Origin of the sequence: Actinomadura sp. KC06 (genome assembly GCF_004348735.1) — a bacterium.
In the GTDB taxonomy this organism is placed as follows: Bacteria; Actinomycetota; Actinomycetes; order Streptosporangiales; family Streptosporangiaceae; genus Spirillospora.
The window spans coordinates 1-55,400 of record NZ_SMKT01000006.1; the positions used below are offsets into that span (position 1 = coordinate 1).

The following is a 55,400-nucleotide window of genomic DNA, read 5'->3' on the forward strand; positions in this document are numbered from 1 at the left end:
CTCCGGCCTCACGGCCTGGTCCTGGCCCTGTTCAACGGACTCGTCCACGGTCGCGGACGGCTCGGCGGTCTCGGTCATGTGGCGTCTCTTCCTTGATCGTTAGATCCGCCGTTATTTGTACAGTCCCCCCCTGGCCCCCTTCCTTGGGTTCGGCGGGTGCGTTGGTGCGGTTGTGGCGTGGTTAATAGCCTTGGGGTATGCGTTCTGTGGTTGGGGCGGGGCTCGATGTTGTTGGGGTGCTTGTGTTTGTTGCTGTTGGACGGGCTACGCATGATGAGGGGGGCGGGGTCTCCGGGTTTGTTGAGGCTGCTTGGCCGTTTCTTGCGGGGGGCTGCGTTGGGTGGGTTGTTAGTCGGGGCTGGCGGCGGCCTGAGGGGGTTTGGCCTGTTGGGGTTGTTGTTTGGGTGACTACCGTGGGTGTGGGGATGGTGTTGCGGGGGGTTGCCGGGCAGGGCACTGCGGTCGTGTTCGTGGTTGTGGCGTCCTTGTTCTTGGGGGTGGTGCTGCTCGGGTGGCGCGGGGTGGCGGCCTTGTGGGACGTCTCCAAATGACCGGGCGGTCTCTTTGCTGATCGGCGCGATTGACTCTGGTGGGGCGTCCCTGATGAAGTTACCGGCGAGTCACGTCGGTGAAAGGGACACGGATGGCATCTGCGCTGCGCGACTGGCTGGACGAGCCGAACACCGGACGCGGCGTTCACCTGGCTACCGACGACGGCTGGGAGTACCGCGGGTACGGGGAGCTGGCGTCCGCCGCGCGACGCACGGCCGGGGCGCTGATGGAAGAGGGTGTGCGGCCCGGTGATGTGGTCTGTGTCGTCCTGCCTACTGATTTCACGTGCATCGAGACGTATTTCGCGGTGTGGGCTGCCGGGGCGACTGTTTGTCTGATCACGCCGCCCTTGTTCCAGGACGGGGACGACTACGTGGCGCATGTCGCGGCGATCCTGCGGCAGGCGGCGCCGGCGCTGGTCATCGCGTCCAAGGATCTGAACGACTACGCCGCGCGCGCCATGGACCAGGCGGGGCTTAGCGGGGAGCCGTGGCAGCCGCGGCAGGCGGGCGAGGCGGCGGCGGTGCAGCCCGCCGGGGAGCTGGCCCTGTTGCAGTTCACGTCGGGGTCGAGTGGGGCGCCCCGTGGGGTGATGGTCACTTGGGAGAACCTTCAGGCCAATACCGAGCTCATTGCTCGGGCGGCCGGGTTCGCGGACGACGACTCCGTCGCGTCGTGGCTGCCGCTGTACCACGACATGGGGCTGATCGGGTGCTTCCTGACGCCCATCGCGCGGCAGGCCACGCTGAAACTGATGCGGCCCGATCACTTCATCCGGGACCCTGCCCGGTGGATCCGGTGCTTCGGGGAGGCCGCGCACACCGCGGCGCCGCCGTTCGCCTATTCCTACTGCGCGCGGCGGGTCAAGCCGGAGCAGCTGGAGGGGGTCGACCTGTCCGGGTGGCGGACGGCGATCGTCGGCGCCGAGCCCATCGACCCGCACGCGCTGGAGGTGTTCGCGCAGCTCGTGGAGCCGTTCGGGTTCTCGCGGGCCGCGTTCAAGCCCGCCTTCGGGATGGCCGAGACGACCCTGCTGGTCACGATGGACGCCGAGCGCCGCGACCCGCTGGCGGTCCGGCCCGATCCCGAGGGGCTTTCCTTTGGGGAGCCCGTCCGGATTCTGGAGGAGCACACGCTCGGGGCGGAGTCGCGCGGCGCGAAGGCCGGGTGGGTCGTCGGGTGCGGCACGCCGGAGGCGGGCGTGCCCGTGGCGATCGTGGACGATTCCGGGCGAGAGCTGGGGGAGGGGCTGCTCGGGGAGATTGTTGTGGGCGGCCCTTCTGCCTGTCCTGGTTATTACGCGGGAGCTGAGGGGAAGTCGACTCGGTTCGCGGACGGGAAAGTCTTCACCGGGGACGCCGGGTTCTTTCACGCCGGGCAGCTGTTCGTTCTCGGGCGGATGGGCGACAGCATCAAGGTTCGCGGGCGGTCCGTCTACGTCGAGGATCTTGAGGCGAAGATCGCCGAGGCGAGCGGGCTCGGGAAGGGGCGCATCGTTGTGGTGGGCGTTCCCGGCGCCGGACGCAAAGGGCTTGCACTGTTCGCCGAGACGCAGGACGAGTCGTGGACGGGCGACATCCGCGAGATGCTGCGCCGCAGGCTCGGCGGCGACGTGGAGCTGACGATCGTGGTGGGCACCGGGCTGATCCACCGGACGTCCAGCGGCAAGCCGCGCCGCCGGTACATGTGGGAGCGGCTGCGGGCCGGGCAGATGGAGGGAGCCCGCGTCATTCCCTGATCTGCGTTGCCGGCAAGATCAGTGGAATTGCTAAAGGCGGTTACGGCAGGACACCATGGCCGTTGACGCTGTGAGAGGTCGACGATGCCGGCTGTTGCGAAGACGCTGTTCCGCCTGGGCGCCCGCCTGGGATCCACCGCCCAGAACGCCCTGGAGGTCGCCCGGTTCGGCGGGTTCGACACCGACGAGGACGCCTCCCCCTGCGAGGTGGTGACCGAGCAGCGGGTGTACCGGCTGCGGCACTACTTCCCGGACGGCGGGGACGGGCCGGTGATGCTGCTCGTCCCGCCGCTGATGATCACCGCGGAGGTGTACGACATCTCCTCGCGGGTCAGCGCCGTCCGGGTGCTGCGGGACGCCGGGGTCGATCCCTGGGTCGTGGATTTCGGCGCGCCCGAGCGGGAGCCCGGAGGGCTTGAGCGGACGATCACCGATCATGTGCTGGCTGTCAGTGACGCGGTGGATCGGGTTCGGAAGGCCACTGGGCGGGACGTCCACCTTGCCGGGTATTCGCAGGGCGGGATGTTCGTCTACCAGGCTGCGGCTTACCGGCGAAGTGAGGGCATCGAGTCGGTGGTGACGTTCGGGAGCCCGACCGATACGAGCGTCGCGTTGCCGTTCGGATTGCCTGCGTGGCTCGCGTCCGAAGGGGTTGGACGGGTTCCCGATTGGGTGCTCGGCGGGTTCGCGGTTCCGGGGTGGGTGACGCGGCTCGGGTTCCAGTTGCTGAGCCCGGTGAAGTCGGTGCGGTCGCGGGTCGATTTCATCCTGCAGCTGCACGACCGCGAGCGGCTGGCGCCGAGGGAGCGGCAGCGGCGGTTCCTGGAGCGGGAGGGCTGGGTGTCGTGGCCGCGGGCCCGCGCTGGCGGAGTTCGTCCGCCAGTTCGTCCAGCACAACCGCATGCTGACCGGCGGGTTCGTCATCGGGGACCGGCTCGTCACGCTCGCCGACATCACCTGCCCGGTGCTGACGTTCGTCGGCGAGGTGGACGAGATCGCGCCGCCGCCGATGGTCCGCGGGATCCGGCGGGCCGCGCCGCGCGCCCAGGTGTACGAGGCGTCCCTGCGCGCCGGGCATTTCGGGCTCGTCGTCGGGAGCCTGGCGATCGCGCGGACCTGGCCGGCCGTGGCGGAGTGGGCGAAATGGCGGGCTGGTGAGGGCGGGCTTCCCGATATTGTCGCGCCCGTCGCGGGTGATGAGGAGGCGGAGCCCGCGGGGCTGCCGGGGGGTTCGGCAGGGTATGGGCTCCAGCTTGTGATGGGTGTTGGCGGCAGCGCGGCGCGGTCCGCCTACCGGACGGCCTCGCGGGCGATTCACGGGACCCGGCAGCTCGGCGGCGAGGCGGCGCAGAACCTGCCCCGGCTGGCGCGGCTTGAGCGCATCCAGTCGGACACCCGCATGTCCATGGGGCTGCTTCTGGACGAGCAGGCCCGGCGGATGCCCGATGAAGTCTTCTTCCTGTACAAGGGGCGGCCTTACACGCATGACGCCGCGAAGCGTCGGGTCGACGCCGTTGTCCGCGGGCTGATCCACATCGGAGTGCGGCGGGGCGACTCGGTCGGCGTGCTCATGGGTACGCGGCCCACGGCGCTCGCGCTTGTGGCGGCGTTGAGCCGGCTGGGCGCCGTCGCGGTGCTGCTGCGGCCTGATGGCGACCCGGCGGCCGAGGCGCGATTGAGCCGGGTGGGCCGGGTGATCGTTGATCCGGAGCATGCGGCGCGGGTGGCGGAGATGGAGGGTGTCGAGGGGTTTCTGCTGGGCGGTGCGGGGCGTGGTGAGCGCGAGTCTCTCATGGACATGGAGACCATCGATCCGGAGCTCGTCGAGGTGCCGGGGTGGTTCAGGGCGAACCCAGGGCGGGCCGGTGACCTCGCGTTCGTCGTGTTCAGGGGTGAAGGGGAGCTGCTGCGCGCGCACCGGATCACCAACCGGCGGTGGGCCCTGTCGGCGTTCGGGACGGCGTCGTCCGCGGCGCTGTCGCCGTCCGACACCGTGTACAGCATCACGCCGATCCATCATCCGTCCGCGTTGCTGATGAGCCTGGGTGGTGCTGTCGCCGGGGGTGCGCGGCTGGCGCTGGCGAGTGCGTACGACCCGGAGACGTTCTGGGACGAAGCGCGTCGTTATGGCGTGACCGTCGCGTCCTATACGTGGATGCTGCTGCGCGACCTGGTGGAGGCGCCGCCCAATCCGGCGGAGCGGCACCATGCCGTGCGGCTGTTCATCGGGTCGGGCATGCCGCGCGGGCTGTGGCGGCGGGTGGAGGACCGGTTCGCGCCGGCGCGGGTGCTGGAGTTCTACGCGTCGACCGAGGGCGAGTCGGTCCTGGTCAACCTGAGCGGCAAGAAGCCAGGGTCGCTGGGACGGCCGCTGCCCGGCAGCGCCGAGGTGCGCCTCGCCCGGTACGACCTGGAGAACGGGCGCCTGGACGAGGGCGCCGACGGGCTGGCCGTCGAGTGCGAGCCGGGTGAGATCGGGATGCTGCTCGCGCGTGTGCGGCTCTCCGCCGTCGGGACGGCGGGGCGCTGCGTGCGGGGCGTGTTCGCGCCGGAGGACGCCTGGACGATCACCGGCGACCTCTTCCGCCGGGACGCGGACGGAGACTTCTGGCTGGCCGGGCGGGAGGCCGAGCTGATCCGGACGGGGGAGGGGATCGTCCCGCCGGGCCCTGTCCGGGATGCGCTCGGCGATCTGCCTTATGTCGACACCGTTGCCGTCTACGGGATCCCGGTGGGGGAGACGGAGCTCGCCGCTGCCGCGGTGAGCCTGCGCGGCGCCGCGGAGTTGAAGCCGCTGGACATCTCCGAGGCGCTGCTGCGGGTGGAGCCGGGGTTGCGGCCCGCGATCGTCCGGGTCGTGGACGAGGTGCCCGTCACGGCCGGCGGACGGTTGCGGACGGCCCCGCTGCGCGAGGAGGGCGTCCCGTCCGCGGGCGAGGGCAGGGCCTACTACCGGGACAAGGCGGGGGCGTACCGGCCGCTGACGGACGCGGCCCGCAGGCGGCTGCTCAAGGCGCCGGCGGCCCGCGAGGCGCGGTGACCAGGGAGTCACAAGTCACGAGCGATAAGTCTGGACTTACTGGCATTCGCTACGTTACAACGAAGCGACGGAGTGCATCATCTGTCGCACGCGTCCGGAGGGGTCATGACGAGCGTCCTCGCGCCGCCACCGGCGGGCAGCGGGCTGAAAGCGGTCCCCGGGGTGGGTGGCATCCCCTACATCGGCAGCACGATCGCCGTGATGCGCAACCCGATCGGGACGGCCAGGAAACGGTACGCCGAGCACGGGCAGGTCTCCTGGGGATGGCTGCTCGGGCAGCGGACGGTCACTGTCCACGGCCCCGAGGGCGCCGAGGTCATCCTGGTCAACCGCGACAAGGCGTTCGCGAGCGGGCCCGCGTGGAGCTACTACATCGGGCCGTTCTTCAACCGCGGCATCATGCTCCTGGACTTCGAGGAGCATCTGCACCACCGGCGCATCATGCAGCAGGCGTTCACCCGTCCCCGCCTGCGCGCCTACATGGACGCCATGGCCCCCGGCATCGTCCAGGGCGTCGAGGCGTGGGAGCCCGGCGGCGCCTTCAAGGTGTACGACCACGTCAAGCAGCTCACGCTCGACCTCGCCGCGGACGTGTTCATGGGCGTCGAGCTGGGGGACGCCGAGCGGGCGCGGGTCAACGGCGCGTTCATCGACGCCGTCCGGGCCGGGACGGCGTACGTGCGTTTCCCCGTCCCGGGGCTGCGCTGGCACCGCGGCCTGCAGGCCCGCAAGGTGCTGGAGGAGTTCTTCTACCGGCACCTGCCCGCCAAGCGCCGCGACGGCGGCGACGACCTGTTCGCCGCCCTGTGCGCGGCCGAGTCCGACGACGGGGAGCGGTTCACCGACGAGGACGTCGTCAACCACATGATCTTCGCGCTGATGGCCGCGCACGACACGACGACCATCACGCTGACGTCGATGGCGTACTACCTCGCCAAGTTCCCCGAATGGCAGGAGCGGCTCCGGGACGAGTCCCTCGCGCTCGGCAAGACGGAACTTGACTACGCCGACCTTGACGCCCTCACCGGCATGGACCTGGTGATGAAGGAGTCACTGCGGCTGATCGCGCCCGTCCCGGCGCTGCCGCGCAAGGTCGTCAAGGACACCTCCGTCCTCGGCTTCCACATCCCCGCCGGGACGATCGTCGTCGTCCCGATGCTCAGCAACCACCGCATGGCCGACTGGTGGCCCGACCCGGACGCGTTCGACCCCGGGCGGTTCTCGCCGGAGCGCCGCGAGGACAAGGTCCACAAGTACGCGTGGTCGCCGTTCGGCGGCGGCGCGCACAAGTGCATCGGGATGTACTTCGCCGGGATGCAGGTGAAGTCGATCCTGCACCAGGTACTGCTGAGATACCGCTGGAGCGTCCCGGGACGGTACGAGCTGCCCCTGGACACCACGTCCCTGCCGTCGCCGAAGGACGGCCTTCCCGTCCGCCTCGACCGTCTGGAGCAGAGCCGATGAGCAAAGCCGTCGCGATCACCGGGGCCGCGCGCGGCATCGGCCTCGCCACCGCCCGCGCGTTGAAGGCGAAGGGCGCCGCCGTCGTCATCGGGGACATCGACGAGGCGGCGGTCACCGAGGCCGCGGAGTCGCTCGGGGTCACCGGCCTCGTCGTGGACGTGACGTCCCGCGAGTCGTTCGCCGCGTTCCTCGACCGCGCCGAGGAGGCCGCCGGGCCGCTCGACGTGGTGATCAACAACGCCGGGATCATGCCGATCGGGCCGGTCACGGACGAGAGCGACGCCGACGCCCGCCGCTGCATCGACATCAACGTGCACGGCGTCATGCTCGGCACCAAGCTCGCCCTCGACCGGATGCTCCCGCGCGGCGGCGGGCACGTCATCAACATCGCGTCGCTGGCCGGTGTCACGTTCACGCCCGGCCTGGCGCTCTACAACGCCAGCAAGGCCGCCGTCGTCGGATTCACCGAGGCGACCCGGCTGGAGGTGCAGGACCGGGGCGTGCACGTCAGCACCGTCCTGCCGACGTTCACCAACACCGAGCTGATCGCCGGGACGCGCAGCCCCAAGGGCATGAAGAACTGCGAGCCCGAGGACATCGCCGCCGCCGTGGTGGAGCTGATCGGGCGCCCGCGGGCGCAGGTCGTCGTCCCGGCGAAGCTCGCCCGGCAGGTCCGGCTCGGCTCGCTGCTCCCCGACCGGGTCAGGCAGGCCATCGCGCGCCGTTACGGGCTCGACCGGATCTTCCTCGACTTCGATCCGGACGCGCGGAAGGCCTACGACGCCCGGATCCGGACGTAGCGGGGCGCGTTCGCACGCGTCCGCGTCCCGTAGGCTCTCCTGGTCGAACTTCGTTCTAGGACCGGGGGGTCGCATGCGACGGGGGACGGTCGTTCAGACGGCCTATGGAAAGGTTCGCGGCACCACGCGGGACGGCGTCACCGCGTTTCTCGGCATCCCGTACGCGGCGCCGCCGTTCGGGCCGAACCGCTTCCGGCCGCCGCGCCCGCCGGAGCCGTGGGACGGGATTCGCGACGCCGCCGAGTACGGGCCGACCGCGCCCAAGCCCGGCTACCCGCACCCCTACACCCGGCTCCTGGACGACCCCGACATCCCCGGCGACGACTGCCTCAACCTGAACGTATGGACGCCCGGCGGCTCCGGACTGCCGGTCATGGTGTGGATCCACGGCGGCGCGTTCCGCAACGGGTCGGGCGCGCTGCCCGTCTACGACGGCCGCAACTTCGCCCGCGACGGCGTCGTCTGCGTGACGATCAACTACCGCCTCGGCGTGGAGGGCTTCGCATATTTTCCCAGCCCCCCGGGCCGGCCCGGCGCCCCGCCGAACCGGGGCCTGCGCGACCAGATCGCCGCGCTGGAGTGGGTCCGCGACAACATCGCGGCCTTCGGCGGCGACCCGGATCGCGTCACCGTGTTCGGCGAGTCGGCCGGGGCGATGAGCGTCACCACGCTGCTCTCCCTCGACCTCGGGCTCTTCGGCCGCGCGATCGCGCAGAGCGGCGCCGGCGCCGTCGCGCAGGACCCGGACGACGCCATGCTCGTCACCCGGGAGATGGCCGCACGGCTCGGCGTGGAGCCGACCGCCGAGGGGTTCGCGGCGCTGGAGCCGGCCGCGATCCTGCCCGTCCAGTCGGCGGTCGCCGCCGAGGTCGCCGCGCTGCCCGACCCCGGCCGGTGGGGCGCGACCACCGCCGCCAGCGGGATGTCGCTCATCCCGGTCCTGGACGGCGACCTGCTGCGCCGCCGGCCCGAGGACGCCATCGCCGGCGGCGCGGGCCGCGACGTGGACCTGCTCATCGGGTACACGACCGAGGAGTTCCGGTTCTTCCTGATGCCGTCCGGGCTCGCCGCCGAGTTCACCGAGGAGCTGATCGGCCTCGTCGCGGCGGGCATGGGCCTCCCGCCCGGGGTGCCCGCCGGGTACCGCGACCACCATCCCGCGATGACGCCCGGCGAGCTGATGGCGGCGATCATCACCGACGGCATGTTCCGCATCCCGGCCGACCGGGCCGCCGCCGCGCACGCCTCGTCCGGCGGCCGGACCTGGATGTACGAGTTCGCCTGGCGGTCGCCCAACCACGACCTCGGCGCCTGCCACGCGCTGGAGCTCGGCTTCGTGTTCGACAACCTCACCGGCGACCCCGAGGGCCTCGCCGGGCCGAACCCGCCGCAGGGGCTCGCCGACCGGATGCACCGCGCCTGGGTCGACTTCGCCGTGCACGGCGACCCCGGCTGGGCGCGGTTCGACCCGTCCGCCCGCGCGGTCAAGATGTTCGATGGGCCGGGGGACGACGTCGTCCACGACCCTCACGGCGACGACCGCAAGCTCTGGGACTAGGCCCTCAGAAGCCTCCGGTCACGTGCTCCGCGATCGCGAGAGAGGACGTCGCGGCCGGAGACGGGGCATTCCGGACGGTGACCACCGGGCCGATCCGCCCGATGCGGAAGTCGTCCACGAGGGAGCCGTCGGCGTCCACGGCCTGCGCCCGGACGCCCGCGGGCGCGGCGACGACGTCCGCCGCGGTCAGGTCGGGGACGAAGCTCCGCGCCTCGGCGACGAACGCCCGTTTCAGCGCCGATCCGTACAGCTCCTTCGCGCCCGTCCGCCAGTGCGTGCGGGCCAACCGCCGGAAACCGGGCCAGCGGACGGTCTCCCACACGTCCGCCGGACGGACGTCCCGCCACCGGTACCCCTCCCTGGCCAGGGCCAGGACGGCGTTCGGGCCGATGTCGACGCCGCCGTCCACGCGGCGCGTGAAATGCACGCCGAGGAACGGGTAGCGCGGGTCGGGCACGGGATAGATCAGCCCGCGGACGAGATCCGTCCGGGACGGGACCAGCCGGTAGTACTCGCCCCGGAACGGGACGATCGCCGGTTCGGGAGAGTCGCCCGCCAGGCGGGCGACCCGGTCGGAGTGCAGGCCCGCGCACACCACCAGCCGGTCGAATGTCAGCTCTGCGTCCGGGGACGCGACCGTGACCCGCTCGCCTGAGCGTCCCAGCCGGACGACCTCGAATCCGAGCTTGACCTCGCCGCCCGCCTTCACGACGTCGTCGGCGAACGCCCGCGCCACCGCCGGGAAGTCGACGATCGCGGTGGTGGGGGAGTGCAGCGCGGCGACCCCCGCGGCGTGCGGTTCGATCTCGCGCAGTTCGGGGCCGGTCAGCCGCCGCAGGCCCGGGACGCCGTTCGCGGTCGCGCGGCGCTCGATCTCGTCCAGAGCGGCCGTTTCCGCCGTGTCGCGCGCCACGACGACCTTGCCGCGCTCCTCGTAGGGGAGATTCCGGTCAGTGCAATATTCCTTGAGCAGGCCGATGCCGCGCCGGCACAGGGTCGCCTTCAGGGAACCCGGCGCGTAGTACAGGCCCGCGTGGGCGACGCCGCTGTTGCGGCCCGTCTGGTGCGCGGCGACACGGTCCTCCTTGTCGAGGACCGTGACCTTCACGTCCGGGCGCGTCTCCGCCAGGCGGCGGGCGACCGCCAGCCCGAGGATGCCGGCGCCCACGACGCCGACCCGCACCTCCGCCACACCCGCACCCTAGCGGGAGGGCTCAGCTCCCCAGGCGCTTGCGGCCCTGCGCGCGGACGCGCTTGCGCTGGGACGGGTCCAGCATCAGGTAGCCGGCGACCGGCGCCCCGAGGACGCCGAGAATGATCAGCGCGGTCAGCCACCAGGGGAAGATGAACAGGGTCAGCAGGCCGACGACGACGCCGCCGATCACGAACTTGGTCTGGGTCGACATCCGGGTACCTCCGTAAACGGGCCGCCTGTATGTACAACGGCCGCCCCGCGACCGCTGTTCCACGATATGTCGCGAGTCCGCCCGATGGAACCATGATCCGGGCCGGGTCACCCGGATCCGCCGGTCCATCCGGCCGGGTCCGAGGCGCTCAGATGCGCAGGGAGAGCTGGCCGCCGCCGAGCGTGCGCAGGACCTCGGCGTGCAGCTTGCCGTTCGTGCAGACGACGCTGCCGCCGTCCGGGCCCGGCACGCCGGACAGGTCGGTGAACATGCCCCCGGCCTCCTCCACGATGACCTGGAGCGCCGCGAGATCCCACAGCGACACCTCCGGCTCGGCGGAGATGTCGATCGCGCCCTCCGCGACCATCATGTGCGACCAGAAGTCGCCGAACGCCCGCGTCCGCCACACCTCGCGGGTCAGGTCGATGAACCGGCTGAGGCGGCCCTGCTCCTCCCAGCCGCTGAGGCTGGAGAACGACAGGGACGCGTCCGCCATCGCCGTCACCGACGACACGGTCATCCGGGACGCGCGGGTCAGGCTCCGGCCCGTCCACGCGCCGCCGCCGCGCGCCGCCCACCAGCGCCGCTGCAGCGCGGGCGCCGACACGACCCCGACGACGATCTCCTCGTTCTCCATCAGCGCGATCAGCGTCGCCCACACCGGGACGCCCCGGACGAAGTTCTTCGTCGCGTCGATCGGGTCGATGATCCAGCAGCGGTTCCCGAACCCGGTCCTGCCGTACTCCTCCCCGAGCACCGCGTCGCGCGGGCGGGCCCGCTTCAGCGTGCCGCGGATCTGCTCCTCGACGCTGCGGTCGGCGTCGCTGACCGGCGTCAGGTCCGGCTTGGTCTCGACGCCGAGATCGAGGGCACGGAAACGCCTGGTCGTGATGTCGTCGGCCCCGTCCGCCAGCACATGAGCGAGACGCAGGTCATCGGAATAGCCCGCCACGGCGTGCAACGCTACCCTGATCACGCCCGGTCCAGACACACTTACCCGGCCGTTCCGGCTTTTCGGTCGTCCGGCTGAGGCGCGCCGGGACGCCGCCGGCCCGTCTCCCGTGCGGAGGCGAGCCCCCGCACCCCCTGGAATAGCCGGTGCCGCGCGCCCGGTGATGGCAGCATGGGCGCATGGCGCACGACCTTCCCGCATGGGTGGCCGAGCTGACCGACCCTCGCCGGGCCGAGACGCTCGACGAGCTCGCCGATCGCCTCGTCCCGCTGGCCGAGCACGCGATCGACGTGTCCCGCCGTCTGCAGGCGCAGCTCAACGAGCTCAACGACCCGTTCAAGCGCGAGGCCCTCTACGGGCGCGTGGAACGGCTGAAGGCCCGCGTGGGCGAGGCCATGGAGGAGATCACGGCGGAGATCGCCGCGTCCGGGGAGGAGCGCATCGAGCGCGTCGTGGCCGACTGGGCGGAACGGGCCGGGCCCGGCGAACGCGGCGCGCGGGAGCGCGAGGTGCGCCGCAGGCTGGACCGCGACATCGTCCCGGTGCTGTCCAAACGGCAGCAGGACGTCGCCGAACGGGTCGCCGAGCGCACGTCCACGGCGCTGGAGGCCGCGACGCAGACGCTGCTGACCCGCGTCGAGGAGCTCGCGAAAGCGGTCACCGACCTGATCCACGACGTGCTGCCGCTGGCCCGGGAAGGGCTGGCGCTGGCCGGCCGCATCTCGACGCTGTCCGGCCAGGCCCGCAAGGCGGGGCGTGGACCGGTCCCGGACGAGATGAAGGACGCCGGCGCCGAGACGGCCCGGGCGTTCGACGAGGCCGTCGCGCGGCTGGAGCTGGAATGGGCCGCGCTCGGCGCCCGCTCCGCGAGCGTGCGGGCGGCGCTGCGCGGCGCTGAGGAGACGGCGTTCAGCTGGGTCACCGAGGAGATGACCCGCTGCGTGGAGGAACTCGCGCCCGAGCACGTCAAGGCGCTGAACGAGGCCGAGGCCAGGGCGCGCAGCCTGTTCGAGGAGCCGTCGAGCGGCTAGAGCGCTTGGGGAAAGCGGAACAGCCTTTCAGGGTCGTGGGCCGCCTTGGTCTTCTTGAGCCGGTCCAGGTTGGGGCCGTAGTAGGCGGTCGCCCAGCCCTTGAGGTCCGGGTCGATGTAATTCACATAGGCGGTGCCGCCCATGGACGGCTCCATCGCCGCGTGCGTGGCGCGAAGCCAGGCGTTGTCGGGGGCGAGGTACTGGACGCAGAACAAAGCCTTCCTGTGCGGGAAGGCGGTGTCGCCCGGCCCCACGCGGCCTATCGCGCCGCCCAGGGCGTCCATCAGGACGGAGCGGTTCTGGACATCGTTGCCCTTGTCGAAGCGGTCCAGGAGAGCGCTGATGGCGTTGTCGGGCAGTGGCTTGTAGGCGATGTGGGATTTACCGGCGTAGTTCGTCCTGGGAAAGGCACCGGTGGGGCGCTGGCCGGGCAGTGTGCCTTGGACGTGGCATTGCTCGACAGTCTGTCCCGCGCATCCGCCCATGACTTTCATGGCGTCCAGGTAGGGCAGGCTTTGGGAGGTGGACGACGTCGGGTCAGCGCCCGTCGCGGCTGTCAGCGCGTTCATGTGGCGGGTGGCGTCCGCGAGTGCCACGCCTATGACCTCGATGCTCGGGGTCGCCTGGCCGGGTTGGGTGTCGAGGCGGAGGCTCGTCCATGCCTCGTCGGGCGCGGCCGGCGCCCAGCGCTGCCAGCCGCGGATCACGTCGGCCGCATCGGACCAGGCCCACCGCACGCTGAACGGCGTGACCTCCGCGATCTCGTGCGCGCGGAACGTGAACGAGACCACGGCGCCGAAGTTGCCGCCGCCCCCGCCCCGGCAGGCCCAGAACAGGTCGGGGTTCTGCTTGCCGTCGCAGGTCAGGACCCGTCCGTCCGCGGTGACGACCTGGACCGACACCAGCGCGTCGCAGGACAGCCCGTACGCGCGGGACGTCACGCCGATCCCGCCGCCCAGCGTCAGCCCCGCCACCCCGACCGTCGGGCAACTGCCGGACGGGACGCCCACGCCGTCATCGGCGAGCCCGGCGTACAGGTCGATCAGCCGTGTCCCTGCGCCCACGACCGCGTTGCCGCCGTCGCGCTTCACCGTGTCCATCGGGGAGACGTCGACGACGAGGCCCGTGCCCGTCGACCATCCCGCGTAGCTGTGGCCGCCGCAGCGCATCGCGACCGGCATCCGCTGCTGCGTCGCGAACGCTATGCATTCGGAAACGTCCTGCGGGGTCTTGCAGTACGCGATGCCTGCGGGCTCGATGCCGTCGTAGCGCGGGATGTAGAGGCGGCGGGCCTGCGCGTAGGAGGCGTCGGACGGACGGATCAGCGTCCCGTCCAGGCCGCGTTCGAGCGCGTTCCAGTCGGCCGGGCCGGTCGGACGCGGCGGCCGGGAGGGGCGATCGCCGGACGCGCCGCCGCCGGACGGCTTCTCGTCGGAGCACCCGGCGGCGGCCAGGGGGCCGAGGACCGTCGCCTTGAGTAACCTTCGCCGGTCCATGGCGTCAGGACGTGCTTCGCAGCGTGCTGAGGAACGTCTCGTAGGCCGGGACGGCCCCGTCCCAGTGCGCCTGCCCGGCGGCGAGGACGACCTGGTAGATGGCGCCGTCGAACTTGAACACCCGGATGCGGACCCGGCCGGGGATGTCGTTCTTGACGAAGGTGAACTGGGCTTCGGCGGCCGTGCCTCCCTGGTAGGCGACGTTGCGGTCGAGGCTCTCCTGCTTGAACTCGGGGTACTCGGCGGTGTCCGCCTTCATCTTGCCCATCGCGTCCGCGAGGCCGTTCCCCGGATCGGCGAAGTCGGTGTTCGAGACGCGCTGGATCACCAGGCCCCGCCGCACTCCCTGCGCCGGGTCCGTGAACGACACGTCGTCGCCAGAGCTCTCGTCCTTCCAGCCCTGCGGGACCGCCGCGACGAACGCCGACCCCCGGTACAGGCGGTAGCCGGAGGGCACGGCGACGTTCGGCGACGACGAGGGCGACGAGGACGATCCCGCCGAAGACGTCGGCGGGTCGTTGCCCTTCTGCTCGTTGCCGTTGCTGGTGAACACCACGACCGCGATGACGGCGACGGCCAACGCCGCCGCGAAGATCCCGCCCGGGATGATCAGCGGCCAAGGCGGGCGCCGCGGCGGCCGCGGCGGACCGCCGAACGGGGGCTGCGTCGGCCACGACGGGGACTCGATCGTCGGCGCGGCGGGCGGCGGCAGCGTCAGGTTGTGCGGCGGCGTCACCCCCGGAAGTGGAGGCTGCGGCTGGACGGCGGGCGCGGGCGTCTGCGCGATCTGGCGGAGGAGCCGTCCGGCCTCGTCGGGGCTCATCCGCTGATCCGGGTCCTTGCGGAGCAGGCCGTGCAGGACGGGCGTGAGCGGCCCGGCGAGCTGGGGCGGATCCGGGTCGTCGGACAGGAGAGCGGCCATCACGCCCCACACGTCCGGCCGCTTGTACGGGGGACGGCCCTCGACGGCGGCGTACAGCGTCGCGCCCAGCGACCACAGGTCGGACGCGGGCGTGGCCTTCTGGTGGCGGGCCTGCTCGGGCGCCAGGTAGGCGGGCGACCCGACGATGGCGCCGGCCTGGGTGAGGGTCTCGTCCCCGGCGACGGTCGCGATGCCGAAGTCGGTGAGCACGGCCCGGCCGGGCGGTAGCAGGACGTTCCCGGGCTTGACGTCCCGGTGGACGACCCCGGCGGCGTGCGCGGCGCACAGCGCGTCCAGCAGGTCGGCGCCGATCGACGCGACCCGGCCCGGCGGCAGCCGCCCCTCCCGCGCGATGACCTTGTCAAGGCTCTCGGCCCGGACGAGCTGCATCACGATCCAGGGCCGGCCGCCCTCCTCGACCACGTCGTGGACGGTCACGATGCCCGGATGGTCCAGCCGCGCCGCCGACCTCGCCTCCCGGAACGTCCGCGCGTACGTCCGCTCGACCTGCGCCGCGTCCAGGCCCTGCGGCAGCGACACCTCCTTGACCGCCACCTCGCGGTCGAGCGTGCGGTCGCGGGCCCGCCACACGGCGCCCATCCCGCCGCGTCCGAGCACCTCCACCAGCTCGTAGCGCGCTGCGATCGTCCGGACCATGAGGGCGACGATACCGACGCGAGCCGGGCGAGGTGCGGCCTATGCCCGGCTATGCCGGGCTATTCAGCGTCGCCTTCGCGGCTCGCCAGGAGGCGGCGCAGCGAGTCGAGGCGGGCGCGGCTGGCGCGGCCCTCGTCCACCCACCCGTCGAGCCCGCAGTTCTCCTGCAGATGATCGCAGTGCGGCGGGCAGCGTTCGGCGGCGCCGTCCGCCAGGTCCTCGAACGCGTTGATCACGTTCTTCGGGTCGACGTGCGCGAGGCCGAAGCTCCGCACGCCGGGGGTGTCGATGATCCAGCCGTCCCCGCCGGGCAGCTCCAGCGCGATCGCCGACGAGGACGTGTGCCGCCCGCGCCCGGTGACCGCGTTGACCTCGCTGACGGCCCGCTCCGCGTCCGGGACGAGCGCGTTCACCAGCGTCGACTTGCCGACGCCCGAATGCCCGACCAGCACGCTCGTCCGCCCGGACAGGTGGCCGCGCAGCTCGTCCAGGTCGCCGCCGCGGCTCGTCACGACGTAGGGGACGCCGAGCGGCGCGTACTCGGCGACCAGGTCGGCGGGGTCGGCGAGGTCGGCCTTGGTGAGGCAGAGCAGCGGGTCCATCCCGGCGTCGTAGGCGGCGACGAGCTGCCGGTCGATCATCCGGGGGCGGGGCTCCGGGTCGGCGAGGGCCGTGACGATCGCGAGCTGGTCGGCGTTCGCGACGACGATCCGCTCGAACGGGTCGGTGTCGTCGGCGGTGCGGCGCAGCGACGACGTCCGCGGCTCGACCCGGACGATCCGGGCCAGGGTGTCGGGGTCGCCTGACACGTCCCCGACCAGCGCCACCCGGTCGCCCACGACGACGCCCTTGCGGCCCAGCTCGCGGGCGCGCATCGCGGTCACGCCGCGCTCCTCGGCGGTGCCCGGGTCGACGAGGCAGCGGTACCGGCCCCGGTCCACCGCGGTCACGAACCCGGACGAGGCGTCCTCGTGCGCGGGACGGCGGCGGGTGCGCGGACGCGACCCGCGGCGCCCGGGCCGCACCCGGACGTCGTCCTCGTCATAATCCTGTGTTCGTCGTGCCAGTGATCCGTTCCCTGCGCTCAGGCGGGCGCCGCCATCGACGCCCACAGCTCGGTGAAGTTCGGAAGAGTCTTGCCCACGGTGCCCGGGTTCTCCACCTCGATGCCGGGAACGGCCAATCCGAGCACGGCCGCCGCCATCACCATCCGGTGGTCGTCGTAGGTGCGGAACACGCCGCCGCGCAGCGGGCGCGGATTGATCTCCAGGCCGTCCAGCAGCTCCCGGACGTCGCCGCCCAGCCCGTTGATCTCGGTGACCAGCGCGGCGAGCCGGTCGGTCTCGTGGCCGCGCAGGTGCGCGATCCCCGTCAGCCTGGACGGCGACTCCGCCAGCGCGGCGAGGGCGGCGAGCACGGGGGTCAGCTCGCCGACCTCGTGCAGGTCGGCGTCCAGGCCCTGGAAGCCGCCGGAGCCGCGCACGGTGAGGCCGTCCGCGCCGTGGGAGACGTCGGCGCCCATCTGAGCGAGCAGGTCGCGCAGCGCGTCGCCGGGCTGGGTCGTCTCGGACGGCCAGTCCGGCACGGTGACGCGGCCGCCGGTGACGAGCGCGGCGCCGAGGAACTGCGCCGCGTTCGACAGGTCCGGCTCGATCACCCGTTCGCCGCCGCGCAGCGGGCCAGGCGCGACACGCCACAGGTTGTGCTCCGTCTCGACGGTCGCGCCAGCGTCCCGCAGCATCTGGACGGTCATCGCCAGATGCGGCGCCGACGGCACCGGCGGGCCCTCGTGCCTGACCTCCACGCCCTTCTCGAAGCGCGGCGCGGCCAGCAGCAGCCCCGACACCAGCTGCGACGACCCGGACGCGTCGATCACGACCTGGCCGCCGTTCACCGCCCCGGTCCCGCGCACCGTGAACGGGAGCGCGCCGCGGCCGCCGTCCTCGATGTCCGCGCCGAGGGCTCGCAGCGCGGTGATGATCGGGCCCATCGGACGCTCCCGGGCGCGCGGGTCGCCGTCCACCGCCACCTCGCCGGACGCCAGCGCCGCGACGGGCGGAAGGAACCGCATCACCGTCCCGGCGAGGCCCACGTCCACGCGCGCCGGGCCCGCCAGCTCGCCCGGCAGGACCTGCCAGTCCTCGAAGTCCTCGCCGATGCCCACGCCAAGCGCGCGGAGCGCGTCCGCCATCAGCTCGGTGTCGCGGCTGTGCAGCGGCCGGACGATCGTGGACGGGCCGTCGGCGAGCGCGGCCAGGATCAGCGCCCGGTTCGTCATCGACTTCGACCCGGGCAGCGGGACGACGGCGTCCACCGGGGCATGGGCGACCGGGGCGGACCAGTGCGGAGAGGGCATGACCCAAGGCTATCCGGGCGGAGCCGCCGCCCGATGATCAGAGCGGGATCGTCAGCAGGGTCCCGCCCTCGTCCAGGCGCACCTCGAAGCGGCTGATCTCCGGACGGGTGAGGCCCGTCCCGCCCTGCATGACGAGCGGCTTCGGCTGCCCCGGCACCCCATACCCCTTGTCCGGGACGCGCCAGCCCGCGACGACGGTGCGCTCACCGTTCTTCGACACGGCCTCCAGGTGACACCTCAGCGGGCCCTTGATGCCGTGCAGCTCCAGGCTGACCTGCGTCCCCCAGCCCTTGTCGATCAGGCCCACGGTGCCGGACGCGCCCGTCTCCGGGTTCGTCCTCGTGAACCGCTCACCGGTGATGGGAGCCGGCTCCGGGGTGGTGCCGCCGTCATCCAGCGCCGTCCCCACGCCGATTCCCGCGACCAGCGCGCCTGCGGCGGCAGCGGTCCCGATGACGAGGACCGCGCGGCGCGACCGGCGGTCGGCTCGCCGCCTGCGCCGCATCATGTCGATCACCGGCGCCGGGGGTGTGGACGGCTCCTGCTCGTCCGGCTCCCCGGCCCCGAGCGCCGTGAGGACGCCCGCCGTTCCCGACATCTCCCGCAGCTCCGCCTGGCACGTCCCGCACCCGTGCAGATGGGCCTCGAAGGCCCGCCGGTCGCCCTCTTCGAGAAGGCCAAGCGCGTACGCGCCGACGTCGGTGTGCTCGACCTGGGAGCTCATGAGGTCACCCCCCTCTCCTCCAAGGCGACGCGCAGCGCGCGCAACGCGTAATAGACGCGGGACTTGACCGTCCCCACCGGGATGCCGAGGTACTCGGCGGCCTGGTTCACCGTCCGGTCGCGCAGCACCGTCTCCGTCAGCGCCTGCCGGTGCGCGGGGGAGAGCGACTCCAGCGCCTCCGTCACGACGACCTTGCGCAGCAGTCCGTCCAGCTCATCCGCCATCGGCAGGTTCTCCAGGGGGCCGTCGCCGACCTCCGGCGGCCGGACCTCGCGATGCCGCCGGTGGTCGATCACGATACGCCGGGAGACCGTGGCCAGCCAGGGCATCAGCGAGGACGTGCGGTCGTCGAGCCGGTCCGCGCTGCGCCAGGCCCGGATCATGGTCTCCTGCACCACGTCCTCTGCCCACGGGCGGTCACCGCCGGTCAGCCGGAGGACGAACGCGAGGAGCGGCCGGTGGTACTCGCGGTACAGCTCGGCGACGATGTCCTCGTCGCGCACCGCCCTGTCGTGCTCGGCGGGCCGCGCCGCGCCGGGTCGGCGGAGCAGGCTCCGCAACCCGCCGGTCTGGCGACCGGTCGATCCGGGAACTGCCATGGCCCTGGCGTCTCCGTTGCTGGTCGGTCGGGGTCACATGGCAGTACGGGACCGTCCACGGCCGTGGTTCAACGGATTTGAGACTCTCTTAAGGTTCTCTTCGGGAAGTCAGCGCTTGACGGCCTGCCGGACCCGGCCCGCCTGGACGGCCGTTCCCGCCTTCACCGTCCGTCCGGCCTTCATCGCCCTGGCCGCCTGCGTCGCCGTCCCCGCCTTGACGGTCTTGCCCGCCCGCGCCGCCCGGCCCGGCTTGGACGCCCGGCCCAGCCGGAACGCGCTTCCGGCGTTCTTCAACGCGCCGCTGCCCGCCTTCACAGCGCCGCCCGCCTTCCCCGCCGCGAACGCGCCGCGCGCCTTGGCGCCCTTCGCCGACCTGGCCGTCTTCGCGGCCTTGCGCCCGCCCTCGGCGCGGGCGGTGCGCACCTGCCGAGCGGCCTCGCGGCGCGCGTCCCGCAGCGTGATGGCCGCCTCGCGGCGCAGCGCCTTGGCCTCCGCCGCGCTCTTGATCTGCGCCTCCCTGGCCTGCCGCCGCACCTCCGCCGTCCGCGGCGCGCGGCGCGGCTCGGAGGCCACCATCAGCAGCGCGCCGAACAGCCCGGCGTTCTTCAGCAGATGGGACCGCTCGCTGGCGCGGCGCTCGGGGTCGTCCTCGGTCCAGTAGCGGTGCTCGGTCGCGAGCGCGGGCAGCAGCTGCGCCGCGAGCAGCAGCGTGGTGAGCCGCCGGAACCTGCCCGTCAGCAGCAGCGCGCCGGTGCCGAGGCTGAGCGCGCCCTCCATCCGGACGAGCGTCTCGGCGTCCTTCGGCAGCCAGTCGATGCGGTCCGCGACCGGCTTGACCGCCGGGCCGACCCGCTCGGCGCGCTCGCGCGGATCCCGGACCGCGTCCAGGCCGTTCATGATGAAAGGGGCCGCCACGAACGGGCGGGCCAGAGTCGTGAAGGGTCGCATGACCCGCTACATGCCCAGCGCGCCGCGCCTCAAGCGCGGCAGGATGGGAGGCATGTGCGGACGCTATGCCACCACCCGCGCGCGTCAGGAGCTGCTGGACGAGTTCCAGGTCCAGCTCGACGCCGTCGACGGGGACATCCAGCCCGATTACAACGTCGCCCCGACCAAGCAGGTCCCGGTCGTGCTGAACCGGCGCCCGAAGGACGCGCCGGAGGAGGAGCCGGCCGTCCGGCAGCTGCGGACGGTCCGCTGGGGGCTCGTCCCGTCCTGGGCGAAGGACATGTCGATCGGCTCGCGCATGATCAACGCGCGGTTCGAGACGGTGCACGAGAAGCCGTCGTATCGCCGCGCGTTCGCGCGGCGGCGCTGCCTGCTGCCCGCCGACGGCTACTTCGAGTGGTACACCCTGCAGGACCAGGGCGACACGCCCGATCCGGCCGAGGGCGAGAAGAAGGCCAAGAAGAAGAAGCCGCAGAAGCAGCCGTTCTTCATCCGTCCCAACGACGGCGCCATCATGGCGATGGCGGGTCTCTACGAACTGTGGAAGTCGCCCGAGGACGAATGGCTCTGGACGTGCACGGTGATCACCACCGACGCGCCGGACGACCTCGGCCGCATCCACGACCGGATGCCCATGATCGTCGAACCGGACCGCTGGGACGCCTGGCTCGACCCGGCGCTGACCGACGCCGAGCAGGTCCGCGGCCTGCTGGTGCCCGCGATGGCCGGGACAATGGACGCCTATCCGGTGTCGAAGGCCGTCAACAGCGTCAGAAACAACGGTCCGGAACTCATAGAACCGGCGACTTCTGGGGATAGTTCTGGAAACCATTCCGGCAGTTTGTTCTGACCGCGGCCGCTGCGGCGGCGGTCGGATCCCCGACCCTCGCATCGCCCGGAATCCCCACCGGGAGGAGTTCGCAGCATCGTGGACACCGCCGTAGCCCGCTCCCGCCTGGAGTCCATGCTCGACGACCTGGACCGTTCCATCGCCATCCTCCGGGGGGAGAGCCCCGAGCGCGACAGCTCGCCCGCCGACGCCGGGGCCGGCCTCACCGCCCACGACCGGGTGGAGGCCGCCCTGGACTCCCTCGAACGCCACCGCCGCGCCGTCGCCGAGGCGCTGGAGCGGATCGGCGCCGGCACCTACGGCCGGTGCGTCGGCTGCGGCCGTCCCGTCCCGGAAGGCCGCCTGGAGGCCCGCCCGGACGCCGCCCGCTGCATAACCTGCCAGTCCGCCCACGACCGCAGCGGTCGTTGAAGGTCACGCTTTGGCGCGGCGGCGGGCGCTGGCCAGCAGGTGAATGCCTAGGGACTCGTCGGGGTTCGGGGCGTTCAGTTCGGTGCGGACGAGCCGTGCCAGCGCGCGTGGGGAGCCGGCGAGGACGTGTTCGACCATCGAAGGGGACAGGACCGTGCGCGGCCTGACCCATTCGACTTCGAGGCCCGCGTCGGCGAGGAGCTCGCGGAGCTGGTGGGCCGAGAACGAGCGCGTGATCGTCCCGTCCGGCCAGGGGACGAGGACGACCTCGGCGCTCGGGACGTCGGACAGGTGCGCCCAGTAGTTCCGCTCGGCCAGCAGCGCCATGCCCAGCGTTAAGGAGTCGACGCACAGCAGGACGCGTCCGCCGGGTCGCAGCACGCGGGCGATCTCGGCGACCGTGGACTCGGTGGCGAGGTGCCGCGACAGGACGCGGTTCTCGGCGATCACGGCGTCCATGGACGCGTCGGCGAGGAAGGCGAGCGTGCCCGTGTCGCCGATCAGCGGGATGGCGGTGCCCTTGGCCGGGCGTTCCCCCGCGTCGGCCCGCCCCGGATCGCGCACTTCGAGGACGGTGTGGCCGGCCTCGGCGGCCTGCGCCGCGCAGCGTCCGCCCGAGACGTCCAGCACGCGGGAGGGTCTGCGCGGCAGCCACCGGGCGAGCTGGGCGGCCGCGACCGCCCAGTAGAACGTCCAGTAGCGCGCCAGGGAGTCCCCGGAGACGTCACGCAGACTGGCGATGGTGGGCTCGGAAGGTTGCGCCGGTAGCACCGGTTGCACCGCTTGCTCCTGTTCTCGCCGTATATGTCAGGTCTTCCCCGTCGGGGGAGATCATCACCCTCCGTGCAGGACGGGGGTGCGCGGGGGCGGTTCGTTTCGTCACTTCCTGACGGGGAATCGGCGGCGACGTTGCGGTGTTGCACCGTCTCACAGGCAAGTACAGCGGAGGTGCACACCGATGACCACAGCCGTTGCCGATCTGCAGCGGACACCGCGCGGCGACGCGTCGGCACCCGCCCGCCTGAGCAGGCCGCGCGGGCCGATATCGTCTGTGGGGAACGACGCCGACGGCCGGATCAAGGCCACTGGCGCCACAGCCGAGGGGGTGGGTCAGGTACAGGGCACCACGGAGACCGTGGAGCAGCGCCAGGAGCGGTTCCAGCGCGACGTGCTCCCGTTCTTGGACCAGCTGTATTCGGCCGCGCTGCGCATGACGCGCAACCCGGCGGACGCCGAGGATCTCGTCCAGGAGACGTTCGCCAAGGCGTTCGCGTCCTTCCACCAGTTCAAGGAAGGCACCAACCTCAAGGCGTGGCTCTACCGGATCCTGACCAACACGTTCATCAACTCCTACCGCAAGAAGCAGCGCCAGCCGCAGCAGGCCGCCACCGAGGACATCGAGGACTGGCAGATCGCCCGCGCGGAGTCGCACACGTCCAGCGGGCTGAAGTCCGCCGAGGCGGAGGCGCTGGAGCACCTGCCCGACACCGACGTGAAGCGGGCGCTGCAGGAGCTGCCGGAGGAGTTCCGCATCGCCGTCTACCTCGCCGACGTCGAGGGCTTCGCCTACAAGGAGATCGCCGAGATCATGGGCACGCCCATCGGCACGGTGATGTCGCGGCTGCACCGCGGCCGCCGGCAGCTGCGCGGCATGCTGGAGGACTACGCTCAGGACCGGGGCCTGACCAGGGCGAGCGGAGGTTCCACCAAATGAGCTGCGGCAACCACCATGAGACTCCCTGCGACGAGGTGCTGGCGCGGGTCTACACCTATCTCGACGGCGAGCTCGACCAGGGCGGGTGCGGTGAGGTGCGCGAGCACCTCGACGAGTGCGGCCCGTGCCTGCGCGAGTACGGGCTCGAAGAGGCCGTCAAGAAGCTGGTGAACAAGTCCTGCGGCTGCGAGCCCGCGCCGGGCGACCTGCGCGAGAAGGTGCTCGGCCGCATCGAGGAGATCTGCGGCGAGATCAAGGCGTCCGGGGCGGCGGAGAAGTCCGAGACGTCCGGAAGCGCCTGACCCCGGTATCGTTCTGCGGGTGCTCGTTCTCGTCACCGGCGCGGCCGGTTTCATCGGTTCCCATCTCGTCGACCGGCTGGTCGCCGACGGTCATGAGGTCATCGGCGTGGACGATCTGTCGTCCGGCGCGAACGTCCGTCCCGGCGTGGAGCTGTGGGAGATGGACGTCGCCGACCCGGCGCTCGCCGAGAAGGCCGCGGTACGGCGGCCCGAGGTGATCTGCCATCTCGCCGCCCAGGTCAGCGTCCGCGCCAGCGTGGCCGACCCGCTGCACGACGCGCGCACGAACGTGGTCGGGACGGCGAACGTCCTGGAGGCGGCGCGGGCCGCGGGCGGGCGCAAGGTCGTGTTCACGTCGAGCTGCGCGGTGTACGGGGTGCCGGACGCGCTGCCCGTCCCGCCGGACGCCGAGCTGCGGCCCGCGTCCCCGTACGCGGCGTCCAAGGTGTCCGGCGAGGTGTACGCGCAGACGTACATGGCGCTGCACGGCATCGACTTCACGACGCTGACGCTGGCGAACGTGTACGGCCCGAGGCAGACCCCGGAAGGCGAGGCGGGCGTCGTCTCGATCTTCACGGACGCGCTGCTGGCGGGCCGTCCGACCAAGGTGTACGGCGACGGCACCCAGACCCGCGACTATGTGTACGTGCTGGACGTGGTGGACGCGTTCGCCCGCGCGGCCGGCGACAAGGGCGGCGGGCTCCGGCTCAACGTTGGCACCGGCGTCGAGACCACCGACCGCGACCTGCACACCGTGGTCGCGGAGGCGGCCGGCGCCCCGGACGACCCGGAGTTCGCGCCGCCCCGGCTGGGGGACCTGCCCGCGATGTCCGTCGACCCGCGCCGGACGGGCGAGGCGCTCGGCTGGACGCCCGAGGTGGGCCTGCGGGAGGGCGTCGCCGAGACGGTCGCGTGGGCGCGGGAGCGGAACGCCCCGGCTCGCCGCTGAATGCCTCGCTCGCCAGGTGTCACCGTTTTCGTCCACTTTCCCCGTGCATATTCGGATGGAATTGCGGCTGCACGTGCATTGCCGGTGTCGCCCAATATTGTCCGCATACGAAACGCGCATTCGGGCCGGTCAAATGATCACCTAAGGTGACGATAGGTTCACGCTTTGCTCACGTTTCCTCGCATGCCTGTGTGGCCTGGGCAGTCCACGTTAGGCTTGTGCCGAAATCAGCGACGGGAGCACGTGCATACCCGTGAATTCGGGGTATGTGCTCGGCCGGAAGCCTGGACCGTCCCGGTCCCGGCGACCGGCCGCGAGGCCGGACGGCCCGGATCGCGGGGGGAGGCAAGGAGCCATGCTCAAGCGCGTGACGCCGGCGGGACACGTCCGGCGCCGGTGCGCCTCGGCGTCGTCGCTGATGATGCCCGAGGGCGTGTCCTGGGTGTAGGCGCGGATGCCGAGAGGCACGCGCCGACCCGGTGACGGCCCGCCATTTCGTCACTGAACACTCCTCGTCCCCGGCCCGCCCGCACCGGACGCGCCGTCGCGGACAGGCCGGATGGGGCGTGTTCCCTCCCTGAGGGGCGGCAATGCGTGGTCTACCTCTCGCTGCCTGGGCGTACGTCTGTGGCGTGGTCGCCCTCGCGGCCGGCCTCATCGCCACGTCGTCATTCGCCGACATCGACTGGGACCAGCTCGCCGTGCTGGCCCTGCTGTTCCTCATCTGCGACTCCGCGCCCGCCCGGCTGAATCTGGCCCGAGCGCGGGTGTCGATGAGCTTCGCCGCCAGCCTCGCCTCGGTGGTGCTGCTCGGCCCGGCCGGCGCCGCCCTCCTCGGCTTCTGCGCCGTCGTCACCGGCCAGCGGTTCTTCGCGCCGGTCAAGCGCATCTTCAACGGCGGGCAGCTCGCGCTCTGCGGCTTCATCGCCGGGACGGTCTTCGAACTCCTCGGCGGCGACCGGTTCCATCCCGAGCAGGCCCGCTGGGTCGAGAACGTCATCGGCCCCTTCCTCGGCGCGCTCGTCACCTTCGTCCTGGTCAACCTGACCCTCATGGGCGGCGTGCTGCTGCTCGCCCGGCAGGCGACGCCGCGCGAGCTGCTGCACGAGAGCGGCCGCCTCGCCGTCGGCTGCCTCGGCTACGGCATGGTCGGCCTGCTGATCGCCGGGCTGTGGCCGCGCGTCGGGCCGTTCGCCGCCGTCCTCGTCCTGCTGCCGCTGCTCATCGCCCGGTGGGCGATGGACCAGGCGTACGTGCAGCAGCAGGCGCACTCCGCCACCCTTGCCGCGCTGTGCCAGGCCGTCGAGACCAAGGACTACTACACCCGCGGCCACTCCGAGCGGGTCTCCCGTGGCTCCGTGATGATCGCCCAGGAGATCGGGATGCGCGCCGACCGGGTCGAGGCCATCCGCTACGCGGGGATGCTGCACGACGTCGGCAAGCTCGGCGTCCCGACGAAGGTGCTGCAGAAGAACGGGCCGATGACCGAGGAGGAGTTCGCCGCGATCCAGCTGCACCCGATGCGCGGGCTGGAGATCGTCCGCGAGATCGGGTTCCTGGACGAGGCGCTCGCCGGCATCATGCACCACCACGAGAAGATGAACGGCCGCGGCTACCCGATGGGCCTCGCCGGGGAAGAGATCCCCGAGTTCGCCCGGGTCATCGCCGTCGCCGACGCGTTCGACTCGATGACGTCCACCCGCTCCTACCGGCCCGCCCGCAGCGTCGAGGAGGCCGTCGCCGAGCTGCGCCGCTGCATGGGCGACCACTTCGACCCGGAGATCGTCGAGGCGTTCCTGCGGGCGCTCGAACGCGACCCGTGGGTGCCGCCCGACCCGGTCGTCCTGCCGGACGACGACGTCGTCGAGACCACCCAGCAGGACCACGACGACCCGAGCGCGCCCCTTCGCGTCGCCGGGGACGGGGTCCGGCCGAGCGACGAAGTGCGGCGGTGACGGGGCGTCCCATGAGCGGTCAGACATGAGCGGTCACGGCCGCGCCCGGGAGCGGGCCGCGTGGCAGACGATCGACTCCGGCCAGCTCCTGCTGATCGCCACCGCCGGGCTGTTCGTCGTCGTCGCCATCGCGCACGTCGCCACCGTCGGGCTCCGCCAGCCCAACATCGCGATCATCTTCGGGGTGCTGATCGCGCTCGGCGAGCTGTTCCGCATGGTGATGCCGGGCAACCGGGAGGTCGCGCCGATCGCCAGCGCCGGCGCGATGGGGTACGCGCTGCTCGTCGGCGTCGGCCCCGCGGGCGCGCCGCCGGACGCGCGGCTCGGCGTCGTCGCGGCCGACCACTCGGCGCTGCAGGTCGTCGCCGTGACCGCGGTCGGGATGCTGATCGGGTCGCTGCCGCACATCGCGGTCGGCCGGTCGCCGCGCCCGGACGCGATGGCGCGGCGGCTGTTCAACGTCACGGTCGTCGCGCTGTGCTTCCGCCCCGTGCTGTCGTTCGACACGCCCTGGCAGCTGGTGCTGGCCGTGATGGGCGTCGTCGTGATCGCGTCGTGCTTCACCGACGTGCTGATCGCCGCGGTGATCCGGGCGGAGGCCGTCCGGGCGCGGTTCGGCATCGCGCTGCGGGACGAGGTCGAGGCCAAGATGGCGCTGTGCGCCGCGACCAGCGCCACCGCCATGCTGATCGCGGTGGCGACGACCGCGATGGGCGAGGCCGCGCTGCTGATCTTCACGGTGCCGATCCTGGTCACGCAGTTCGCGTTCCGCCGCTACGCCGGGATCCGCGCCACGTACCTGCAGACCGTCCGGGCGCTGTCCCGGGTCACCGAGGTCGGCGGCTACGTCGAGACGGGGCACTCGCACCGGGTGTCGCAGCTCGCGGTCGCGATGGGGCGCGAGCTCGGGATGTCCGAGGAGGAACTCCTCGAACTGGAGTACGCGGCGCTGATGCACGACATCGGGCAGCTCTCGCTCGGCGACCCGATCCCCGGCGGCGCGACCGTGCTGGCGTCCCCGGCCGAGCAGCGCCGCATCGCCGAGCTCGGCGCCGAGGTGATCAAGCAGACCGGGGTGCTGGACCGGGTGGCGCACATCGTCCAGCTCTCGTCCCACCCCTACCGGACGGGACGCGAGCCCCACGCCGACGATCCGTCCGGCGACTCCGCCGCCCCTGACCGGCCCGCTCCGCCGCCGCTCGCCGGACGCGTCATCAAGGTCGCCAACGCCTACGACGACCTGGTCGGCGACTCCTCCGACCGGGACCGCGGCGCCGCCGTGCTGGAGCGGCTCAGGCTCGACTCCGCCGCCGAGTACGACCCGACGGTCGTGGAGGCGCTGAGCCGCGTCGTGGACCGCCGTCCGCGCCAGTAGGCCCAGAGCGCGGGGGCGAGCGTGATGGCGGCGGTGGCCGTCCAGAGGAGCAGCGCGCCGAGGTGCTGGTCGTCCTGGGGTGACGCGCCCCATCGCCTGCCGAGGTCCTCGTACCAGTTGCCGTGGACGGTCCCGTCCCGCATGAGCGCCACGCCCGCGATCACATGCAGCGGCAGGACGGCGACCGGGATGAGCGTCCCGGCCGTCCCGTGGAAGTACGCCAGCCCGATGATCAGGAAGCAGAGCATCGCGAGCGAGTGCAGCGCGTGGTTGGCGAGGGACGCTCCGAACAGCGGCGACACGTACCACGCGTAGAGGCTCAGCAGGAGCAGCGCGGAGGCGATGGCCGGATGCGACAGCGCGCGGAGCCCGCGACTGCCCGCCGCTGCGGCCAGCAACTCCGCGCCTTCACCCCGCATGGCTCGTAGTGCCAGGCGCAGTGGCTTGCCGTAGAGGAGCAGCAGCGGGGCGACCACCCCAACAAGGATGTGCTGAACGGCGTGGGCGCTGAACAGGACCATGCTGTACCGGGAGATGCCGCTGCCGGTGGCGAGCAGCACGACCAGCAGCCCGGCGGCCCAGGACGCGCTGCGCTGCCACGGCCAGTCCCGTACGCGCGCGACGCCCACCCCGTAGAGGACGGCGCCCACCGTGATCAGCACGAGGAACAGCGGGTCGATCCACCAGTCGCGCAGGTAGGGGCCCGGACCGGCCGGGCCCGGCAGTGGGAAGCCGAGGCGCAGCGCCACCACGTCGAGCGTGCCCGGCGGGTTCTCGGGCGGCGGCGTGCGGGCGAGCCCGGTCGCTAGTGCCATGGTCGCCGCCATGATGAGGATCTCGACGGTGCCGAGCCGCACGAAAGGCCGCATTCCCCGGCCGTCCCGCAAGGCGGGGATGGTGGCGCGGCGGTGCCACCATCCCAGCGCGCCGAGGACGGTCAGCGCCGCGATCTTCGCCACGACCAGCGCCCCGTACCGCGACCCGAGCTGGACGCCGCCGAGCCGCACCCACGCGTTCACCACCCCGCTCACCCCGACGACGGCGAACGACGCCAGCGCCAGCCCGCTGTACCGCCTGACGACCCGCGGGAGCCTGCCGGGGACGTCCGGCGCGACGGTGATCAGCGCGATGAGCCCGCCGATCCACAGCGAGACGCCGGCGACATGCGCGACCAGGCTGTGCACGGCGAGCGCGTGGTTCGCGGCGTTCGCCGCGTGTCCGGTGAACAGCGGCGGCAGCAGGCCGAGGAGCGCGCCCGCCAGCAGGTAGCCCGCGCTGTTCTCGGCACGCGGGACGCTCGCCGCCACCGCCAGCGCGATCGCGACGGCGAGGACGAGCAGCAGCGCCCGGCCCTGCGGGAGTTCGACGAGGAACGTCCGCATCATGTCGCCGGTGACGCCGGTGAAGCCCGTCCCGAACAGGTCGAGGACGGAGAACACGATCAGCGCCAGCGTGCACAGCGCCCATGCCAGCGCGGTCAGCGACACGGCGCGCAGGCAGCGTCCCGCCGTGGGCGACGGCGGACGGACGAACACCGCCGCGACCAGCAGCCACCCGACCGTCAGCACCGCCGCGACGTTCATGCCGAGCTTCGCGACCGAGAGGCCGACCTTCGTCAATGCCCCGGCCTGTGACAGCCCCGGCGCCGCAGCGGGGCCGAACGCGCCGCCGAGCCGCACCACCATCGCGAGGACGACCAGCGCGATCGCGGCGGCTCCGATCGCGAGCATCGTCCTGTCGGTCGCGAGCGCCTGCCGCTCGGCCGGGGGAGCCTGCCGCACACGTGTCGTCACGGTCGGAGATACGAATAAACGCGTCCGAAAGGTTCAAGCGGCAATAAGGTACCGCCATTCGATCAGGGCGTGAGGGAGCGAGATGAGCGGTTCCGACCAGGGCAACACGTATCTGGAGAAGGTCGTCGCACAGCAGGCGGTGCTGGAGGACGACCTGCGGTCCAGGCGTTCCGCGCCGCCCGCCCCGGCGGGCATCGCACCGCCGCCGCCCGGGCCGATCGCCAAGCGCCACCAGGCCCTCGCCGGCGCGCCCGCCGGGGACGGGCCCGCGCCAGGCCCGGTGGACGTGCGCATCAGCGGCTTCTGGCGGTGGAAGAACGTGCTCGTCCCGCCGAACGCGTTCGTCGTGCACACCCGGCGCGGGCGGGACGAACCGCTGCACATCGGGCTCGGGGTGTCGTTCCGGTTCAACCCGTCCACCGACTCGTTCCTCGTGGTGCCGGGCGCGGCGCAGACGATCCTGATCAACGCGTACTGCATCTGCCGGGAGCTGCAGGGCGTGCTCGTCCAGGGCTACGTGCAGTGGATCATCCAGGACTTCGGGACCGCCTACCGCAAGCTCGACTTCGCCGCCGCGGACGACCCGATGCGCCTGGTCAACCTGCAGCTCCGCGAGCAGGCGGAGGCCGCGATCAAGGACAAGGTGTCCACGATGGGGGTGCGGGACGTCCTCAGCGACAAGCAGCCCATCATCGAGGAGCTGACCGCCCGGCTCCGCGCGGTGGCCGAGGGCGAGGACACCAGCGACCAGGGGCTCGGGCTCCGGATCGTCACGGTGCAGATCAAGGAGGCCGTGGTCAGCTCGTCCCGGCTCTGGGAGAACCTGCAGAAGCCGTACCGGGCCGAGCAGGGGCAGATCGCGCGGCTGGCGGAACTGGAGGCGGAAGAGGCCGTCGCGCAGCGGGAGATGGCGGCCGCGCGGATCAAGGAGACGCAGCGGCTGGAGCACGAGCGGGAGCTTGCGGAGTTGCGCGCCCGCAACGAGTCGCAGCTGTTCGACACCGAGGCGGCGGAGAAGCTGCGGCGTACCAAGCGGGAGCACGACGACTCCCGCGAGGTCGCCGAGCTGCAGACCGAGACGACGCGGCACGCGCTGCGGATGGAGCGGGAGCGGCACGAGGAGGAGGCCGAGACGGGACGGCTCCGCGCCGAACGCGACCACGAGCTGGCCCGGCTCCGCGCGGAGGGCGAGAACGCGCTCGCCGGGATGCGCGCCCGGTCCCGGCACGAGCAGGCGCTGCTGGACCTGGAGCGGGAGGGCGCCCGCGCGGCGATCGAGAACGACCGGACGCCCGCCGCCGTGCAGACCCGGCTCATCGCCTCGCTGCCGGACATCATGGCGAAGCTGCCGAAGCCGGACGAGCTGCGCACCGTCACCGTCAACGGCGCCGACCAGACCAGCGTGGCGGGCCTGCTCACGCAGCTGACCGCCGTCGTCGGCGCCCTCCGCGCCGCCGCGGACGGTACGGCTACGGACGGCCGGGGGCCGGGGGGAAGGTGACGGGGAGGGCGGTCAGGGCGCGGTGGAACGCGCCCGGCCGCCATTCCAGGTCCCCGGGCGCGACGGCGAGCTCCACGTCGGGGAGGCGGTCGAGGAGCTTCTCGATCGCCACCGACGCGATCAGCCGGGCGTGGTTCTTGGCCGGGCAGGTGTGCGGCCCGCCCGCGAACGCCAGATGCGCCCGGTTGCCCTTCCGGTTCGCCGACGACCGGGACGGGTCGTCCTGGGTGGACGACCCCCCGGAACGGGTCGGGTCGGTGTTGGCGGCGGTGTAGCTGATGATGATCGGCTGGTGGGCGGGCAGTCGGTAGCCGTGGAAGTCGACGTCCTGGCGGGGGAACGTCGGGCCGTAGTTGGAGATCGGCGGGTCGGTCCAGAGGATCTCGTCAAGCGCGTCCTCGACGGGGAGGCTGCCGCCGGACAGGTCGCCGCCGAACCGGTCGTCGGACAGCAGCAGCCGGATGCCGTTGGCGATCAGGGAGTTCTCCGGCTCGGTGCCGGACGCGAGCAGCAGCCCGACCTGGTTCATCACCTCCTCGTCGTCCAGCCCGGCGGGGTGCCGCAGCATCCAGGACGCGATGTCCGCGCCCGGCTTCGCGCGCTTGAGCGCCACCAGGTCCCGGGCGGCCTGCTCCAGCATTGCGAGCGACTCCGCGGGATCGTCGACGCCTTCGAGCATGCCGGTCATGCCCTTTTCGAGCCGGCTCGCGATCTCCTGGGGGCAGCCGAACAGCTCGGTGAACACCAGGAGCGGGATCGGGCGGGTGTACTGCGCGATGAGGTCGGCCTCGCCGTCGCCGGCGAACGCGTCGATGAGGCCGTCCGCGGCGTTCTCGGCGTACCGGCGCAGCGCGGCCGGGTGGACGCGGCCGAGGCCGTCGACGATCACCGACCGGAAGCGGGCGTGCACGGTGCCGTTGGTGAACAGCGCGTTCGGCCGGGCCTGCAGCATCGGCAGCACCGGGCAGTCCGGCCCCACCTCCTGCTCCCACACCTCGCTGCAGCGCGGGAACCGGTCCGGGTCGCGCAGGATCTCCAGCGCCGCGTCATAGCCCAGGACCAGCGTCGCCGGGACGCCCGGGACCAGCTCGACGGGCACGAGGTCGCCGTGCGCGCGCATCCGGTCGTACACGCGGTCGGGCGTCTTGGTGAACTCAGGCCCGTACAGCGGGAACCGCTCCGGCTCCGCGGGAACGCGCTGCTGCTCTGGTGCGGTGGTCACTGCTGCTCCGTGTCGAGGGTGAGGAGGTGGTCGACGAGCGAGATCAGCGCCTCGGTGGACGACCTGCGGTCGCGGGCGTCGCAGGTGACGAGCGGGGTCTCCGGCGCGAGGTCCAGGGCCTCGCGCACCTCCGCCTCCGGGTGGGACGGCGACTCGTCGAAGCGGTTGACGGCCACCGCGTACGGCAGGCCCTGCTTCTCCACGATGTCCATGACGGCGAACGACTGCTCCAGGCGGGCCGTGTCCACGAGGATCAGCGCGCCGAGCGCGCCGCGCGCCAGGTCGTCCCACAGCCGGCTGAAGCGCTCCTGGCCCGGCGTCCCGAACAGGTAGAGGACGATGTCGTCGGTGAGCGTGAGGCGGCCGAAGTCCATCGCGACCGTGGTGGTCGTCTTGTCCTTGATCCCGGCGAGGTCGTCGACGGCGACGCCGGCCTGCGTCATCCGCTCCTCGGTGCGCAGCGGGCGGATCTCCGACAGCGTCCCGATGTAGGTCGTCTTGCCGACCGCGAAGTGCCCGACGATGAGGATCTTGACCGACGTCCGAACGGTGTCGGGCAGGTGGGGCGGCGGCTCAGAGGCGAGCGCGGAGTCCATCGAGCACCTCCTGAAGGAGCCTGACCTTGGGTGCCGGGGCGGCGGGTGCGCCGGCCCGGGTGGTGAGATGGCCGCTGTCGACGAGGTCCGACAGCAGGACCCTGGTGATCCCGACGGGCAGGCCGAGATGCCCGGAGATCTCCGCGACCGACAGCGTCCCGCCTAAGCACAGCTCCACGATCTGGACCTTCTCGGGGGTGAGGCCGGTGCGCGGCAGGTCGCCGGTGGCGGTGACGAGGGTGACGACTTCGAACACGTTCCGGGACGGCCGCGCCCGCCCGCCGGTGACGACGTGCGGGCGGACCAGCGCCCGCTCGTTCCGGCGGGCCGTCATGCCGGACGGCCCGCGCCCGGACGCGGCGGGCTGGTCATCTCCTTGCCCAGCCGCTGCACCAGTTCCTGGAGCCGGAACGAGACCGCCTCCATGTCGACGTGCTGCGTCGCCGACACCGCCAGGTACGCGCCGGGGCCCGCGGCGACGAGGAACACGTACCCGTCGTCGAACTCGTTCACGGTCTGCCGCCAGGTGGTGCCCGGGTCGCCGCAGAACTCCGCGGTGCTGCGGGCCAGCGACTGCAGGCCGGACATGCCCGCGGCCTGCCGTTCCGCGTCGTCTCTGCCGATCCGCTCGGAGTGCGCCATGAGCAGGCCGTCGGCCGACAGCAGGATCGCGTAGCGCGTCTCCGGCATCCGCAGCGCGTCGTCCAGCATCCAGCCGAGCCGGTTCGTACCGTCGTCCATCGCGCTCTTCCGCCCCTTTGTCATCGCCGCTGGTCCTCGTCGTCGGTGGCGGGAGCCGTGTCGTCGGGCGGTGTCGCGGCGCGGCCGGACCGCGTCCCGCGCTGCCAGGCGCCGAGGCCCGCGGCGGTCTCCCGCGCCGGTCGGGCGGCCGGTTCCGCCGCGCCGTCCCGACCGGTCGTTCCGCCGGGACGCCTGCGGGACGCGACACGGCTGCGCTTGGGCAGGCCGCCCGCGGTGGAGGCGCCGTCCGTCGCGGGGGCGCTCGGCTCGGGTCCCGTCGCCTCGGACGGGGACGGCGCGGGAGCCGGAGCCGGTTCGGGACGCCGGTCGGCCGGGACGGTGGTGAGCAGCGCGCTCGGCACGAACACCACGGCCCGGACGCCGCCGTAGGGGGAGCGGGAGTCGACCGACACGCGGAACCCGTAGCGGGCCGCGAGGACGCCCGCCACCGCGAACCCGATCTGCGGCGGGTCGCCGAGCCGGTGGACGTCCACCGACGTCTCCCCGGACAGCAGCTCCGCCGCGCGCTGCAGCTCCTCGGCGTCCATCGCGACGCCCGCGTCGTCGATCGTGATCGCGACGCCGTTGTGCGCGGCCCGGAAGTTGACCTCGACCGTGGTGTCCGGGCGCGAGTGCCGCGCCGCGTTGTCGAGCAGCTCCGCCAGCGTCAGCACGACCGGCTCCACGGCCCGGCTCGTCACCGCGCCGCCGATCGTCCCCTCCAGGTTGACGCGCAGGTAGTCGCGGATGCGGGACGTCGCGCCGCGCACCACGTCGCTCAGCGAGGACGCCGACCGCTGCTGCCCCGGCCACGACCCGCACAGCACCGCGGTGGCCTGGGCGCGCCGGCCGAGCTGCGCGTTCATGTGGTCGATGCGGAGCAGGCCCGCCAGCACGTCCGGATCGTCGTGGCGCTCCTGCATGGTGGAGATGGCGAGCTGCTGCTCGTTCGCGAGGCTCTGCACGGTGCGCATCATCGCGCGCAGCGTCGACTTCGCGGACTGGTCGGAGCGTTCCCGGACGCCCTCGGCGGCCCCGGCGAACAGCTCCATCACGGTCTGCAACGCCTTGTCGTAGGCGGGGGCCTCGCGTGTCAGGTCGTGCAGGGGTCCGGCGACGTCCATGCCCGGGTTCGTCAGCGACTCCATGAGCTCGGGCAGCCGGACCTCCGCCAGGTGCCGCAGTTCCCGCTCGCGCACGTCGACGCCGCGGGTCAGGGCGGCGTTGCGGACGCGGAGGGCGGCGGCCTCCCGCCGCTCGCGGACCAGCAGGACCGCGGCGGCGGCACCCGCGCCCGCCACGATGACGAACGCCGTCGCCAGGAGGAATGGCTCCATCAGATCCTCGGTGCACACGTTTTGGGCGAGACAGACCGGCATGGGCCGTCTCGTGGCCGGGTGGGGTGGAATTCCGGGCGGATGTGGAAACGCCGCGGTTTCGGCACCGTAGGACGGGAATGCACGTGCGCGCTTGTGGACGCGCGCAAGGAAACTTGCCGCCGGACGCATCCCATGATCACGCGCCGTCCGAGTCGCGTCACCTTACGCAGGATTCGCCTGATAAATGGGTCCGTGATCGTATACGCTCACCTGCGCTGGACGGATCGGCGGAGGGCCTTGCGGTGGACGACTTCCTCGGCGGGACCGTCCGCCAGAGCAGTGCCGCCTACCGGCTCGTCCTCTACCGGTCAGACCGCGCCCCCGACCGCGCGGAAGGCCCCGGCCCCGACCTCCGCGATGGCGCGTACCGGTTCCTGCTGCCGCTGCACGGCGAGATGGTCCTGCTCCGGGACGGCTCCGAAGCGCGGCTCCGGCCGGGGACGGGCGGGCTCATCTCGCTGACCGCGCCGGTCCGGCTCGTCCCGCACCGTCCCGCCCGCGCCCTCGTCCTGACGATCCCCGCGCACGAGGTGGACCGGCGGCTGCACCGTCCCGCCGCGCCGGCCGCGCCGCTCGCCGCCGACCTCGACCTGTCCGCCGGGCTCGGCCGCGTCGTCGCCGACATGGTCCGGGCCGTCGGCGAGGAGCGCGAGACCCTCACCGCGCGGGAGTTCGACGCCGCCTGCGACCGGATCACCGAGCTGCTGTGCATCGTCGTCGCCGACTTCGGCGGCGCGGAGCGCGAGCGGCCGCCCGCGCCCGGCCATCTGGCCGAGGTGGAGGCGGTCGTGCGCCGGCACGTCCGCGAGCACGCCACCGACCCCGGCCTCACCGGCGCGACGATGGCGCAGGTCCTCGGCTGGTCGCTGCGGCAGATCCAGCTCGCGCTGCAGCGCGCCGGGACCACGCCGCGCGAGCTCATCCGCGAGGAGCGGCTCCGGCTCGTCCGGGACCGGCTGCGCGACCCGTTCGACCGGCACACGATCACCGATCTGGCACACGCGACGGGCTTCTCCTCGGCGAGCGCGCTCAGCCATGCCTTCCGGCAGCGGTTCGGCGTCAGCCCTCGTGAGCTGCGGGAACGGGAGCGCAGGCGGGCCGCGCGGGGGCACTAGATCCGGTTGGCACGGATTTCCATTCAGCCGGGACCGATCCCGGGGTTACCATGCGTCGAGATCACTGCAACGGGGCGATGACGGTCAGGAGCGCTTCGTGGACCTCGGGCCCCACCATCTCAGAATGATCGAGGCGATCGCCGCGACCGGCAGCATCAGCAAGGCCGCCGCACGGCTCGGCCTCACCCAGCCGGCGGTCAGCACGATGCTCCGCCGCGTCGAGAGCCATCTGGGCGTGCAGCTGTTCGTCCGGTCCCCGGAGGGCGTCACGCCGACCCCGGTCGGGGCGGAGGTCGCCACCCGCGCCCGCGCGGCCCTGGCCAGCATCGACGACCTGAACGCCGCGCTCGCGCACCGGATCCGCGACCCGTCCGCGATGCCGCTGCTGCGCGTCGGGGTGCAGGCGTGCCCGGCGCTGACCCGGCTGAGCGACCATCTCGGCGCGCTGTCGCCGGTGTCGCGGCTGCAGCTGCGCGTCGACCAGGGCGGAGGGCGCATTCCCGCGCTCCTCGCCTCCGGCGCCCTCGACGTCGGGCTGTTCCAGGAGCCGGTCGACCACGTCCCGCGGCCCCGCGACGCCCGCGACGAGCTCGAACGGCTCGTCATCGTGGAACGTGAGCCGATCCTCATCGGCGTGTCGTCGTCGAGCCCGCTCGCCGCCCACGACACCATCGACCTGGCGGACCTCGCCGACCAGGACTGGCTCGACGACCCGCTCGACGACGGCCCGTGGCCCGCCTACGTCCGCGGGGTGTGCGCCGGGGCCGGGTTCCAGCCGCGGGTGCGGTTCTGGTCGAGCGACTGGCAGATATCAGCCTCCCTCATCCGGTCGGGACGCGCCATCGGCCTGTACCAGCCCTCCGCGAGCGCGCGCGACGGGATCGTGTTCCGGCGCATCACCGGCGACCCGATCGTGCAGCGCGTCGTGCTGGTGTGGCGTCCCGAGGCCGAGCAGGCGGCGGAACGGCTGCGCGTCGTGTTCAGCGACATCTATCTGGACCTCGTCCGGGCTCAACCCGTCTTCCGCGACTGGTGGGACGGCCATCCCGAGGCGCACCCCGGGCTCCCGGTCACCGCGGGACCGGTCGGAGCGGGACCGGTCGCCGCGGGCCGGGAAGCGGGTTCCGGAAAGGGGGGCGGTTCCCGGAACCCGCATACGGGCGGCTAGTAGCTGCCCTGGCGGCGGCGCAGCGCCACGGTGACGCCGGCGGCGGCGATCACCGCGCCGCCGGCGCCGAGCGCCATCAGCGCGGGCGCCGGGCCCCTGTCCGGCGCCCGGTCACCGACGCCGGTCGTGGGCGAGTAGCCGCCGAGCCTCCCAGAACGCTGGTACTCGGAGCCGGGGAGCTTGTCTCCGTACCGCAGGTTGACGAGCTTCTGGTACGACCCGACCGTCACGCCCTGGCCGACGGACGTCTTCGCCGCATCGTTCAGGCCCGTCACGCGGCCGTCCTTCAGCCGGTACCAGGCGCGGATCTGCGGCTCGGTGAACACCGTGCCGCCGTCCGCCATCGCCGGGTAGGCGGCCTCGTCGTTGCCGGAGATGACGTTCGAGGCGACCCAGCCCTTGCCGGACTTCGTCAGCCACACGGTCGCCTGCTGCCCGGACGCCGACTTCGCGCCGACCGCCATGTAGACGAACGTCGCGACGGGAGCGTTCTGCGTGCCCTTCACGAACGCCGGGTTCAGCGAGTACACGCGCTGGACGTCGCCCTGCAGCTGCGGCGCCTTCGCCGCGGCCGCCGCCTTGGAGACGCCCTGGGTCGCCGGCTGGCCCTTCTGGTGCTGGTCGAGGTTGACGAAGAACGACCCGAGCCACTGCTTCGTGGCGGGGGACGCCGCGACCTTGGCCGCCGCGGCCTCGTCGGACGACGGCGGTCCCGCGGCCATCGCCGCGTTGCCGCCCAGCAGAACGGTGCCGCCGATCAGAGTGGCAGCCGTGACCTTTGCAGTAGTGCGCATGTCAGGCTCCAACCTGCGAGAGGGCCTCGCCCCAGCGGAACTGGCCGTTGCTTCGGTAGCTGCTGTGGCTCATCTGCCCGTACCGGGGGCTGGACGGCCACGGGTCGCCGTAGGAGATCGTCTGGCCGTTGTAGCCGTAGATCACCTGGGCGTGGCCGCCGCCCGAGGTCCAGTAGATGCCGGTCTCGATCGGACGCTTCGCGTCGATCTCGGTCACCACGGCCTGGTAGGACAGCGGTCCGGTGACGACGCCGGGGGAGATCCCGAGCTTCTGGAAGGCCGTCTGGTCCCACTGCAGGTAACCGGGCTGGTTCGGGCAGCGGCCCCCCTGCGGGAGGTTCCGTGCCATGTTGCAGAACTCGTTCTGGCTGACGTTGCCCTTTCCGTGGAACTTGGCGATCGTCAGGCCGGCGGCGGCCCAGCACCACTGGTTCTGCTCCTGGACCAACTGCGTGATCTGCAGTTCTCCTGCTGAGGCGACACTGCCCGACATCGCGAGCGTGGCTGCTGCCACGCCCGCGGCGCCGACCGCGAATCGCCTGCGCGCCCGGGCGGGACGGGTACGCGTTGTCATTGGCTTCCGCCTTTTCTCCCGGCAATGCCGTGCACCTCTCACGCGAGCGAGTGCGCCGTCATCCCCTGGCTGGAGCGGTGCACTGCCGCTGCGGGGATGCTGCGCATCGAGCGGTCCCTACCGGTGCCGGGGGAACTCCGGGCTGGGAACCCCGCGTGAGAGGCAAAGGGAACGCAGTAAAAGTCTCACTCGTGGCCGAATCCGGGTAATGCCAACAGGTCATAACAAAGCTCTATGGCCTTATTAGAGGTTCTGCGGCCAGGGGAAGGGCGACGGTGATGTGGAGGCCGCCGGTTTTCCGGGACGTGGCGGTGACCGCGCCGTTGTGGGCGCGGACGATCGACTGGACGATCGACAGCCCGAGGCCCGCGCCCTTGGCGGTGACGATGCGGTCGTTGTCGAGGCGGCGGAACGGCTCGAACAGGGCGGGGATCTCGTAGGGCGGGACGACGGGCCCGGAGTTCGACACCTCCAGGACGGCCTGGCCGTCCCGCGTCCGGCAGGACACCTTGACCCAGCCGGACTCGGTGTTGTGGCGCAGGCCGTTCTCCAGGAGGTTCTGCACCACGCGTTCGAGGAGCAGGGCGTCGCCGGTCGTCACGGCCTCGGCGGCGTCCGTCTCGACGGTGACGCCGGCGTCCTTGGCCTCCACGGCGGTCTGGGACGTCACATGTCCCACGATGTCGGCGAGGTCGACGGGCGCGCGGGCGGTGATCTCGTTCTCGGAGCGGGCGAGCAGCAGCAGGCCGCTGATGAGGCGCTCGTGCCGCGAGTTGATCTGCAGGAGCGTCTCGCCGAGCTGGCGGACGTCCGGGGACGCCGATTCGCGGTGCATCGCGACCTCGACCAGCGCACGTCCCAGCGTGAGGGGCGTGCGCAGCTCGTGGGACGCGTTCGCGACGAACCGGCGCTGCCCGTCGAAGGACCGGTCGAGCCGCTCGACCATCGTGTCGAAGGTGTCGGCGAGCTCCTTGACCTCGTCGCGCGGACCTTCGAGGGCGATGCGCTCGTGCAGGACGCGGTCGGCGGCGGGCGAGCCGGCGATGCGGCGGGCGGTCTCGGTGACGCGGTGCAGCGGGGCGAGGACGCGTCCGGCGATGAGCCAGCCGAAGGCGGCCGCGGCGCCGCCGACGACGCCGAGCGCGATCGAACCCTGCGTGATCATCGAAGTGACGGCCGCGTCGTGCACCTCCTCGCGCTGCTTGCGCGCCAGCCGTTCCGCCTCGTTCATCAGCGCGGCGTCCTGGGGCAGGGCGCGCTGGTCCTGCGACGGCGTCCGCGCGGGCGTCGGGGAGGCGCCGGGGCTGCCCGGCGGGGGCTGGTTCATGCGAGTGGTGAGGATCTTGGTGCCCGAACGGGACAGCTCCTGGTTGAACAGCGCGTAGGTGGCGCCGAGGAGCACCACGCCGGCGACGAGGAACAGGCCGCCGTAGGTGAGGGTCAGGCGGGCGCGCAGCGACAGCCTCATGGAATCCGGTACCCCGCTCCCTTGACGGTCTCGACGACCGGCGGGTCGGCGAGCTTGCGGCGCAGCTTGAGGACGGTCAGCCGCACAGCCCCGGTGAACGGGTCGGCGTGCTCGTCCCACGCCTTCTCCAGGAGCTGCTCGGCGGACACGACGGCGCCGTCCGCGAGGAGCAGCTCGGTGAGGACGGCGAACTCCTTCTTGGCGAGGGGGACGTAGCGTCCGTCCCGGAACACCTCGCGGCGCGCCGGGTCGAGGGTGATGCCCGCGCGGTGCAGGGTCGGCGGCGCGGCGGGACGGCACCGCCGGGCCAGGGCGTGGACGCGGGCGGCCAGCTCGGGGAACGCGAACGGCTTGGTCAGGTAGTCGTCCGCGCCGAGCCCGAGGCCGTCGACCCGGTCGGTGATCTCCGCCGCCGCGGTCAGCATCAGGACCCGCGCCGTCGCCTCGCCGTTCACGATCTCGCGGCAGACGTCGTCACCGTGGACGAGCGGGAGGTCGCGGTCCAGGACGACCACGTCGTAGTCGTTGACGCCGACGCGCTCCAGTGCCGAGGCCCCGTCGTAGGCGAGGTCGACGGCGTGCGCGTCGTCCCGCAGCCATTCGGCGATCGCGTCGGCGAGGAGCCGCTCGTCCTCCACCACCAGCACCCGCATATTGCTCCCTCCCACACCTCTTCCGCTCGCGATGGTGCCTTATCGGCTGTTTCGTTTCTGTTAGTGATCGCGGCCGCCGGACGAGCCGCCGCTGATGGCGCCCGCGCCCCGAATCGGGGAAACGGAGGGGAAACGCGCGGGCGGGTTGCATCGCTCATCGTCGGCCGGAGACCGCTCCGGCCGCGGAGACGAGGAGAACGTCCATGCGACTGCGGATACTGGCGGCACTGCCGCTCGCGATGACCCTGGCGCTGACCGGGTGCGGCGGCGACGACGGCGACTCGGGAGGGGTGGCGTCGGCCGGCGGCGCGAAGCAGACCGCCGCGGCCGGGGGCGGCGGCGCGAAACCGGACCTGGACGCGATGGGCGTGAAGTTCGCCCAGTGCATGCGCGAGAACGGCGTCCAGATGGACGACCCCAAGCCCGGCCAGGGCATCCAGCTCAAGATCAAGAACGTCCCGAAGGAGACCGTGGACAAGGCGATGGAGGCGTGCCGGCAGTACAACCCGCAGGCCAACTCCACCGGGGCGCCGGACCCGCAGCAGCAGGAGCGGGGCCGCAAGTTCGCCGAGTGCATGCGCCAGAACGGCGTCGAGAAGTTCCCGGACCCCAAGCCCGGCCAGCGCGGCATCATGATCGACAAGAAGACGGTCGGGGACGACCCGGACCTTGAGCCGGCGCAGCAGAAGTGCCAGGACATCCTGCAGGGCGGGCGGAAGTGACGGGCGACGTCACCGTGGAGCCCGCCCCGCCGAAGCAGGATCGGGAGCGGAGGGTGCGCCGCCGCCGGCCCCGGTTGAAGATCGCGCTCAGCGTCGCGGTGCTGGTCGCCGCGGGCGGCGTGGGCGCGGTCGCGGCGTTCGGCGACGGCGGGGGCTCCGGCGGTGGGACGGCGACCGGCCTGCCGCCCGCCACCGCGAAGGTGACCAAGCAGACGCTCAAGGACGCCCAGACGGAAGACGGGCAGCTCGGCTACGGCCCGGCGTACACGGTGACGAGCCAGGCGAAGGGCACGCTGACCAAGCTCCCCGAGAGCGGCGACGAGATCACCCGGGGCCACGAGCTGTACGAGGTGGACGGCGCCCCGGTCGTGCTGATGTACGGGTCGAAGCCGTCGTACCGGCCGCTGCGGTCCGGCACGGAGGGCTCCGACGTGAAGCGGTTCGAGGCGAACCTCAGCGCGCTCGGCTACGACGGCTTCACCGTGGACGACGAGTACACCGAGGACACGGCCGACGCCGTCCGGGAATGGCAGGACGACATCGGCGTGGCGGAGACCGGGATCGTGGAGCTCGGACGGGTCGCGTACGCGGACGGGCCCGTCCGGGTCGACACCGTCCAGGCGAATCCGGGCGAACCGGCGGCGCCGGGGAAGAAGGTCCTCGACTACACCGGCACGGCGAAGGCCGTGACCGTCGAGCTCGACACGGCCGACCAGCGGATGGCGAAGGAAGGCGCCGCCGTGGAGGTGACGCTGCCCGAGAACCAGGCCGTCACCGCGAAGATCGACGAGGTCACGACGGTGATCGAGCCGGCCGAGCAGGGCGAGGAGCCGACGACGAAGGTGGAGGTCACGATCTGGCTGAGCTCCGCCAAGGCGAAGAAGGCCGCCGAGGGGTACGCGCTCGCGTCCGTCGACGTCACGTTCACCGCCGGGGAGCGCGAGGACGTGCTGACCGTGCCGGTGTCCGCGCTGGTCGCCCTGCGTGAGGGCGGGTTCGGCGTCGAGGTCGTCAAGGGCGGCGCGTCGTCGTACGTCCCGGTCGAGACGGGCCTGTTCGCGGACGGCAAGGTCGAGGTCTCCGGCCAGGGGATCGCCGAGGGCGTCCTCGTGGGGGTGCCGAAATGATCGATCTGCGGGACGTGACGAAGGAGTACTCCGGCGGCGTCCGCGCGCTGGCCGGGGTGTCGCTGCACATCGGCGCGGGCGAGCTGGTCGCGATCGTCGGGCCGTCCGGGTCGGGCAAGTCGACGATGCTGAACGTCCTCGGCACGCTGGACCGGCCGACGTCGGGGACCGTCCACATCGACGGGCACGACGTCGGACGGCTGCCGGACGCGAAGCTCTCGGCGCTGCGGGCGACCCGCATCGGGTTCGTCTTCCAGCACTTCCACCTGGCCGCCGGGACGCTCGCGATCGACAACGTCGCGGACGGCCTGCTCTACACCGGGCTCCGTCCGGCGGTGCGGCGCCGGAAGGCCGCGGCGGCGCTGGAGCGGGTCGGCCTCGGCCACCGGCTGGACCACGAGCCGCACGAGCTGTCCGGCGGCGAGCGGCAGCGCGTCGCGATCGCCCGGGCCGTGGCGGGCGAGCCGGCGCTGCTCCTCGCGGACGAGCCGACCGGCGCGCTCGACTCGGCGTCCGGCGAGGGCGTGATGGCGCTGCTCCGCGAGCTGCACGCCGCCGGGACCACCGTCGTCGTGATCACCCATGACCGGGAGATCGCGGGCAGCCTGCCCCGCCAGGTCCGGATGCGCGACGGCCTCGTCGTGGACGACACCGCGCTCACCGGGGCGGCGCTGTGACCGCCGGGCCGGGCGCCCCCGCGCGCCCCACGCCCCTGCAGCCGGCCCGGATGTGGCCTGGCGACGTCCTCAAGGTCGGCGCGGTCGGGCTGCGGACGCGTCCGATGCGGGCGTTCCTGTCCGCGCTCGGCATCGCGATCGGGATCGCGGCGATGGTCGCGGTCGTCGGGGTGTCCTCGTCGTCGCGCGCCGACCTCGACCGGGCGCTCGCCGCGCTCGGCACGAACCTGCTGACCGTCTCGCCCGGCAACACGCTGACCGGCGAGGAGGCGCAGCTCCCGCTCGAATCGGAGGCGATGGTCGGACGGATCGCGCCGATCCAGGAGGTCTCGTCCATCGGCCTCCTGGACGACGCGAAGGTGTACCGCACCGGCAAGATGCCCGAGACCGAGACCAAGGGGATCGCCGCCTACGCGGCCCGCACCGACCTGCGCGAGGCGATCGGCGCGGAGCTGCGCAGCGGCGTCTGGCTGAACGCCGCGACCGGCAGCTACCCGGCGACCGTCCTCGGGTCGGCCGCCGCGGAACGGCTCGGGATCGGCCACGCGGGGCCCGACGTCCAGGTCCTCATCGGCGGACGCTGGTTCACCGTCATCGGCATCCTCGACTCGGCGCCGCTCGCCCCCGAGCTGGACACCGCCGCGCTGATCGGCTGGCCCGCGGCGCAGGCCAGGCTCGGCTTCGACGGGCACCCGACGACGATCTACACCCGGTCGCAGGACGCGAGCGTCGAGGACGTCCGGGACGTGCTCGGCGCGACCGCCAACCCGGAGGCGCCGAACGAGGTCGAGGTGTCCCGCCCGTCGGACGCGCTGGCCGCGCGGAAGGCCGCGGGGGAGGCGTTCACCGGGCTGCTGCTCGGGCTCGGCGCGGTGGCGCTGCTGGTCGGCGGCGTCGGGGTGGCCAACACCATGGTCATCTCGGTGCTGGAGCGCCGCTCGGAGATCGGGCTGCGCCGCTCGCTCGGCGCGACCCGCGGCCAGATCCGCACGCAGTTCCTCGCCGAGTCGCTGCTGCTGTCCGCGCTGGGCGGTATCGGCGGCGCGGTCATAGGGGCGCTGGTGACGAGCATCTACGCGCTCTACCAGGGCTGGCCGGTGGTCATCCCGGCGTGGGCGGTGGCGGGCGGCGTGGCGGCCACCCTGGTCATCGGCGCGATGGCGGGGCTCTACCCGGCGATCCGGGCCTCCCGCCTCAGCCCCACCGAGGCGCTCGCCACGACCTGACGTGAATGGACGCGGCCGAACGGGTGAGAGTCCGTTCCATGGAGGAAGGGGACGGCGAGCCCGTCACGACCGTGGTCACCTGGGACGTCAAGCCGGGACGGGAACGCGACTTCGAGGAATGGGCGGAGGGCCTCCACCGGGCCGCGACCCGCTACCCCGGGCATCGGGGCGCGACGTGGCTGCGCGCCGAAGGGTCGCGGCACCGGTACTACACGGTGGTCAACTTCGCCGATCAGGAGCGGCTCGACCGGTGGATGACGTCCGGGGAGCGCGCGGAGTGGATCGACCGGGTCCACGGGATCGCCTCCGAGCACTACCGGGACACCACGGGCCTGGAGACGTGGTTCAACCTGCCGGGCGAGTCGGTTCCGGCGCCGTCCAAACTGAAGATGATCGCCGTCACGTTCGTCGCGGTGTACCCGCTGAGCCTCCTGCTGCAGGCGTTCGTCACGCCGCTGGCGACGTCGTGGCCGCTGCCGCTGAAGGCGCTGACGTTCCCGGTGATCGTGATCCCGCTGCTCACCGTGGTCGTCATGCCGGCGCTCAGCAGGCTGTTCCGGCGCTGGCTGTACCCGGTCAAGCGGGTGCACCGTCCGGCGAAACCCGGCCGGTGACCGGGCCTTCGCCGATCAGGCGAGCAGGTCGGCCAGCTCGCGGACGGCCTCCCGGAGCCGGTCGGCGAACACGGCCATCGCGTCCGCCACCGGGCACGGCGTGCTGAGGTAGACGTTGAGGCGGTCAGGGAGCAGCACGTAGGCGACGCCGATGCACCGCTCGGTCGTCGCCCCGAACCCGAAGTACCGGATGTTCGCGGACGGCGCCGAGCTGGTGCTCAGGTAGTCGTTGCGCATGACGAGCCAGCCGGGCGACTCGAACAGCGGCAGCGGTCCGGCGCCGCCGAGCTCCGCGCCGCGCCGCTCGTGGATCAGCTGCAGCTCCCACAGGTGCTGCTCGGGCGCCTGCCCGGCCTGGCACTCCTTCGCGCGCCGGACATGGGCGTCGGCGGCGGCGCGGAACGCGTCCCGGCGGATCGTGCGGCCGCTGCCGGGATCGTCCATGATCTCGGCGAAGTGCACCGCCTCGGGCGTGACGACGCGCATGGCCTCGGTGCGGCCGTTGCGGTACTGGCGGGTCGCGATCGACTCGTAGGTGGCGCCGACGAAGCCCTTCGCGCGCTTGTGGGCGAGCTGGTACGCCATCTGGACGAACGCGTCCGGCGACATCTTCAGCCGCTTGATCGCGTCGGCGCCGAAGCCGTCGAACGACACGGTCGTCGTGGCTGTCGCGGCGCCGTACGCGGCGAACGAGGACGCGGCGTCGCGGATGTCGCGCCGCAGCTCGTCGTCCAGGACGAACTCGATCGGCTCGATGAAGGGGAGCCCCTGCGACTTCGCGCCCGACCGCTGCGACAGGACGGCGGGCGGCGTGCCGAGCAGCGCGTCGACGAAGCTGAGGATCGTGGTGCCGTCCAGCTCGCAGTGCTCGACGTTGATCCCGGCCGTCCCGTCCGCGAACACGATGAACGACACCGCCTTGTCGAACCAGCGGTTGCCGCTGTCGCCGTGCAGGAGGTGGTCGCAGGCGTCGAGGGTGTTCTTGGGCGTGAAGTCCTCCAGGCAGACGCAGAACAGGGCCGTCTCGACGTCGTCGAGCGCCTCCGCGTTGCGCGGATCGGCGGCGAGGAGCGCCGCGCGGCTCTCCGCCCACTCGGCGCGGGCCTTGGTGGTGAGGTGCCCGGCGGACGGCTCGGGCGCCGCCTCCGCCTTCATGATCGTGCCGAGGCCGGCGGTCAGCTCGTCCAGCGTGTGGGGGCGCCCGCCGGGGCCGAGCACGTCCATCCGGATCACGTTGTTCCGGTAGAACACCACGATGTGGCGGGCCTGCGACGGACCCGGCCATTCGTCGGTGTACGGGGCGCGGACGGTGTCCTGCCGGACGCCCGGGATGCGCGTCGTGGAGAACAGGAACCTGTTCTGCGCCATCGACAGCGGGCGGCCGCGCTGCACGACGGGCGGGACGAGTTCGCCGTCCAGCCGCAGCTTGTAGTCCAGCGCGCCGGCGATGAGCCCGGCCGCGCGCTCCACCTGGTCTTCGGCCGTCTCCCGGAACAGGAAGAAGAAGTTGGCGTTCAGCGCGATCCGGTCGCGTCGGCCCAGGTAGCGGTACGGCCAGAACGTGTCGAGCCAGCTGTGCACGCCCTCGGACGCGTCATAGCGCTCCAGCGCCGCCTGCAGCTTGCGGCCGGGCCCGTCCGGGCGGGCGAAGTCGGCCAGCGCCGCCTCGGTCCGCGCCCGCTCGTCCTCGGTCAGCAGCGGCGCGCACCACTCCATGAACCGCCGGCACGTCGCGTCGAGCGTGGGCAGCGGCACGCGCGGCAGGGCGGCCTCGTTGCCGAAGGTGCGGGACGAGAGTTCTTCGCTGGCGTTCAAATCAATCCTCGTTGTCGGTCATTGGTCGGCGTCGCTCATTGGTCGGAATCGGTCATCGGTCGGTCGGCCGCGAGATGTAGAGCCGCGCGTAGAACCAGCCGCCGGTCTCCAGGCCCGACGGGTCGACGCCGACGTCCGCCAGGCGGTCCAGGACCAGCGACTGCTCCTCCGGTGTCGCGAACCGCCGCTGCCTGAACAGCCCGCCCCGCCGGACGGTCTCGTACCCGGCGGCGGCGAGGGTCTCGGCGACCGCGTCGAACGGGAACATCCGCAGCACGAAATGCGCCATCCACGGGCGCCGTTCCCCGTGCGCGCCGACGACCCGGGAAATGGTGCGCTCGGTGACGTATCCGAGGCAGCCGGTGGAGATGACCAGGTCGGTCCCAGAGAGTTGCGCGCGCTGTTCGTCGGTCGGGTCGCCGTTCTCCAGATCGGCGTGGACGGCGCCGTCCAGGAATCCGGCCTCGAGCGCATAGGAAAGTGCTTCCTCCGAGGCGTCCAGGCCGAGGAACCGCACACGGTTTTCACCTTCAACGGAACGGACCAACTCCCGGTCGCGGGCCAGCAGCGTTCCGCGCGTGTGCCGATGGGCGTCGCGGCCGCTGTAGCGATCGTACAGGTCGCCCATGGTGATGCCGTATTTCACCAGGGCCGCATTGATGCCATAGGAGCAGCCGATATCCAGAACGGTCGGGACCGGCACCTGATGCGCCTCCCGGTATTCGGCGATGAGCCCGCGGAAGTGCGGTTTGGCCAGTTCCGGGATGTTGTAGTCGAGGTCGCGGAGCGTGGAGAAGTAGGCGCGGGGATCGGGCCGCGTGTAGATGTGGCCGAGCGAGATCTTCCCGGTCGTGTCGACGCGCACGGAGGTCCTCCGAGTCGGGTTGGTCGAGCCAGTCGTGCCGGTCGGGTCGGTGGGGACGGCCCCGGGCTAGTCGAGGAGCCGGTCGACCCGGACGGCGCGTCCCTCCGCCGCCAGATGCTCGGGCAGGACGCGGCCGAACAGCTGCCGCGTCCGGGCGACGCTGCCGACGACCCCGGGGCGCTCGCTGTAGGCGAAGATCGCCGTGTGCCGGGCCGTCCTCCCGGTGACGGTGCTCACCCGGTGCAGCGCGTACCGTCCCTGGAAAAGCTGCAGGTCACCGGGCCGTAGCGTGAGCCGCCGGACGAGGTCGCCGCCCTGCCCGGTCAGCACCCGGCGGACGTCGCCGAAGTTCTCCGACTCCGCCGTCCGGATGCCGGGGCAGTACTCGAAGACGCCGCCGTCCTCGGCCTCCTGCGTGAGCATGCTCACCGTGAACTCGTTGGTGTCGAAATGCCAGGGATGCTCCATCCCCGGGTTGACGACGTTGAGGCACAGCCCCGACAGCGGGTCGGCGAGCTCGTGCACGCGCGGCAGCCCGAAGCAGGCCGCCACGAACCGCTGGAAGAGCCCGCTCGAATACAGCCGGTGGACGATGAGGTCCTCGGGGATGCGGTCGCGGGGGACGAACGCGTTGCCCCGCTCGACCGTGATCCGGCCCGGGTGATCGTCCGGCAATGGAGTGCGGACGTCGATGTTGTAGGCGTTGACGGTTTCGACGTCATAATGCGCGTGCGGCGCGATCGCCGCGCATTCCGCGCGCAGCGCGTCCCGCAATGGCGCGCGAATGAAGTCGGGCAGGACGCAGCATCCCGATTTCGCCAGCTCGTCCCGGGTCCGCGAAACGACGGCGCGCCATCCGCCGCCGCCGGGTTCCGTCAGCGGATAGCGCTCCGTGTCGATCACCCGGCCGAGAGCATCCGCTGCGCCCATGAGGATCCTTCCGCGTCGGCGAACCTCAGACGGGTTTTAGCACAATCCATCGGACAATTCCTGGCAGCGCCTTCCGGAATGTTCGGCAGAAAGCGATAAGGCGGGCCCGTGACCTGTGCCTTCGGACGCGCCCTGACGCTCCCCGGCCAGCCCGCCCGCCGCCGCCCCTGTGGCCCATCTCACCTGCCCGCGCGGGACCCCGGCGGGTCGCCCGGCCGGTCAGGGGTGGCGATCGGCGGGACGATCCGCGAACCTTTCCTCACGCAGCGGCGTCAGCGTCCTGTGGAACATGAGCGAGGAAGTTCAGGGAGCGCGGGATGGACTGGCGGCTGGCGGAATTCACCGAGGACCGTGAACTCGGACGCGGAGCGCAGGGACGGGTCGTCCTCGCCCACCACACCCAGTCGGGCACGCCCGTCGCGATCAAGTACCTCGTGCAGGGCGATCCGGGGGCGGTCGCGGCGCTGCGGTCCGAGGCGCAGATGCTCGGCCGGCTGACGAGCCCGTACGTGGCGCGCCTCTACCGGTTCACCGAGAGCGAGCACGGCGCAGCGATCGTGATGGAGGCGATCAACGGCGCGTCGCTGAAGGAGGTGCTGCGCGAGCACGGGAGGCTCGCCCCGGAGGCGGCGCTGCTCGTCCTGAAGGGCTCGCTGCTCGGGCTCGCCGCCGCGCACGCGGTCGGCGTCGTCCACCGCGACTACAAGCCGGCGAACGTCGTGGTGCAGCCCGACGGGCTCAGCAAGCTGGTCGACTTCGGCGTCGCCGTGCTGGCCGGGCAGGGCTCGTCCGCCCGGACGCCCGTGTACATGGCGCCGGAGCAGTGGCGCGGGGAGGCGTCCTCGCCCTCCACCGACGTCTACGCGGCGACCTGCGTGTTCTACGAATGCGTGACGGGACGGCGGCCGTTCGCCGCCGCCGAGCGGGCGGTGCTGATGAACCAGCACCTCACCGGGCCCGTCGACGTCGCGGACGTGCCGGAGCCGCTGCGCCCGCTCGTCCTGCGGGGCATGGCGAAGGACCCGGGGGAGCGGCCGCTCGGCGCAGCCTCGTTCGTGACCATGCTGGAGTCCGCCGCGGCCGCCGCGTACGGGGGCGACTGGGAGCAGCGGGGCGTCCGCGCTCTGGCGGCGGCCGCCGCCGCGCTGGCCGCGCTGTTCCCGCTCGCGGCGCTCACGCTCCCGGGGGCGGCGTCCGCCACGGCGGGGACGGCGGGCGCAGCGGGGACGGCGGGCGCGGCCGGGACGGCGGGCGCGAGCGGCGCCGCCGGAACGAGCGGCACCGTGGGAGCGTCGGTGAGCAAGGGCTTCCTCGCCACGACCGCGGGCAAGGGCGCGATGGCCGCCGCCGGAGCCGCGGTCGTCGCCACGACGGCGGGCGGCGTCTACGTCGCGCAGGACGATACGAAGCCGGCCCCCGCCCCCGTCGCGGTCGTGACCATGGCCTCCGACACCCGGACGATCACCGGCGGCAGGACGCCGATCGAGCTCCAGAACGCGAGCTTCCCGACCGTCAGCGGCCTGCGCGACCCGGCCCTGGAACGCCGGATCAACGCCGAGCTGCGCGGCCCGATCGACCGCCTGATCGCGATGGCGCGGGCGAGCTCGGCCGAGGTCAACTGCCAGGGGAAACCCGTGAAGCTGGGCGTGCAGACCAGGCTCGGGCTCCGCGGCCCGCGGCTGGTGTCCGTCCGCTACTTCCAGCTCACCGACTGGTGCCAGCAGGCGGACGGGTCGCCCGGCGGCGAGGTCGTCACCGTCGACCTGCGCACCGGCCGCAGGCTCACCAACGCCGACGTGTTCCGTCCCACCGCGCTGACGGACGCGGGCGTGACCCGGATCCGCTCGCTAGTCGCGCAGCACCCGGTCGGCGGCGAGCGCCGGTGGGATCACTGCAGCCCCGACGGGCGGTTCAAGCGCTCCGACTTCCTGCCCGGCGAGGCCCGCATTCCGGGGGCGCAGGCGACTCCGCCGACCCTGAGCGCGTTCTTCACGCCCGCCGAGTTCCAGCTCTCCTACCTCGCCGGCGGCAGCGACGGCTGCGGCAACCTGAACTTCGGGGCCGCGTACGCGACCGTCCGCGAGCTGCTGAAGCCCGAGATCGCGGCGATGCTGCCCGCCGCGCCGTCCCCGACCCGCAGCTGACCTGCGCCTCTGACCTGGAGGCCGGCGACATGGGCGCGGCCACAGTGGGTATGCCGATCCGAATGAGGGCAGGCAGGGAGCGGATGACGCGGGACGGCGACCGATGCTGAGAGAGCTCGTGGCGGCCAGCCACCTGATGTCGATGGAGCAGCTGCCGGCCGCCGTGGCCCGGCACGCAGCGGACGCGGGCCTGCACGACGTGGTGATCTACATGGCGGACCTGCAGCAGACCGTGCTGCGCCTGCTCACCGGCAAGGGCGAGGACGCGGGGCAGGACCCGGGGCCGGAAGCCGCCGACCTGAAGATCGACGGCACCATCGCGGGCCGGGCGTTCCAGACCGTGGAGCCGGTGACCGGCCAGGTGTTCGAGGACGGCACCTGCCAGTACTGGATGCCGATCCTCGACGGGTCCGAGCGGATCGGGGTGCTCCGGGCCACCATCCGCCAGAACGACGACCGCGCCAAGGACGACGCCGAGTACCTGGCCGGCCTGGTCGCGCTGATGATCGTCAGCAAGGGGCCGTACAGCGACTCGCTCTCCCGGCTGGTGCGCACCAGGGAGATGACGGTGTCGGCGGAGATGCAGTGGCGGCTCCTCCCCCCGATGACCTTCGCCAACGATCAGGTCGTGATCGGCGCCGCGCTGGAACCGGCGTACAAGCTCGGCGGCGACACCTTCGACTACGCGCTGGCCGGCGACACCGTGCACCTGGCGATCTTCGACGCGATGGGGCACGACACCACCGCCGGGCTGACGTCCTGCCTCGCGACCGCCGCCTGCCGCAACAGCCGGCTCCACAAGGCGAACCTCGTCGAGACGGGGCGGGCGATCGAGCAGGTTCTGCTCGACCAGGACGGCGACGGACGGTTCGTCACCGCCGTCCTGATGGAGCTCGACCTCCTCTCGGGCGTCGTGTCGTGGATCTCGCACGGCCACCCCGCGCCGGTGGTCATCCGCGCGGGGCGCTGGGTGACCTCGCTGGAATGCCGTCCCGGCGCGCCGCTCGGCACGGGGCTCGGCGTGGACCCGGAGCTGTGCAGCGAGCAGCTCCAGCCCGGCGACCGGATCCTGCTCTACACCGACGGCATCGTGGAGGCCCGCGACCCGGACAAGCGGGAGTTCGGCCTGGACCGGTTCACCGACTTCATCATCAAGCGCGAGGCCGACGGGCTGCCCGTCCCCGAGACGCTGCGGCGGCTCGTCCGCAGCATCCTCGAACACCACGAGGGACGCCTGGACGACGACGCCACCGTCCTCATCCTGGAATGGCACGGCCCGTCCGCGACCTCGAGGGACGCCATGGAACCGATGCAGCAGACCTGACGCCGAACGCCGGGCACCCCCGCGACGGGGATGCCCGGCGTTCGTCCGGGCGTGATCAGGGACCGGTCATCGACCCGGGCGCGGGGCCCTGCACGTACCGGACGGCCCACCGCACGAGCCCGCGGCCCACCCCGTACAGGATCAGCGCGACACCGGCCAGCGGCAGCACGAGCAGGACGATCTGCAGCCCGGAGGTGACGAGCTCGAGCACCCCGGCGCCGTGCGCGGCCTCGGACGCGAGCCGCCGCATCATCCACCAGTCCTTGGCGACCAGCTCGGGGACCTGGCTGAGGATGAGGCCGATCTGGAAGACGAGCACCGGTATGACGGTCAGCACCCAGAGCGTGACGAAGATCTGCGGCCAGCGCTTGAGGTCGTCCAGCTGCGCGTCGCGGGGGCGGCGCAGCAGCGTCCGGCGCAGGATCGGCCCGATGTACTTGAACAGGTCGGGGATGCCGATCAGGTCGGACATGATGTAGTACCCGTCGAACCGCAGCGTCGGCAGGAGCTGCTGGAACATCTGCAGGTTGACGTACAGGACGGTGACGAGCAGCGGCTCGAACCCCGTCTGGTGGTACGCCAGCGCCAGCCCGACGATGAAGATCGCGTTGAAGTAGACGCCGGCGAGGTCGGCGCGGAGCCGCCCGCCGCGGCCGAGCCGGTACGACTCGGTGATGTCGGTGTAGAACGCCGGCCAGACGAGGTAGATGCCGCAGCCCATGACGCCGGGCCGGACGCCGCCGTACCGGCAGGCGCTGGCGTGCCCGAACTCGTGGAACGCGACCGACGCGACACCGAGCGCCATGACCAGCAGGATGCTGACCGGGTTGAGGATCGTGGCCGCGAACGCGTCCGCCACCGACCCGGTGGTGAGCATCCACGCCTCGCCGGCCACGAACGCGGCGAGCATCAGCGCCAGCACCACCGGCCGGAACAGCCAGGCGAACAGGCCGCCGACGAACCAGGTGAACGACTCGGGGAACACCGCGATCCGCCACTTCAGCGCGAGGAACGGGTCGGCCTTGACCGACGTGGGCTCCGTGCCGTCGCTGTAGGTGGTGACGCCGAGCGGGGCGAGCTTTTGGTCGGCCAGGTAGACGATCTGCTCCGCGGTGAGCCGCGCGCCCGCCTCCTCGCTGACCGTCCCGGCGACCCGGTCGAGGGCCTGCGCGACGTCGGCGCCCGCGAGCTCGCGGTGCTCCCGCAGCGCCTTGGCGACGATGTACAGCAGCGGCGGCAGCCGGACGAGCTGGCCGTTCGGCAGCCGGACGAGCTGAGGCGGCTCCCGGTATCCGGAGTTCTTGAACTCGCCGAGGAGTTCCGCGCCGTCGACGAGCCTGGGCAGGGTGAGGGCCGCGGGCGGGCCGGCGCCGTCCACGGACGGTGTGGTGGGGGTGCCCATCAGTGCTGCTGGACGACGGTGCCGGGAACGCAGGTCAGGGAAGAGTACGGCGCCTGCGCGAACAGGCCCGTGCCGAGAAGGCCGGCGGTGCCGGGGGAGTGCGTCGCCTGGCAGGCGTACACGATCGTGGTGCTGCCGTCGTCGCCGCCGAGCGGCACGGCGGCGGACAGCAGGAGCCGCCCGGGGAGGACCTCGGGGACGAGCCGGTCCAGGTCCGCGTAGCTGACGGTATGAGGGTGCGTTTCGCTCATCGGTTCGCTTTCGCTTTGTCCGGAAAGAGGGGGAAGGGCTGGCGGGAGAACGCCAGCCCTTCCCAAGCGGGCCGAGGCCCGCTGTTACGCCGTGCCGGATCAGTGGTCCGACGCGACCACCGTGCTGCTGGCGCAGGTGAACGAGGAGGTCGGGTTGTTGGAGCTGAGCCCCAGCGCGCCGACGAGCCCGCCCTGCGGGTTGTTGTTGACCGCCTGGCAGTTCGGCACGACCGCGGTGGTGCCGCTGTCGCTGCCGCCGTGGCCGTGGCCGTGGCCGTGGTTGAGGTTGAAGTTCTCGTTCTCGTTGTCGTCGCCGCCACCGACGAGGAGGGTGGACAGAACGGCGCGCTCCGGCAGGACCTCGCCGGTCAGCTTGTCCAGCTCGCTGTAGCTGAAGGACTTCATGTGGTTCCTTTTCTCCCTTGTCACGCCCGGTTCTCAAGGTGGATACCGGATGTCCCTTTCCACGCCTCAGGTCGAGGCGAGGTAGCTCTACGTATAGCAGATGTCACTGACAGTGGCCAAGTAAGGCCCCGCCAGGCCCGCCGTGGCGCCCGGCAGTCCGGGGGCGGCACGGGCGCACGGCCTGCAAGGGGCGCTGACCAGGAAGGACAGAAAATGGCCGGCGACCTAGTCGACCTTCTCGGATACCGAGCCTGACCATGTCTTGACGATTCGGCCCGTCCGGACGGGTAGGCGAGCCGACATGGAATTCGGATACACACTGCTCTGCGAGCAGACGCCGCCCAAGCAACTCGTCGCCGACCTGGTGGAGGCGGAGGAGGCCGGCTTCGGCTACTCGGTCATCTCCGATCACTATTTCCCGTGGCTGGAGGACCAGGGCCACTCGGCCTACGCCTGGTCGGTGCTCGGCGCGCTCGCCCAGGCCACCCACCGCATCCCGCTGATGACGTTCGTGACCTGCCCGATCATGCGCTACCACCCGGCGGTGGTGGCGCAGAAGGCCGCCACGATGGGCGTCCTGTCCGACGGCCGGTTCACGCTCGGCCTCGGCTCGGGCGAGAACCTGAACGAGCACGTCGTCGGCCGCGGCTGGCCCTCGGTGGACGTCCGGCACGAGATGTTCGAGGAGGCCGTCGAGATCATCAGGGCGCTGTTCGGCGGCGACTACGTCAACTACCGCGGCCGGCACTTCACCGTCGACTCCGCGAAACTGTACGACCTGCCCGACCGCCCCGTCCCGATCGGCATGGCCGCCTACGGCCCCCGCGCCGGCCGCCTCGCCGCCCGCCACGCCGACCTCCTCATCTCAGACCAGCCCGTGGGCAACGTCGTCGACCTCTTCCACAAGGAGGGCGGCGCAGGCAAACCCGTCTACGGCCAGATCCCCGTCGCTTACGGCGACGACTACGACGAGTGCGTCCAGCGCGCCCACCGCATCTGGAGGTTCTCGGCCCCCGCCTGGAAGGTGATGGCCGAACTCCCAGGCCCGGTCAACTTCGAGGCCGCCGCCGGGACCGTCCGTCCCGAAGACGTCGC

At 72.2% G+C, this 55,400-nt stretch carries 52 protein-coding genes and 1 pseudogene (1 of these 53 running past the window's edge); 26 read left to right on the top strand and 27 right to left on the bottom strand.

The annotated features are described in order from the left end of the window. Positions 1–197 precede the first annotated feature (197 nt). The 7 genes from E1287_RS03540 (at position 198) to E1287_RS03565 (ending at position 9,152) form a co-directional block, all read left to right on the top strand. Positions 198–551, top strand: a complete 354-nt coding sequence (locus E1287_RS03540; protein ID WP_131963347.1) for a DUF3054 domain-containing protein — start codon at positions 198–200, stop codon at positions 549–551. A gap of 92 nt (positions 552–643) precedes the next feature. Beyond that, positions 644–2,290 (top strand): AMP-binding protein, encoded by a 1,647-nt coding sequence (locus E1287_RS03545; RefSeq protein WP_131963348.1) that lies wholly within the window; start codon positions 644–646, stop codon positions 2,288–2,290. A gap of 84 nt (positions 2,291–2,374) precedes the next feature. Further along, on the top strand, positions 2,375–3,448 hold the full coding sequence (locus E1287_RS45375; RefSeq protein WP_243718569.1) for a hypothetical protein: 1,074 nt from the start codon (positions 2,375–2,377) through the stop codon (positions 3,446–3,448). 280 nt (positions 3,449–3,728) lie between these two features. Beyond that, positions 3,729–5,330, top strand: a complete 1,602-nt coding sequence (locus E1287_RS45380) for an AMP-binding protein (RefSeq protein ID WP_243718586.1) — start codon at positions 3,729–3,731, stop codon at positions 5,328–5,330. A 105-nt stretch (positions 5,331–5,435) separates the two neighbouring features. Further along, positions 5,436–6,794 carry a cytochrome P450 gene (locus tag E1287_RS03555; protein ID WP_131963349.1) on the top strand — a complete coding sequence of 453 codons (1,359 nt, stop codon included), beginning with the start codon at positions 5,436–5,438 and terminating at the stop codon, positions 6,792–6,794. After that, on the top strand, positions 6,791–7,594 hold the full coding sequence (locus tag E1287_RS03560; RefSeq protein WP_131963350.1) for an SDR family oxidoreductase: 804 nt from the start codon (positions 6,791–6,793) through the stop codon (positions 7,592–7,594). The genes E1287_RS03555 and E1287_RS03560 overlap by 4 nt, the downstream gene beginning before the upstream one ends. Before the next feature lie 73 nt (positions 7,595–7,667). Further along, positions 7,668–9,152, top strand: coding sequence for a carboxylesterase family protein (locus tag E1287_RS03565; protein WP_131963351.1), 1,485 nt, complete (start codon positions 7,668–7,670; stop codon positions 9,150–9,152). A 4-nt stretch (positions 9,153–9,156) separates the two neighbouring features. On the opposite strand, the gene lhgO is transcribed toward E1287_RS03565, so the two are convergent. The 3 genes from lhgO to hisN all read right to left on the bottom strand — a co-directional run bounded on the left by lhgO (position 9,157) and on the right by hisN (position 11,510). Continuing rightward, positions 9,157–10,344: an L-2-hydroxyglutarate oxidase gene (lhgO, locus tag E1287_RS03570; RefSeq protein WP_131963352.1), complete on the bottom strand. Its 1,188-nt coding sequence runs from the start codon at positions 10,342–10,344 to the stop codon at positions 9,157–9,159. Between the two features lie 22 nt (positions 10,345–10,366). Continuing rightward, entirely contained in the window at positions 10,367–10,558 is a 192-nt protein-coding gene (locus E1287_RS03575) for a hypothetical protein (RefSeq protein WP_131963353.1), read from the bottom strand. Positions 10,559–10,706: 148 nt separating this feature from the next. Next, positions 10,707–11,510, bottom strand: coding sequence for a histidinol-phosphatase (gene hisN, locus E1287_RS03580; RefSeq protein ID WP_131963354.1), 804 nt, complete (start codon positions 11,508–11,510; stop codon positions 10,707–10,709). A 179-nt stretch (positions 11,511–11,689) separates the two neighbouring features. Here hisN and E1287_RS03585 point away from each other — a divergent pair, with 179 nt between their 5' ends. Next, positions 11,690–12,541, top strand: a complete 852-nt coding sequence (locus E1287_RS03585) for a hypothetical protein (RefSeq protein WP_131963355.1) — start codon at positions 11,690–11,692, stop codon at positions 12,539–12,541. On the opposite strand, the gene E1287_RS03590 is transcribed toward E1287_RS03585, so the two are convergent. From E1287_RS03590 to E1287_RS03620, 7 genes are all read right to left on the bottom strand, one after another. Continuing rightward, entirely contained in the window at positions 12,538–14,037 is a 1,500-nt protein-coding gene (locus E1287_RS03590) for an FAD-binding oxidoreductase (RefSeq protein ID WP_131963356.1), read from the bottom strand. The genes E1287_RS03585 and E1287_RS03590 overlap by 4 nt on opposite strands. A gap of 4 nt (positions 14,038–14,041) precedes the next feature. Further along, positions 14,042–15,616 carry a serine/threonine-protein kinase gene (locus E1287_RS03595; protein ID WP_131963357.1) on the bottom strand — a complete coding sequence of 525 codons (1,575 nt, stop codon included), beginning with the start codon at positions 15,614–15,616 and terminating at the stop codon, positions 14,042–14,044. A gap of 59 nt (positions 15,617–15,675) precedes the next feature. Beyond that, on the bottom strand, positions 15,676–16,641 hold the full coding sequence (rsgA, locus tag E1287_RS03600) for a ribosome small subunit-dependent GTPase A (RefSeq protein ID WP_243718571.1): 966 nt from the start codon (positions 16,639–16,641) through the stop codon (positions 15,676–15,678). Positions 16,642–16,700: 59 nt separating this feature from the next. Beyond that, positions 16,701–17,972 carry a 3-phosphoshikimate 1-carboxyvinyltransferase gene (aroA, locus tag E1287_RS03605; protein WP_131963358.1) on the bottom strand — a complete coding sequence of 424 codons (1,272 nt, stop codon included), beginning with the start codon at positions 17,970–17,972 and terminating at the stop codon, positions 16,701–16,703. A 37-nt stretch (positions 17,973–18,009) separates the two neighbouring features. Next, on the bottom strand, positions 18,010–18,696 hold the full coding sequence (locus E1287_RS03610; protein ID WP_131963359.1) for a zf-HC2 domain-containing protein: 687 nt from the start codon (positions 18,694–18,696) through the stop codon (positions 18,010–18,012). Continuing rightward, on the bottom strand, positions 18,693–19,295 hold the full coding sequence (locus tag E1287_RS03615) for a sigma-70 family RNA polymerase sigma factor (RefSeq protein ID WP_131963360.1): 603 nt from the start codon (positions 19,293–19,295) through the stop codon (positions 18,693–18,695). The genes E1287_RS03610 and E1287_RS03615 overlap by 4 nt, the downstream gene beginning before the upstream one ends. Before the next feature lie 108 nt (positions 19,296–19,403). Beyond that, a complete protein-coding gene (locus E1287_RS03620) occupies positions 19,404–20,243 on the bottom strand; it encodes a DoxX family membrane protein (protein WP_243718573.1) in 840 nt (279 codons plus the stop codon). Here E1287_RS03620 and E1287_RS03625 point away from each other — a divergent pair. Then, complete coding sequence (locus tag E1287_RS03625) at positions 20,242–21,093, top strand: SOS response-associated peptidase (RefSeq protein WP_347813949.1); 852 nt, start codon at positions 20,242–20,244, stop codon at positions 21,091–21,093. The genes E1287_RS03620 and E1287_RS03625 overlap by 2 nt on opposite strands. 78 nt (positions 21,094–21,171) lie before the next feature. Further along, positions 21,172–21,504: a TraR/DksA C4-type zinc finger protein gene (locus E1287_RS03630; RefSeq protein WP_207933987.1), complete on the top strand. Its 333-nt coding sequence runs from the start codon at positions 21,172–21,174 to the stop codon at positions 21,502–21,504. A 3-nt stretch (positions 21,505–21,507) separates the two neighbouring features. Here E1287_RS03630 and E1287_RS03635 read toward each other — a convergent pair whose 3' ends face one another. Further along, positions 21,508–22,275, bottom strand: coding sequence for a methyltransferase domain-containing protein (locus E1287_RS03635; RefSeq protein ID WP_243718588.1), 768 nt, complete (start codon positions 22,273–22,275; stop codon positions 21,508–21,510). Between the two features lie 187 nt (positions 22,276–22,462). Between E1287_RS03635 and E1287_RS03640 the strand changes: the two genes are divergently transcribed. The 5 genes from E1287_RS03640 (at position 22,463) to E1287_RS45385 (ending at position 27,799) form a co-directional block, all read left to right on the top strand. Continuing rightward, on the top strand, positions 22,463–23,218 hold the full coding sequence (locus E1287_RS03640) for a sigma-70 family RNA polymerase sigma factor (protein WP_243718575.1): 756 nt from the start codon (positions 22,463–22,465) through the stop codon (positions 23,216–23,218). Then, entirely contained in the window at positions 23,215–23,520 is a 306-nt protein-coding gene (gene rsrA, locus E1287_RS03645; protein WP_131963362.1) for a mycothiol system anti-sigma-R factor, read from the top strand. Before E1287_RS03640 ends, rsrA begins: the two co-directional genes overlap by 4 nt. 19 nt (positions 23,521–23,539) lie before the next feature. Continuing rightward, positions 23,540–24,469, top strand: a complete 930-nt coding sequence (locus E1287_RS03650; protein ID WP_131963363.1) for an NAD-dependent epimerase/dehydratase family protein — start codon at positions 23,540–23,542, stop codon at positions 24,467–24,469. Positions 24,470–25,101: 632 nt separating this feature from the next. Beyond that, complete coding sequence (locus E1287_RS03655) at positions 25,102–26,424, top strand: HD-GYP domain-containing protein (protein ID WP_347813950.1); 1,323 nt, start codon at positions 25,102–25,104, stop codon at positions 26,422–26,424. A 25-nt stretch (positions 26,425–26,449) separates the two neighbouring features. Beyond that, positions 26,450–27,799, top strand: coding sequence for an HD domain-containing phosphohydrolase (locus E1287_RS45385; protein WP_131963365.1), 1,350 nt, complete (start codon positions 26,450–26,452; stop codon positions 27,797–27,799). 41 nt (positions 27,800–27,840) lie between these two features. On the opposite strand, the pseudogene E1287_RS03665 reads toward E1287_RS45385, so the two are convergent. Continuing rightward, positions 27,841–29,529: pseudogene (locus tag E1287_RS03665) on the bottom strand (bifunctional copper resistance protein CopD/cytochrome c oxidase assembly protein); the annotation flags it as partial. Positions 29,530–29,674: 145 nt separating this feature from the next. On the opposite strand from E1287_RS03665, the gene E1287_RS03670 reads away from it, so the two are divergent. Further along, positions 29,675–31,093: an SPFH domain-containing protein gene (locus E1287_RS03670; protein ID WP_131963367.1), complete on the top strand. Its 1,419-nt coding sequence runs from the start codon at positions 29,675–29,677 to the stop codon at positions 31,091–31,093. Here the strand turns inward: E1287_RS03670 and E1287_RS03675 are convergent. Genes E1287_RS03675 through E1287_RS03695 form a run of 5 tightly spaced genes read right to left on the bottom strand, consistent with a single transcriptional unit; the run spans position 31,062 to position 34,989 of the window. Beyond that, positions 31,062–32,315 carry a cytochrome P450 gene (locus E1287_RS03675; protein WP_131963368.1) on the bottom strand — a complete coding sequence of 418 codons (1,254 nt, stop codon included), beginning with the start codon at positions 32,313–32,315 and terminating at the stop codon, positions 31,062–31,064. The genes E1287_RS03670 and E1287_RS03675 overlap by 32 nt on opposite strands. Further along, positions 32,312–32,911, bottom strand: a complete 600-nt coding sequence (locus E1287_RS03680; protein WP_131963369.1) for an ATP/GTP-binding protein — start codon at positions 32,909–32,911, stop codon at positions 32,312–32,314. Before E1287_RS03680 ends, E1287_RS03675 begins: the two co-directional genes overlap by 4 nt. After that, positions 32,889–33,245, bottom strand: a complete 357-nt coding sequence (locus E1287_RS03685; protein ID WP_131963370.1) for a DUF742 domain-containing protein — start codon at positions 33,243–33,245, stop codon at positions 32,889–32,891. The genes E1287_RS03680 and E1287_RS03685 overlap by 23 nt, the downstream gene beginning before the upstream one ends. Continuing rightward, positions 33,242–33,676: a roadblock/LC7 domain-containing protein gene (locus tag E1287_RS03690; RefSeq protein ID WP_243718577.1), complete on the bottom strand. Its 435-nt coding sequence runs from the start codon at positions 33,674–33,676 to the stop codon at positions 33,242–33,244. Before E1287_RS03690 ends, E1287_RS03685 begins: the two co-directional genes overlap by 4 nt. Next, positions 33,673–34,989, bottom strand: coding sequence for an ATP-binding protein (locus E1287_RS03695; protein WP_131963371.1), 1,317 nt, complete (start codon positions 34,987–34,989; stop codon positions 33,673–33,675). Before E1287_RS03695 ends, E1287_RS03690 begins: the two co-directional genes overlap by 4 nt. Positions 34,990–35,273: 284 nt before the next feature. On the opposite strand from E1287_RS03695, the gene E1287_RS03700 reads away from it, so the two are divergent. Then, positions 35,274–36,146, top strand: coding sequence for a helix-turn-helix domain-containing protein (locus E1287_RS03700; protein WP_243718579.1), 873 nt, complete (start codon positions 35,274–35,276; stop codon positions 36,144–36,146). A gap of 124 nt (positions 36,147–36,270) precedes the next feature. Next, a complete protein-coding gene (locus E1287_RS03705) occupies positions 36,271–37,314 on the top strand; it encodes a LysR family transcriptional regulator (RefSeq protein WP_207933988.1) in 1,044 nt (347 codons plus the stop codon). Here E1287_RS03705 and E1287_RS43520 read toward each other — a convergent pair. The 4 genes from E1287_RS43520 to E1287_RS03720 form a co-directional block, all read right to left on the bottom strand. Then, entirely contained in the window at positions 37,311–38,108 is a 798-nt protein-coding gene (locus tag E1287_RS43520) for a hypothetical protein (protein ID WP_165968864.1), read from the bottom strand. The genes E1287_RS03705 and E1287_RS43520 overlap by 4 nt on opposite strands. Before the next feature lies 1 nt (position 38,109). After that, on the bottom strand, positions 38,110–38,682 hold the full coding sequence (locus E1287_RS03710) for a papain-like cysteine protease family protein (RefSeq protein ID WP_131963374.1): 573 nt from the start codon (positions 38,680–38,682) through the stop codon (positions 38,110–38,112). A gap of 232 nt (positions 38,683–38,914) precedes the next feature. Then, complete coding sequence (locus E1287_RS03715) at positions 38,915–40,150, bottom strand: HAMP domain-containing sensor histidine kinase (protein ID WP_131963375.1); 1,236 nt, start codon at positions 40,148–40,150, stop codon at positions 38,915–38,917. Further along, entirely contained in the window at positions 40,147–40,803 is a 657-nt protein-coding gene (locus tag E1287_RS03720; protein ID WP_131963376.1) for a response regulator transcription factor, read from the bottom strand. The genes E1287_RS03715 and E1287_RS03720 overlap by 4 nt, the downstream gene beginning before the upstream one ends. A 203-nt stretch (positions 40,804–41,006) precedes the next feature. Here E1287_RS03720 and E1287_RS03725 point away from each other — a divergent pair, with 203 nt between their 5' ends. Genes E1287_RS03725 through E1287_RS03745 form a run of 5 tightly spaced genes read left to right on the top strand, consistent with a single transcriptional unit; the run spans position 41,007 to position 45,169 of the window. Continuing rightward, entirely contained in the window at positions 41,007–41,525 is a 519-nt protein-coding gene (locus E1287_RS03725; RefSeq protein WP_131963377.1) for a hypothetical protein, read from the top strand. Next, on the top strand, positions 41,522–42,652 hold the full coding sequence (locus E1287_RS03730; protein ID WP_131963378.1) for a peptidoglycan-binding protein: 1,131 nt from the start codon (positions 41,522–41,524) through the stop codon (positions 42,650–42,652). Before E1287_RS03725 ends, E1287_RS03730 begins: the two co-directional genes overlap by 4 nt. Next, positions 42,649–43,329: an ABC transporter ATP-binding protein gene (locus E1287_RS03735; RefSeq protein ID WP_131963379.1), complete on the top strand. Its 681-nt coding sequence runs from the start codon at positions 42,649–42,651 to the stop codon at positions 43,327–43,329. Before E1287_RS03730 ends, E1287_RS03735 begins: the two co-directional genes overlap by 4 nt. Positions 43,330–43,379: 50 nt before the next feature. Further along, on the top strand, positions 43,380–44,555 hold the full coding sequence (locus E1287_RS03740) for an ABC transporter permease (RefSeq protein WP_131963380.1): 1,176 nt from the start codon (positions 43,380–43,382) through the stop codon (positions 44,553–44,555). Positions 44,556–44,593: 38 nt separating this feature from the next. Continuing rightward, positions 44,594–45,169: an antibiotic biosynthesis monooxygenase gene (locus E1287_RS03745; RefSeq protein WP_131963381.1), complete on the top strand. Its 576-nt coding sequence runs from the start codon at positions 44,594–44,596 to the stop codon at positions 45,167–45,169. Positions 45,170–45,184: 15 nt separating this feature from the next. On the opposite strand, the gene E1287_RS03750 is transcribed toward E1287_RS03745, so the two are convergent. The 3 genes from E1287_RS03750 to E1287_RS03760 all read right to left on the bottom strand — a co-directional run bounded on the left by E1287_RS03750 (position 45,185) and on the right by E1287_RS03760 (position 48,779). Next, positions 45,185–46,984 carry a choline/carnitine O-acyltransferase gene (locus E1287_RS03750; RefSeq protein WP_131963382.1) on the bottom strand — a complete coding sequence of 600 codons (1,800 nt, stop codon included), beginning with the start codon at positions 46,982–46,984 and terminating at the stop codon, positions 45,185–45,187. A gap of 52 nt (positions 46,985–47,036) precedes the next feature. Next, positions 47,037–47,849 carry a class I SAM-dependent methyltransferase gene (locus E1287_RS03755; RefSeq protein WP_165968865.1) on the bottom strand — a complete coding sequence of 271 codons (813 nt, stop codon included), beginning with the start codon at positions 47,847–47,849 and terminating at the stop codon, positions 47,037–47,039. A 66-nt stretch (positions 47,850–47,915) separates the two neighbouring features. Then, positions 47,916–48,779, bottom strand: coding sequence for an arpA protein (locus E1287_RS03760; protein ID WP_131963383.1), 864 nt, complete (start codon positions 48,777–48,779; stop codon positions 47,916–47,918). A gap of 317 nt (positions 48,780–49,096) precedes the next feature. On the opposite strand from E1287_RS03760, the gene E1287_RS03765 reads away from it, so the two are divergent. Together E1287_RS03765 and E1287_RS03770 are read left to right on the top strand one after the other, a co-directional pair. Continuing rightward, entirely contained in the window at positions 49,097–50,923 is a 1,827-nt protein-coding gene (locus tag E1287_RS03765) for a serine/threonine-protein kinase (RefSeq protein ID WP_131963384.1), read from the top strand. A 103-nt stretch (positions 50,924–51,026) separates the two neighbouring features. Then, a complete protein-coding gene (locus E1287_RS03770) occupies positions 51,027–52,247 on the top strand; it encodes a PP2C family protein-serine/threonine phosphatase (protein WP_131963385.1) in 1,221 nt (406 codons plus the stop codon). Positions 52,248–52,302: 55 nt separating this feature from the next. On the opposite strand, the gene E1287_RS03775 is transcribed toward E1287_RS03770, so the two are convergent. The 3 genes from E1287_RS03775 to E1287_RS03785 all read right to left on the bottom strand — a co-directional run bounded on the left by E1287_RS03775 (position 52,303) and on the right by E1287_RS03785 (position 54,305). Continuing rightward, positions 52,303–53,649, bottom strand: coding sequence for a hypothetical protein (locus tag E1287_RS03775; protein ID WP_131963386.1), 1,347 nt, complete (start codon positions 53,647–53,649; stop codon positions 52,303–52,305). Continuing rightward, positions 53,649–53,900, bottom strand: a complete 252-nt coding sequence (locus tag E1287_RS03780; RefSeq protein ID WP_131963387.1) for a hypothetical protein — start codon at positions 53,898–53,900, stop codon at positions 53,649–53,651. Before E1287_RS03780 ends, E1287_RS03775 begins: the two co-directional genes overlap by 1 nt. A gap of 99 nt (positions 53,901–53,999) precedes the next feature. Then, positions 54,000–54,305, bottom strand: a complete 306-nt coding sequence (locus E1287_RS03785; protein ID WP_131963388.1) for a hypothetical protein — start codon at positions 54,303–54,305, stop codon at positions 54,000–54,002. A 301-nt stretch (positions 54,306–54,606) separates the two neighbouring features. On the opposite strand from E1287_RS03785, the gene E1287_RS03790 reads away from it, so the two are divergent. Beyond that, positions 54,607–55,400, top strand: the 5' portion of a protein-coding gene (locus tag E1287_RS03790) for a TIGR03557 family F420-dependent LLM class oxidoreductase (protein ID WP_131963389.1). It continues 175 nt past the right edge of the window; the window shows 794 of its 969 coding nt (coding positions 1–794); it begins with the start codon at positions 54,607–54,609; its stop codon lies off the right edge, out of view.

What these genes read in the sequence shown, in the direction of transcription:
- E1287_RS45375 (WP_243718569.1), top strand. Translation starts at nt 2,375, where the DNA reads ATGCCGGCTGTTGCGAAGACGCTGTTCCGCCTGGGCGCCCGCCTGGGA.
- E1287_RS03725 (WP_131963377.1), top strand. Translation starts at nt 41,007, where the DNA reads ATGCGACTGCGGATACTGGCGGCACTGCCGCTCGCGATGACCCTGGCG.
- aroA (WP_131963358.1), bottom strand. Translation starts at nt 17,972, where the DNA reads ATGCCCTCTCCGCACTGGTCCGCCCCGGTCGCCCATGCCCCGGTGGAC.
- E1287_RS03745 (WP_131963381.1), top strand. Translation starts at nt 44,594, where the DNA reads ATGGAGGAAGGGGACGGCGAGCCCGTCACGACCGTGGTCACCTGGGAC.
- E1287_RS03695 (WP_131963371.1), bottom strand. Translation starts at nt 34,989, where the DNA reads ATGGAGCCATTCCTCCTGGCGACGGCGTTCGTCATCGTGGCGGGCGCG.
- E1287_RS03565 (WP_131963351.1), top strand. Translation starts at nt 7,668, where the DNA reads ATGCGACGGGGGACGGTCGTTCAGACGGCCTATGGAAAGGTTCGCGGC.
- E1287_RS03610 (WP_131963359.1), bottom strand. Translation starts at nt 18,696, where the DNA reads ATGAGCTCCCAGGTCGAGCACACCGACGTCGGCGCGTACGCGCTTGGC.
- E1287_RS03775 (WP_131963386.1), bottom strand. Translation starts at nt 53,649, where the DNA reads ATGGGCACCCCCACCACACCGTCCGTGGACGGCGCCGGCCCGCCCGCG.
- E1287_RS03690 (WP_243718577.1), bottom strand. Translation starts at nt 33,676, where the DNA reads ATGACAAAGGGGCGGAAGAGCGCGATGGACGACGGTACGAACCGGCTC.
- E1287_RS43520 (WP_165968864.1), bottom strand. Translation starts at nt 38,108, where the DNA reads ATGCGCACTACTGCAAAGGTCACGGCTGCCACTCTGATCGGCGGCACC.
- E1287_RS03785 (WP_131963388.1), bottom strand. Translation starts at nt 54,305, where the DNA reads ATGAAGTCCTTCAGCTACAGCGAGCTGGACAAGCTGACCGGCGAGGTC.
- E1287_RS03710 (WP_131963374.1), bottom strand. Translation starts at nt 38,682, where the DNA reads ATGACAACGCGTACCCGTCCCGCCCGGGCGCGCAGGCGATTCGCGGTC.
- E1287_RS03595 (WP_131963357.1), bottom strand. Translation starts at nt 15,616, where the DNA reads ATGGTCCGGACGATCGCAGCGCGCTACGAGCTGGTGGAGGTGCTCGGA.
- E1287_RS45385 (WP_131963365.1), top strand. Translation starts at nt 26,450, where the DNA reads ATGAGCGGTCACGGCCGCGCCCGGGAGCGGGCCGCGTGGCAGACGATC.
- E1287_RS03740 (WP_131963380.1), top strand. Translation starts at nt 43,380, where the DNA reads ATGTGGCCTGGCGACGTCCTCAAGGTCGGCGCGGTCGGGCTGCGGACG.
- E1287_RS03585 (WP_131963355.1), top strand. Translation starts at nt 11,690, where the DNA reads ATGGCGCACGACCTTCCCGCATGGGTGGCCGAGCTGACCGACCCTCGC.
- E1287_RS03560 (WP_131963350.1), top strand. Translation starts at nt 6,791, where the DNA reads ATGAGCAAAGCCGTCGCGATCACCGGGGCCGCGCGCGGCATCGGCCTC.
- rsrA (WP_131963362.1), top strand. Translation starts at nt 23,215, where the DNA reads ATGAGCTGCGGCAACCACCATGAGACTCCCTGCGACGAGGTGCTGGCG.
- E1287_RS03575 (WP_131963353.1), bottom strand. Translation starts at nt 10,558, where the DNA reads ATGTCGACCCAGACCAAGTTCGTGATCGGCGGCGTCGTCGTCGGCCTG.
- E1287_RS03590 (WP_131963356.1), bottom strand. Translation starts at nt 14,037, where the DNA reads ATGGACCGGCGAAGGTTACTCAAGGCGACGGTCCTCGGCCCCCTGGCC.
- E1287_RS03640 (WP_243718575.1), top strand. Translation starts at nt 22,463, where the DNA reads ATGACCACAGCCGTTGCCGATCTGCAGCGGACACCGCGCGGCGACGCG.
- E1287_RS03555 (WP_131963349.1), top strand. Translation starts at nt 5,436, where the DNA reads ATGACGAGCGTCCTCGCGCCGCCACCGGCGGGCAGCGGGCTGAAAGCG.
- E1287_RS03670 (WP_131963367.1), top strand. Translation starts at nt 29,675, where the DNA reads ATGAGCGGTTCCGACCAGGGCAACACGTATCTGGAGAAGGTCGTCGCA.
- E1287_RS03770 (WP_131963385.1), top strand. Translation starts at nt 51,027, where the DNA reads ATGCTGAGAGAGCTCGTGGCGGCCAGCCACCTGATGTCGATGGAGCAG.
- E1287_RS03705 (WP_207933988.1), top strand. Translation starts at nt 36,271, where the DNA reads ATGATCGAGGCGATCGCCGCGACCGGCAGCATCAGCAAGGCCGCCGCA.
- E1287_RS03760 (WP_131963383.1), bottom strand. Translation starts at nt 48,779, where the DNA reads ATGGGCGCAGCGGATGCTCTCGGCCGGGTGATCGACACGGAGCGCTAT.
- E1287_RS03620 (WP_243718573.1), bottom strand. Translation starts at nt 20,243, where the DNA reads ATGCGACCCTTCACGACTCTGGCCCGCCCGTTCGTGGCGGCCCCTTTC.
- E1287_RS03715 (WP_131963375.1), bottom strand. Translation starts at nt 40,150, where the DNA reads ATGAGGCTGTCGCTGCGCGCCCGCCTGACCCTCACCTACGGCGGCCTG.
- E1287_RS03720 (WP_131963376.1), bottom strand. Translation starts at nt 40,803, where the DNA reads ATGCGGGTGCTGGTGGTGGAGGACGAGCGGCTCCTCGCCGACGCGATC.
- E1287_RS03685 (WP_131963370.1), bottom strand. Translation starts at nt 33,245, where the DNA reads ATGACGGCCCGCCGGAACGAGCGGGCGCTGGTCCGCCCGCACGTCGTC.
- E1287_RS03765 (WP_131963384.1), top strand. Translation starts at nt 49,097, where the DNA reads ATGGACTGGCGGCTGGCGGAATTCACCGAGGACCGTGAACTCGGACGC.
- E1287_RS03540 (WP_131963347.1), top strand. Translation starts at nt 198, where the DNA reads ATGCGTTCTGTGGTTGGGGCGGGGCTCGATGTTGTTGGGGTGCTTGTG.
- E1287_RS03735 (WP_131963379.1), top strand. Translation starts at nt 42,649, where the DNA reads ATGATCGATCTGCGGGACGTGACGAAGGAGTACTCCGGCGGCGTCCGC.
- E1287_RS03680 (WP_131963369.1), bottom strand. Translation starts at nt 32,911, where the DNA reads ATGGACTCCGCGCTCGCCTCTGAGCCGCCGCCCCACCTGCCCGACACC.
- E1287_RS45380 (WP_243718586.1), top strand. Translation starts at nt 3,729, where the DNA reads ATGCCCGATGAAGTCTTCTTCCTGTACAAGGGGCGGCCTTACACGCAT.
- E1287_RS03625 (WP_347813949.1), top strand. Translation starts at nt 20,242, where the DNA reads ATGACCCGCTACATGCCCAGCGCGCCGCGCCTCAAGCGCGGCAGGATG.
- E1287_RS03545 (WP_131963348.1), top strand. Translation starts at nt 644, where the DNA reads ATGGCATCTGCGCTGCGCGACTGGCTGGACGAGCCGAACACCGGACGC.
- E1287_RS03780 (WP_131963387.1), bottom strand. Translation starts at nt 53,900, where the DNA reads ATGAGCGAAACGCACCCTCATACCGTCAGCTACGCGGACCTGGACCGG.
- E1287_RS03615 (WP_131963360.1), bottom strand. Translation starts at nt 19,295, where the DNA reads ATGGCAGTTCCCGGATCGACCGGTCGCCAGACCGGCGGGTTGCGGAGC.